At 62.7% G+C, this 55,263-nt stretch carries 57 protein-coding genes, 1 tRNA gene and 1 pseudogene (1 of these 59 only partly in view); 35 read left to right on the top strand and 24 right to left on the bottom strand.

Translation table 11 applies throughout. The features are described from left to right. On the bottom strand, positions 1-538 hold the 5' portion of the coding sequence (locus tag FCU66_RS29455) for an aldo/keto reductase (protein WP_136622059.1). Its footprint begins 506 nt before the window's first position; only the first 538 of its 1,044 coding nucleotides appear in the window; its start codon is at positions 536-538; its stop codon lies off the left edge, out of view. A gap of 278 nt (positions 539-816) precedes the next feature. On the opposite strand from FCU66_RS29455, the gene ppk2 reads away from it, so the two are divergent. Beyond that, on the top strand, positions 817-1,737 hold the full coding sequence (gene ppk2, locus FCU66_RS29450; RefSeq protein WP_136622060.1) for a polyphosphate kinase 2: 921 nt from the start codon (positions 817-819) through the stop codon (positions 1,735-1,737). A 191-nt stretch (positions 1,738-1,928) separates the two neighbouring features. Here the strand turns inward: ppk2 and FCU66_RS29445 are convergent, their stop codons facing one another. The 4 genes from FCU66_RS29445 to FCU66_RS29430 all read right to left on the bottom strand — a co-directional run bounded on the left by FCU66_RS29445 (position 1,929) and on the right by FCU66_RS29430 (position 5,697). Then, a complete protein-coding gene (locus tag FCU66_RS29445) occupies positions 1,929-2,576 on the bottom strand; it encodes a dihydrofolate reductase family protein (RefSeq protein WP_136622061.1) in 648 nt (215 codons plus the stop codon). A gap of 218 nt (positions 2,577-2,794) precedes the next feature. Continuing rightward, a complete protein-coding gene (gene hemB, locus FCU66_RS29440; protein WP_136622062.1) occupies positions 2,795-3,826 on the bottom strand; it encodes a porphobilinogen synthase in 1,032 nt (343 codons plus the stop codon). Between the two features lie 86 nt (positions 3,827-3,912). Next, entirely contained in the window at positions 3,913-4,743 is an 831-nt protein-coding gene (locus FCU66_RS29435) for a DUF2066 domain-containing protein (RefSeq protein ID WP_136622063.1), read from the bottom strand. A 78-nt stretch (positions 4,744-4,821) separates the two neighbouring features. Beyond that, on the bottom strand, positions 4,822-5,697 hold the full coding sequence (locus tag FCU66_RS29430) for an NAD(P)H-binding protein (RefSeq protein ID WP_168992180.1): 876 nt from the start codon (positions 5,695-5,697) through the stop codon (positions 4,822-4,824). 147 nt (positions 5,698-5,844) lie between these two features. Here FCU66_RS29430 and FCU66_RS29425 point away from each other — a divergent pair, with 147 nt between their 5' ends. From FCU66_RS29425 to ldtR, 3 genes are all read left to right on the top strand, one after another. Next, on the top strand, positions 5,845-6,888 hold the full coding sequence (locus tag FCU66_RS29425) for an enoyl-CoA hydratase/isomerase family protein (RefSeq protein WP_136622065.1): 1,044 nt from the start codon (positions 5,845-5,847) through the stop codon (positions 6,886-6,888). Then, positions 6,885-7,307, top strand: coding sequence for a DUF6163 family protein (locus FCU66_RS29420; protein WP_136622066.1), 423 nt, complete (start codon positions 6,885-6,887; stop codon positions 7,305-7,307). Before FCU66_RS29425 ends, FCU66_RS29420 begins: the two co-directional genes overlap by 4 nt. Positions 7,308-7,545: 238 nt before the next feature. Beyond that, the gene (gene ldtR, locus FCU66_RS29415) at positions 7,546-8,061 is read left to right on the top strand and encodes a transcriptional regulator LdtR (RefSeq protein WP_008875359.1); all 516 of its coding nucleotides are present in this window, start codon (positions 7,546-7,548) and stop codon (positions 8,059-8,061) included. Between the two features lie 119 nt (positions 8,062-8,180). Here the strand turns inward: ldtR and FCU66_RS29410 are convergent, their stop codons facing one another. Next, positions 8,181-8,714 carry a hypothetical protein gene (locus FCU66_RS29410; protein ID WP_136622067.1) on the bottom strand — a complete coding sequence of 178 codons (534 nt, stop codon included), beginning with the start codon at positions 8,712-8,714 and terminating at the stop codon, positions 8,181-8,183. Between the two features lie 372 nt (positions 8,715-9,086). Here FCU66_RS29410 and FCU66_RS29405 point away from each other — a divergent pair, with 372 nt between their 5' ends. The 16 genes from FCU66_RS29405 to FCU66_RS29325 all read left to right on the top strand — a co-directional run bounded on the left by FCU66_RS29405 (position 9,087) and on the right by FCU66_RS29325 (position 26,012). Continuing rightward, a complete protein-coding gene (locus FCU66_RS29405; RefSeq protein ID WP_136622068.1) occupies positions 9,087-10,340 on the top strand; it encodes a L,D-transpeptidase family protein in 1,254 nt (417 codons plus the stop codon). Positions 10,341-10,483: 143 nt separating this feature from the next. Further along, positions 10,484-12,130 (top strand): Na+/H+ antiporter, encoded by a 1,647-nt coding sequence (locus tag FCU66_RS29400; RefSeq protein ID WP_136622069.1) that lies wholly within the window; start codon positions 10,484-10,486, stop codon positions 12,128-12,130. A 179-nt stretch (positions 12,131-12,309) separates the two neighbouring features. Then, positions 12,310-13,623, top strand: coding sequence for a serine hydroxymethyltransferase (gene glyA / locus FCU66_RS29395; RefSeq protein ID WP_013532252.1), 1,314 nt, complete (start codon positions 12,310-12,312; stop codon positions 13,621-13,623). Positions 13,624-13,699: 76 nt separating this feature from the next. Further along, positions 13,700-14,353: a hypothetical protein gene (locus tag FCU66_RS29390; RefSeq protein WP_136622070.1), complete on the top strand. Its 654-nt coding sequence runs from the start codon at positions 13,700-13,702 to the stop codon at positions 14,351-14,353. A gap of 33 nt (positions 14,354-14,386) precedes the next feature. Continuing rightward, positions 14,387-14,716, top strand: coding sequence for a GlpM family protein (locus FCU66_RS29385; RefSeq protein ID WP_136622071.1), 330 nt, complete (start codon positions 14,387-14,389; stop codon positions 14,714-14,716). Positions 14,717-14,806: 90 nt separating this feature from the next. Continuing rightward, entirely contained in the window at positions 14,807-15,286 is a 480-nt protein-coding gene (gene nrdR, locus FCU66_RS29380; protein WP_056594062.1) for a transcriptional regulator NrdR, read from the top strand. Positions 15,287-15,288: 2 nt separating this feature from the next. After that, entirely contained in the window at positions 15,289-16,404 is a 1,116-nt protein-coding gene (ribD, locus tag FCU66_RS29375) for a bifunctional diaminohydroxyphosphoribosylaminopyrimidine deaminase/5-amino-6-(5-phosphoribosylamino)uracil reductase RibD (RefSeq protein WP_136622072.1), read from the top strand. 12 nt (positions 16,405-16,416) lie between these two features. Further along, positions 16,417-17,034 (top strand): riboflavin synthase, encoded by a 618-nt coding sequence (locus FCU66_RS29370; protein WP_136622073.1) that lies wholly within the window; start codon positions 16,417-16,419, stop codon positions 17,032-17,034. A gap of 297 nt (positions 17,035-17,331) precedes the next feature. Further along, positions 17,332-17,826: a 6,7-dimethyl-8-ribityllumazine synthase gene (ribH, locus tag FCU66_RS29360; protein WP_136622074.1), complete on the top strand. Its 495-nt coding sequence runs from the start codon at positions 17,332-17,334 to the stop codon at positions 17,824-17,826. Then, positions 17,823-18,323, top strand: coding sequence for a transcription antitermination factor NusB (gene nusB / locus FCU66_RS29355; protein WP_023798402.1), 501 nt, complete (start codon positions 17,823-17,825; stop codon positions 18,321-18,323). The genes ribH and nusB overlap by 4 nt, the downstream gene beginning before the upstream one ends. Further along, entirely contained in the window at positions 18,320-19,537 is a 1,218-nt protein-coding gene (locus FCU66_RS29350; RefSeq protein WP_136622075.1) for an MFS transporter, read from the top strand. The genes nusB and FCU66_RS29350 overlap by 4 nt, the downstream gene beginning before the upstream one ends. Before the next feature lie 178 nt (positions 19,538-19,715). Continuing rightward, positions 19,716-20,627: a glycine betaine ABC transporter substrate-binding protein OsmF gene (gene osmF, locus FCU66_RS29345; protein ID WP_136622076.1), complete on the top strand. Its 912-nt coding sequence runs from the start codon at positions 19,716-19,718 to the stop codon at positions 20,625-20,627. A gap of 159 nt (positions 20,628-20,786) precedes the next feature. Continuing rightward, positions 20,787-21,950 (top strand): ABC transporter permease, encoded by a 1,164-nt coding sequence (locus tag FCU66_RS29340; RefSeq protein WP_136618128.1) that lies wholly within the window; start codon positions 20,787-20,789, stop codon positions 21,948-21,950. Then, positions 21,947-22,885: an ABC transporter ATP-binding protein gene (locus FCU66_RS29335; RefSeq protein WP_126068793.1), complete on the top strand. Its 939-nt coding sequence runs from the start codon at positions 21,947-21,949 to the stop codon at positions 22,883-22,885. The genes FCU66_RS29340 and FCU66_RS29335 overlap by 4 nt, the downstream gene beginning before the upstream one ends. Then, positions 22,882-23,631: an ABC transporter permease gene (locus tag FCU66_RS29330; protein ID WP_136618127.1), complete on the top strand. Its 750-nt coding sequence runs from the start codon at positions 22,882-22,884 to the stop codon at positions 23,629-23,631. The genes FCU66_RS29335 and FCU66_RS29330 overlap by 4 nt, the downstream gene beginning before the upstream one ends. Before the next feature lie 239 nt (positions 23,632-23,870). Next, complete coding sequence (locus tag FCU66_RS29325; protein WP_136618126.1) at positions 23,871-26,012, top strand: sodium-translocating pyrophosphatase; 2,142 nt, start codon at positions 23,871-23,873, stop codon at positions 26,010-26,012. A 63-nt stretch (positions 26,013-26,075) separates the two neighbouring features. On the opposite strand, the gene FCU66_RS29320 is transcribed toward FCU66_RS29325, so the two are convergent. Next, a complete protein-coding gene (locus tag FCU66_RS29320) occupies positions 26,076-27,314 on the bottom strand; it encodes a hypothetical protein (RefSeq protein WP_136618125.1) in 1,239 nt (412 codons plus the stop codon). Between the two features lie 197 nt (positions 27,315-27,511). Next, entirely contained in the window at positions 27,512-28,027 is a 516-nt protein-coding gene (locus tag FCU66_RS29315; RefSeq protein ID WP_136618130.1) for an outer membrane protein assembly factor BamE, read from the bottom strand. A 114-nt stretch (positions 28,028-28,141) separates the two neighbouring features. On the opposite strand from FCU66_RS29315, the gene FCU66_RS29310 reads away from it, so the two are divergent. The 7 genes from FCU66_RS29310 to FCU66_RS29280 all read left to right on the top strand — a co-directional run bounded on the left by FCU66_RS29310 (position 28,142) and on the right by FCU66_RS29280 (position 32,880). Continuing rightward, the gene (locus FCU66_RS29310) at positions 28,142-28,699 is read left to right on the top strand and encodes a ubiquinol-cytochrome C chaperone family protein (RefSeq protein WP_136618124.1); all 558 of its coding nucleotides are present in this window, start codon (positions 28,142-28,144) and stop codon (positions 28,697-28,699) included. Then, positions 28,686-29,234: a YceD family protein gene (locus FCU66_RS29305; protein WP_136618123.1), complete on the top strand. Its 549-nt coding sequence runs from the start codon at positions 28,686-28,688 to the stop codon at positions 29,232-29,234. Before FCU66_RS29310 ends, FCU66_RS29305 begins: the two co-directional genes overlap by 14 nt. Before the next feature lie 113 nt (positions 29,235-29,347). Next, on the top strand, positions 29,348-30,418 hold the full coding sequence (gene plsX / locus FCU66_RS29300; protein WP_136618122.1) for a phosphate acyltransferase PlsX: 1,071 nt from the start codon (positions 29,348-29,350) through the stop codon (positions 30,416-30,418). 9 nt (positions 30,419-30,427) lie between these two features. After that, positions 30,428-31,399 (top strand): beta-ketoacyl-ACP synthase III, encoded by a 972-nt coding sequence (locus FCU66_RS29295; protein ID WP_136618121.1) that lies wholly within the window; start codon positions 30,428-30,430, stop codon positions 31,397-31,399. 103 nt (positions 31,400-31,502) lie between these two features. Next, positions 31,503-31,826: an integration host factor subunit alpha gene (locus FCU66_RS29290; RefSeq protein WP_013532231.1), complete on the top strand. Its 324-nt coding sequence runs from the start codon at positions 31,503-31,505 to the stop codon at positions 31,824-31,826. 126 nt (positions 31,827-31,952) lie between these two features. Beyond that, the gene (locus tag FCU66_RS29285; RefSeq protein ID WP_136618120.1) at positions 31,953-32,492 is read left to right on the top strand and encodes a MerR family transcriptional regulator; all 540 of its coding nucleotides are present in this window, start codon (positions 31,953-31,955) and stop codon (positions 32,490-32,492) included. A gap of 85 nt (positions 32,493-32,577) precedes the next feature. Next, positions 32,578-32,880, top strand: coding sequence for a hypothetical protein (locus FCU66_RS29280; RefSeq protein WP_136618119.1), 303 nt, complete (start codon positions 32,578-32,580; stop codon positions 32,878-32,880). A gap of 243 nt (positions 32,881-33,123) precedes the next feature. On the opposite strand, the gene FCU66_RS41335 is transcribed toward FCU66_RS29280, so the two are convergent. Continuing rightward, positions 33,124-33,324, bottom strand: a complete 201-nt coding sequence (locus FCU66_RS41335) for a hypothetical protein (RefSeq protein WP_168991881.1) — start codon at positions 33,322-33,324, stop codon at positions 33,124-33,126. Positions 33,325-33,523: 199 nt separating this feature from the next. After that, positions 33,524-34,138, bottom strand: a complete 615-nt coding sequence (locus tag FCU66_RS29275; protein ID WP_136618129.1) for a hypothetical protein — start codon at positions 34,136-34,138, stop codon at positions 33,524-33,526. Positions 34,139-34,408: 270 nt separating this feature from the next. Here FCU66_RS29275 and FCU66_RS29270 point away from each other — a divergent pair, with 270 nt between their 5' ends. Further along, positions 34,409-34,693, top strand: a complete 285-nt coding sequence (locus FCU66_RS29270) for a helix-turn-helix domain-containing protein (RefSeq protein ID WP_136618118.1) — start codon at positions 34,409-34,411, stop codon at positions 34,691-34,693. A 175-nt stretch (positions 34,694-34,868) separates the two neighbouring features. Continuing rightward, positions 34,869-35,327 (top strand): YbaK/EbsC family protein, encoded by a 459-nt coding sequence (locus FCU66_RS29265; RefSeq protein WP_136618117.1) that lies wholly within the window; start codon positions 34,869-34,871, stop codon positions 35,325-35,327. 281 nt (positions 35,328-35,608) lie between these two features. On the opposite strand, the gene FCU66_RS29260 is transcribed toward FCU66_RS29265, so the two are convergent. After that, positions 35,609-35,986, bottom strand: a complete 378-nt coding sequence (locus tag FCU66_RS29260) for a hypothetical protein (RefSeq protein ID WP_136618116.1) — start codon at positions 35,984-35,986, stop codon at positions 35,609-35,611. Positions 35,987-36,209: 223 nt separating this feature from the next. On the opposite strand from FCU66_RS29260, the pseudogene FCU66_RS29255 reads away from it, so the two are divergent. Together FCU66_RS29255 and FCU66_RS29250 are read left to right on the top strand one after the other, a co-directional pair. Beyond that, positions 36,210-36,449 (top strand): annotated as a pseudogene (locus FCU66_RS29255) (YbaK/EbsC family protein); the annotation flags it as partial. A 96-nt stretch (positions 36,450-36,545) separates the two neighbouring features. After that, positions 36,546-36,622 (top strand) — tRNA-Pro (locus tag FCU66_RS29250). A gap of 375 nt (positions 36,623-36,997) precedes the next feature. Here the strand turns inward: FCU66_RS29250 and FCU66_RS29245 are convergent. Then, positions 36,998-37,216, bottom strand: a complete 219-nt coding sequence (locus tag FCU66_RS29245) for a hypothetical protein (RefSeq protein ID WP_136618115.1) — start codon at positions 37,214-37,216, stop codon at positions 36,998-37,000. Between the two features lie 213 nt (positions 37,217-37,429). Here FCU66_RS29245 and FCU66_RS29240 point away from each other — a divergent pair, with 213 nt between their 5' ends. After that, complete coding sequence (locus tag FCU66_RS29240) at positions 37,430-38,341, top strand: ankyrin repeat domain-containing protein (protein ID WP_136618114.1); 912 nt, start codon at positions 37,430-37,432, stop codon at positions 38,339-38,341. 342 nt (positions 38,342-38,683) lie between these two features. Further along, positions 38,684-39,145: a phasin gene (locus tag FCU66_RS29235; RefSeq protein ID WP_136618113.1), complete on the top strand. Its 462-nt coding sequence runs from the start codon at positions 38,684-38,686 to the stop codon at positions 39,143-39,145. Between the two features lie 77 nt (positions 39,146-39,222). On the opposite strand, the gene FCU66_RS29230 is transcribed toward FCU66_RS29235, so the two are convergent. The 5 genes from FCU66_RS29230 to FCU66_RS29210 all read right to left on the bottom strand — a co-directional run bounded on the left by FCU66_RS29230 (position 39,223) and on the right by FCU66_RS29210 (position 44,649). Next, positions 39,223-39,402 carry a DUF3606 domain-containing protein gene (locus FCU66_RS29230; RefSeq protein ID WP_136618112.1) on the bottom strand — a complete coding sequence of 60 codons (180 nt, stop codon included), beginning with the start codon at positions 39,400-39,402 and terminating at the stop codon, positions 39,223-39,225. Positions 39,403-40,046: 644 nt separating this feature from the next. Beyond that, positions 40,047-41,318, bottom strand: coding sequence for an O-antigen ligase family protein (locus FCU66_RS29225; protein WP_136618111.1), 1,272 nt, complete (start codon positions 41,316-41,318; stop codon positions 40,047-40,049). Further along, positions 41,315-42,850 carry an undecaprenyl-phosphate glucose phosphotransferase gene (locus FCU66_RS29220; RefSeq protein ID WP_136618110.1) on the bottom strand — a complete coding sequence of 512 codons (1,536 nt, stop codon included), beginning with the start codon at positions 42,848-42,850 and terminating at the stop codon, positions 41,315-41,317. Before FCU66_RS29220 ends, FCU66_RS29225 begins: the two co-directional genes overlap by 4 nt. Before the next feature lie 94 nt (positions 42,851-42,944). Then, positions 42,945-44,075: a glycosyltransferase family 4 protein gene (locus FCU66_RS29215; RefSeq protein WP_136618109.1), complete on the bottom strand. Its 1,131-nt coding sequence runs from the start codon at positions 44,073-44,075 to the stop codon at positions 42,945-42,947. 10 nt (positions 44,076-44,085) lie between these two features. After that, the gene (locus FCU66_RS29210) at positions 44,086-44,649 is read right to left on the bottom strand and encodes a polysaccharide biosynthesis/export family protein (RefSeq protein ID WP_013532220.1); all 564 of its coding nucleotides are present in this window, start codon (positions 44,647-44,649) and stop codon (positions 44,086-44,088) included. 258 nt (positions 44,650-44,907) lie between these two features. On the opposite strand from FCU66_RS29210, the gene FCU66_RS29205 reads away from it, so the two are divergent. Beyond that, positions 44,908-47,181 (top strand): GumC family protein, encoded by a 2,274-nt coding sequence (locus FCU66_RS29205; RefSeq protein WP_136618108.1) that lies wholly within the window; start codon positions 44,908-44,910, stop codon positions 47,179-47,181. 51 nt (positions 47,182-47,232) lie between these two features. Here the strand turns inward: FCU66_RS29205 and FCU66_RS29200 are convergent, their stop codons facing one another. The 6 genes from FCU66_RS29200 to FCU66_RS29175 all read right to left on the bottom strand — a co-directional run bounded on the left by FCU66_RS29200 (position 47,233) and on the right by FCU66_RS29175 (position 53,054). After that, positions 47,233-48,069: a GNAT family N-acetyltransferase gene (locus FCU66_RS29200; RefSeq protein ID WP_136618107.1), complete on the bottom strand. Its 837-nt coding sequence runs from the start codon at positions 48,067-48,069 to the stop codon at positions 47,233-47,235. A gap of 5 nt (positions 48,070-48,074) precedes the next feature. Then, positions 48,075-48,821: an aspartate/glutamate racemase family protein gene (locus FCU66_RS29195; protein ID WP_168991883.1), complete on the bottom strand. Its 747-nt coding sequence runs from the start codon at positions 48,819-48,821 to the stop codon at positions 48,075-48,077. 2 nt (positions 48,822-48,823) lie between these two features. Beyond that, positions 48,824-49,642 carry an ABC transporter permease gene (locus tag FCU66_RS29190; protein ID WP_136618105.1) on the bottom strand — a complete coding sequence of 273 codons (819 nt, stop codon included), beginning with the start codon at positions 49,640-49,642 and terminating at the stop codon, positions 48,824-48,826. A gap of 1 nt (position 49,643) precedes the next feature. Next, the gene (locus FCU66_RS29185) at positions 49,644-50,555 is read right to left on the bottom strand and encodes an ABC transporter permease (RefSeq protein ID WP_136618104.1); all 912 of its coding nucleotides are present in this window, start codon (positions 50,553-50,555) and stop codon (positions 49,644-49,646) included. A gap of 86 nt (positions 50,556-50,641) precedes the next feature. Continuing rightward, the gene (locus FCU66_RS29180) at positions 50,642-51,931 is read right to left on the bottom strand and encodes an ABC transporter substrate-binding protein (RefSeq protein WP_136618103.1); all 1,290 of its coding nucleotides are present in this window, start codon (positions 51,929-51,931) and stop codon (positions 50,642-50,644) included. 34 nt (positions 51,932-51,965) lie between these two features. Beyond that, positions 51,966-53,054, bottom strand: a complete 1,089-nt coding sequence (locus FCU66_RS29175; protein ID WP_136618102.1) for an ABC transporter ATP-binding protein — start codon at positions 53,052-53,054, stop codon at positions 51,966-51,968. Positions 53,055-53,317: 263 nt separating this feature from the next. On the opposite strand from FCU66_RS29175, the gene FCU66_RS29170 reads away from it, so the two are divergent. Beyond that, positions 53,318-54,031: a GntR family transcriptional regulator gene (locus tag FCU66_RS29170; protein WP_136618101.1), complete on the top strand. Its 714-nt coding sequence runs from the start codon at positions 53,318-53,320 to the stop codon at positions 54,029-54,031. A 3-nt stretch (positions 54,032-54,034) separates the two neighbouring features. On the opposite strand, the gene FCU66_RS29165 is transcribed toward FCU66_RS29170, so the two are convergent. Continuing rightward, the coding region (locus tag FCU66_RS29165; RefSeq protein ID WP_246094073.1) for a GNAT family N-acetyltransferase at positions 54,035-55,263 on the bottom strand (1,229 nt) is incomplete at its 5' end.

The raw sequence follows: 55,263 nt of genomic DNA, 5'->3' as shown, positions 1-55,263 counted from the left end.
AGCGCGGCTGGTGATGGCTGTCGCTGATACCGAGCGCCTTCATCACCTGCCAGCCGGAATAGTTGGAGCAGCCGACATAGCGGATCTTGCCCTGGGCAACCAAAGTATCGAGCGCCGCGATGGTTTCCTCCAACGGCGTCACGCCATCCCACTCGTGCAGGAAGTAGATGTCGATGACGTCGGTCTTGAGCCGCTTCAGGCTCTTCTCGCATTCGCGGATCAGATGATGGCGCGACAGGCCTTCATCGTTCGGACCTTTGCCGATCCGCATCCGTGCCTTGGAGGCGATCAGCACGTCGCCCTTGCGCTTGCCGCCGAGCGCTTCGCCGATGATCTCTTCCGAAATGCCGTTCGAATAGACATTGGCGGTGTCGATGACGTTGATGCCGGCATCGATGCAGAGATCGATCATCCGGCGTGCCTCGTCGAGGTCGGTCTTGCCGACCGCCGAAAACGCGCCGGCGCCGCCGAAAGTCATGGTGCCCATGGTCAGTGTCGAAACCTTCAGGCCGGAACGGCCGAGAGTGCGGTATTCCATGTCAGTCCTCGCGATTGCGTTGGGAAGGGGGCTGGGGAGGGCGCCCCGAATGTGGCCGCTATTTGTAGGACAATTTGGGCGGCTTGTCGCCATGCCAGGATGACGGATCGATCATGCCTGGCGGGATTGGCAGCGGCGGGGATCGCGCTCGGACTGCAATAAAACCGTCACTGCCGGCCTATATTGAAGTCGGCTCAGGTGTTGCCGTTCCGGGCCGTAAGCCGGGAGTTTGGGGCGCCGGACATGGATCGACAGAGCTTGCAACCGGAGCAGCTGATATGACCGAGCTAAAACAGAATTCTCCTGCCAGGGACTGGCTGGAAGCCGAGCTCGCCGACACGCTCGACGAGGACTATGAGCTCGAAATGTCGGAGCCGGCGCTGTCGATGGAGATCGCCAAGATCTACAAGAACGCGCATCCGCCTTCGATCGATCGCATGCAGTATTTTCGTGACCTGATCACCTTGCAATCCGAATTGATCAAGCTGCAGTCCTGGGTCGCCTATCACAAGAAGAAGCTGGTGGTGATCTTCGAGGGCCGCGACTCGGCCGGCAAGGGCGGCGTCATTAAGCGCATCACCCAGCGGCTCAACCCGCGCATCTGCCGTGTTGTGGCGCTGCCGGCGCCGACCGAGCGCGAGAAGTCGCAATGGTATTTCCAGCGCTATGTGCCGCATCTGCCGGCCGGCGGTGAAATCGTGCTGTTCGACCGCTCCTGGTACAACCGGTCCGGCGTCGAGCGGGTAATGGGCTTTGCCCAGCCCGATCAGGTGGAAGAGTTCTTCCGTGACGTGCCGGAGTTCGAGCGTATGCTGGTCCGTTCGGGCATCACCGTGGTCAAATACTGGTTCTCGATCACCGACGAGGAACAGCAGATGCGTTTCCTGATGCGCATCCACGATCCGATGAAGCAGTGGAAACTGTCGCCGATGGACCTGCAGTCGCGCGTGCGCTGGGAGCAGTACACCAAGGCCAAGGAAGAGACCTTCGTACGCACCAACATCCCGGAAGCCCCCTGGTTCATCGTCGAAGGCAACGACAAGAAGCGGGCGCGCCTGAACTGCATCGACCACCTGCTCAAGCAGATGCCCTATGAAGAGGTCCCACACGAAGAGATCACGCTGCCGGAGCGCGTCTTCAATCCCGAATACGAACGTCAGACGCTGCCGCGCGAGCTTTATGTGCCGGAGAAGTATTGAGCACTTTTTCCTTCTCCCCGTTCCACGGGGAGAAGGTGCCCGAAGGGCGGATGAGGGGCGGCGCTAGCGTCGACGAATTTACTGCCATCGGACGCTCTAACCTCCAAAAGCAGCGCCGCCCCTCATTGCCCTGCCGGGCATTTCTCCCCGTAGAACGGGGAGAAAGAAGCTTGCGCCGAGGGCTTCGCCACCTACGCCCGCTTGATCACCACATGCGTGGCAAGCGCAGTCGCCACTTGCTCGCCGCACTGATAGCCCAGCTTCACCATATCGAGGCCGGCGAAAAGGTTCTCCCCCTTGCCGAGCAGCACCGGTGAAATCGCCAGGTGCATCTCGTCGATCAGCTTTTCCTGCAGGTACTGGCGGATGGTGTCGACACCGCCACCGACCCGTACATCCTTGCCCCCAGCCGCCGCCTTCGCCTTTTCAAGCGCCGAATGGATGCCGTCGGTGATGAAACAAAAGGTCGTGCCGCCCTCCATGACGATCGGTTCGCGCTTGTGGTGGGTCAGCACGAAAACCGGCACGTGGTATGGCGGGTTGTCGCCCCACCAGCCCTTCCAGCTGTCGTCAGGCCATGCGCCGCGGATCGGCCCGAACATGTTGCGGCCGAGGATCCAGGCGCCGACATTTTCGAAACTGCGCGCCGCGAACGCCTCGTTGATATCGGTGGTGCCGCCATCTTGTCCGAGCACCATCTCACGGAAGGTGCGAGTGTCGACAAACCACTTGTGCAAGGATTCCCCACCGACGCCGAGCGGATTTTGCATATCCTGATCGGGACCAGCGCCATAGCCGTCGAGCGACAGGGTGAAAGCGTTGACACGCAGCTTGGACATGAAAGCCTCCTCGATAGCCAGTTGTGTTTTGCAATTGGTTGTTTTCTAGCAAACTGATTGCGAATTGCAAGCGGTATTTCAAACCCAAGCAAAAACCCCGGCGCATGGTCAAACGACCCTCGCTCTGGTCTCCTAGCTGGAAGCCGGAAATTGTCAGGGATGTCGAAGCGGATCGCCGGCATTTGCTCGCCGCGACCGGCCGTCGGCGGGAAGAGAAATTATCCCTTGAGCAGTTCCGCCACTTCGGGCGCGAAATAGGTCAAAACGCCGTCGCAACCGGCGCGCTTGAAGGCGAGGAGCGATTCCAGCATCGCTTTCTCGCCATCGATCCAGCCATTGGCGGCGGCAGCCTTGATCATCGAATACTCGCCCGACACCTGGTAGGCGAAGGTCGGCATCTGGAATTCGTCCTTGAGCCGCCGGATGATGTCGAGATAGGGCAGGCCCGGCTTGACCATCAGCATGTCGGCGCCTTCGGCGATGTCCTGCTCGGCCTCGCGCACCGCCTCGTCGGAATTGGCGTGGTCGATGTAGTAGGTCTTCTTGTCGCCCTTGAGCAGGCCGGCGGTGCCGACCGCCTCGCGATAGGGGCCGTAGAAGGCCGAGGCGAATTTGGTCGCATAGGACATGATCGCCACATCCTGGAAACCGTTGGCATCGAGCGCGTCGCGGATGGCGCCGATGCGGCCGTCCATCATGTCGGACGGCGCAATGATGTCGGCACCGGCCGCCGCCTGGATGACGGCCGCGGCGGTCACCTGTTCCACCGTCTCGTCGTTGACGATGATGCCGTCGCGCAGGATGCCGTCATGGCCGTGGCTGGTGAACGGGTCGAGCGCGGCGTCGGTGATGATGCCGATCTCCGGCACCGCGTCCTTGATCGCGCGGGTGGCGCGGTTGATGACGTTGTTTGGGTCGAGGATGTGCGAGCCGGTCTGGTCGCGCAGCGAGATGTCGACATTGGGGAAGGTGGCGAGTGCCGGAATGCCGAGCTTTGCCGCGCGTTCGGCCTCCTTGACCGCGAGATCGATCGACAGGCGGAAGACCCCCGGCATGGCGGCGATCGGCTCGCGCACCTGTCTGCCGTCGACAACGAAGATCGGCCAGATCAGATCGTCGACCGAAAGCCTGTTCTCCTGCACGAGACGGCGCGACCAGTCGGCCTTGCGCATGCGGCGCAAGCGGCGGCTGCCGGTGATGTCGTCGACGCTGCGCGCGCCGGCTGGCTTGGTCAGGGTGAATTTGTTCATCGCCAAAACTCTCGTTCGGTGACTTTTACCACGAGCCCTTGCCGCTGACCAATGCGACACGTTTGTGCCAGCAATCCGGTCGAGGCCTATTCGGGTTGCCCGTTGCCCGACAGGATCTGCGCCGCGCCGCTTATGGCAACACGGAAAGCCTCGTCGAAAGAAACGCCTCGGACTTGCCAATTGTAGGTCTTGCCCGCCGTGGCCAGCCGCCAGTCGGCGATCCAGCCCAGTTCCTTGTCGCTCCACACGAGGCTGCCGGAAAGCGCCTGGTCGGCGCCGACCTTCTTCGCGAGGGTATCCAGCTTCGTCATCTCGGCGTTGCGAAGCGCCTGATCGGCCAATCCGGCCTGCGACAGCTGCGCTGCCGTGGGAAAAGCCACCTGCATGGCCAGCGGTGCTGCGGCATTGCTGAACGATTCGCGCATCAACACGCCGCGCTCGTCATCGGCATCGAGCGCGAAATGTTGGGTGCCGCGCTCGGTCGCCAAAAACACCGCCAGCGGTGGCCGCTCGGTCAGCCACGGCCTGCTGCTGAGCGAAGCCAGCACCGGGTCGATGTCAGCCGGCTTGTACTGGCAGTAGAGGTTATGAGGCCGATCGTACGTGCCCTGATCGTCATGGTTGGGAATGCCTTCCATGCGGTCGCGGTAGCTAAAGCTGGCAACGAAGCTGCCGGCCTTGTCGCGCAGTGCCGCCATCTCCGGTTTCGCCGGCAGACGCTGATCGCCGGAAACCCGAACCAGAACCCCGTCGAGACAGCGCATGAAGCCGGCCTGGCGGTTTTTCTCGTACTTGCCGTTGACGATGGTCTGGGATTTGTAGAGGTCGTCGATGCCAGCCGCCTGGGCCAGGCTATTGGCGGCGCAGATGGCCAGCAGGCCACCAAGAACAAGGGCAAGGCGCAAAAACTGCGGCATGGCTCACCGTCCGGTTCGAGGCTTGGCGGCCAATCTCTAACACCGAGTGCCGCCGGTGGCCAAGACCGTGACGCCGGCTCAGTTCGACCCTGCGATCTCTAAAGCAGCTGTGTCCTCAACGAATTTCCGAAAGTCGGTTGGCGGGTGTCCGACCAAATGCCCGCAGGCGTCCGTAACCCGTTGGTAGCGGCCCTCTTCTATGGATCGGCACAACGTCGAAAAGGCGTGCGGCCAGGGATCCTGCATTTCCGCCCACGCGCGTTGAAGGTAGTCCGCGGGCGAACAGGGAGCGAACGCAAGACGACGGCCGAAAGCCGAACCTGCGGCCCCGGTCATTTCGTCAAACGACAGCTTCCGTGGCCCCGTCAGCTCATAAATCTTTCCTGCGTGCTTCATTGGCGACGCGACCACCGCTGCTGCGGCCAGAGCAACATCCTGTCGCGATATTGGCGCAACCGCTCCAGCGCCCGTGGGAAGCGAAAGCGTTCCATACGGAAAAGCGGGTTTGATCCAGGTGTCCAGAACGAGATCCGAATACAGGCCGCATCTCAGGATCGTCCAGGCCAGCCCGCTCTCGCGCAACCTGCGCTCGGCATCCCGGTAGACAGGTGTGAAATAGAACGGCGAGTCCGTGTCGATGTCGATGATGCTGGTGAAGACGATCGACGATATTTTTCGGGAAGCGGCAGCTTCTATGGCGTTGGCGTGGTGGCGAAGGAGGTCCCGGCCGTCTCCGTCGCTCGAGACGAGCAGCAGCGTCGAGACGCCTTCGAAGGCGCGCAACAAACTCCTGGGATCGTCGTAGTCCGCGATCCGCAACAGCGTTTCGGCAGGCAGGCCTGCTACACGCTTTCCGGTGGTCCTGACCATGCCCGCCGCCGGAAAGCCCTGGCGCGACAGTGCGGCAAGTGCCTTGCCCCCGACATATCCCGACGCTCCGGTTACAAGGATCATGCGCTCACCCTTGAGCCTCACAGACGGATAAAGTTGCACCCATTTGGCCGGGACGCAAAGGATAGCGGCCGGGCTTGGCATTGACGCACCCATGCGCCACGCTTTAGCACTTCAGTCCCGCCGGCGCGGGGGAGGGATTCTTTCACGATGGATTTTGGCGGAGGCGACGAGATCCGCTTCGAACATCTGGGTCGGGCCGGCGTCGTCACCTTGACGCGGCCGCAGGCGCTCAATGCCTTGACGCACCGCATGATCGGGGCGCTCGACGCTGCTCTTTGCGCCTGGGAGACCGACCAGGGCATCGACGTCATCGTCGTCAAGGCCGAGGGCAGGGCCTTTTCTGCCGGCGGCGACATCTTGCATGTCTATGAGACCGGCCGGTCGGGAAAACCGCCGGTCGAGTTCTTCGCCGACGAATACCGGCTCAACGCCCGCATCAACAGCTTTAGGAAACCCTACGTCGCCCTGATCGACGGCATCGTCATGGGCGGTGGCGTCGGAATTTCCTTCCACGGCTCGCACCGGGTGATGACCGAGAATGCCCAGTTCGCCATGCCGGAGGTCGGCATCGGCTTTTTCCCGGATGTCGGCGCCAGCCACCTGCTGCCCGATCTCGGCGGCTCCTTCGGCATGTATCTGGCGCTGACCGGCAATCGTATCCGCTACGGCGATGCACTGTGGTCGGGCCTGGCCACCCACACCATCAAGGCCGAGGATCAGGGCGGCTTCCTCGACCGGCTGACGTTGACCGGCGACCCGGAATCGGTGCTGCGCGGTTTCTTCGTTCAGGCAAGGCGAGAGACCGACAGGCCGACGCTGGAGGCGATATCCAGCCATTTTTCGCAACCGTCCCTGAAACGCGTCATCGACAGCCTGGAGCGCGCGGCGGACGCCGACGAATTCGCGGCAAAGACGCTGGCAACGATCCTGACCCGCTCGCCGACCAGCCTGCGCGTCGCCTGGCGCCAGATCAGCGCTGGGCTGACCCTGTCGATGGACGCATGCATGAAGATGGAGTTCCGCATCCTCAACCGGATGCTGGCCGGCCATGATTTCTACGAAGGCATCCGCGCCGCCATCATCGACAAGGGCTCGAAGCCGCAATGGCGACCGGCGACCCTCGCTGCGGTCAGCGAGGCCGATGTCGACGCCTATTTCGCTCCGCTGGGCGAACGGGAGCTCTTGCTATGAGCGAGGTGACCTCCAGACGCGTCGTGCTGCAGCCCTCCGGGGTGGAGGTGATCTTCGCCTGGTTCCAGCGCGTCATATCGGGCTACTGCCTGCTGTTCGGCATTCTCTACTGGATCAAGCTGATCGGCTTTTATCCGGGCTCGCTCTGGCGTTTCGACCTGATGCCCGTGCATTGGCAGGTGGCGGCTGTGGTGCTCGCCGTGTTCTTTCCCTTCGCCGCCGCCGGCCTGTGGATGCTGGCGTCCTGGGGGCCGGTGATCTGGTTCATTTGCGCGGTGACCGAGACAGTCATGTATGCCGGCTTTCCCGAGCTTTTCGGCCACCGCCTGCTGATTGTCGTCTCGCATGCCGCGGTGGCGGTGCTCTACATCGTCTTCCGCGTCGTCATCTACCTGCAAAAGCGCCCTGTCCGCCACTAAGCCCTTGAGCGCATTGGCGACCTGGCTTCTGCCTGGATTCGGCCCCCAAATTGTTGCCGAAATCTTTAGGTTAATTATCCTTGCTCGGGTGACCGTTCGTTAAGCCTCTTTCGAAACCTGTTACCGGTAAGCTCTTGTTAGCCCTAGCGTTTAAGTCGAATTTTATGAGTATTCGATAGTGTCGCGATCAAGGTGAAAAACAAAAAATCACCAGGGCGACAAACGAGAGGCAAAGACAATGATCAATTCGCGTCCGGCGGCGAAGACCGCCAACGTTTCAGACGATCGCCGCGAGGCCATCCGTTCCCTGTACATGGAATCGCTGCAGCTTGTTGAGCGACTGCACCGCCGTCTGCTTGATGTGATCAAGGACGAATTCGACCGCAACGGCCGTTCCGACATCAATGCCATCCAGGCGCTGCTGCTGTTCAACATCGGCAATTCCGAGCTGACCGCCGGCGAGCTGCGCTCGCGTGGCTACTATCTCGGCTCCAACGTCTCCTACAATCTGAAGAAGCTGGTCGATCTCGGCTTCATCAACCACCAGCGCTCGCGCATCGACCGCCGTTCGGTCCGCGTCTCGCTGACGCCGAAGGGCAACGAGGTGGCGGAGGTCGTCGCCGGCCTTTACGAGCGTCACGTCGGTTCGATCGAGCAGGTCGGCGGCATCAACACCGACGAGTTCAAGCAGATGAACCGCGCTTTGCAGCGGCTCGACCGCTTCTGGAACGACACCATCGCCTACCGGATGTAAGGCGCCGCATCGGATCCGGCCCGCGCCACAGAAGCGCGGCCGAAATATCGACCTTCAGTCAGGGCCGGTGCCGAAAGCACCGGCCTTTTCTTTTGGGGTTTGGCTGGTCGTCCTGGCGGCTACGGCTTCAGCGGACAGAGTTTTTCGTGGAAATACGCCAGCGCCTGTTCGGCCTGGCCTGGCTCGCCGAAGAACGGGCCGATTGTTTCGAGTTCGCGTGTCAGGTCGCAGCTGCCCTCGGTGTCAGTCGTGCATGTCTTCACCAGCCCTTTCAGCGAGATGGCTTCGGGCGGATTGTCGAATGACAGGGCGGTCACGCCGCCAAGCCGCAGCTCATAGGTCAAACGGTAGTAGATGTCGCCATCTTCCTCGAACTGCTGTTCGGCCTTGTAGGTGCAGTCGTCCAGCCGGGTCACGATGAACCGCAGCGTTTCGGTCTTGTCACCGACCTCGTTGGGGCCAGTGCTGGTGAAGACCGCTGGCGATCGGGACACCTGCTTCAGCGGTTCGTCGGCCTGCTGTCCGTATTTGGGGGTCGCGCCTTGTTCCAGGCCATGCACGAAATAGGCGACCGTCTCCTCCGGCGTCGGTGGGCTGCCGTTCGAGCCTCCGGCCAAGGCGAATGCCGCGATGACTGCAACGGCACCAGGCATGGCCTCGTTCCTCGCGTTGAGTGAGCTGTCGGTGTATTATCAAGTGCTTGTGGTTCACCGGTCAATATTGGCGGGCGATCGCGGATCGGTGCCGAAAAAGCACGGGTCTTTTCACTTCGCCGGGCCTGCCGGGCCAAATTCGGCCGAAAGCCACGTTGCCGCCATATTCCAGTGGAACCGAGGATGCCGGTGATGCTGTGGTGAAGGCCGCGCGTCACCCGGAACCCGTATCGTGCCTCGAGCGTTTGTGGGCCAAGCTGATACGGACAATGGTTGGCTAATTGTTAAGATTGCCAATTCTAGAGTGCGGGTAAGATCGCCCCCATAACCGAATGCAGTAGATCGAACGCTACAAGAATGTCTGGAACGTCCATGAAAACCAGCCGCCGTTTTTTCCTTTCCGGAGCCTCCGCGCTCGCAGCCGCGGTTGTCGCCGGCGGCGCCAATGCGCAGGATGTGATCGGTGATATCCTGAAATCCTCGGCGCGCGGCAATTGGGACGACCAGTTCGACGCCCGCGCCAGCGAAGGCGGCAAGGTGGCCTCGACGCTGCCGATCTTCAGCCCGCAGACCGTTGCTTTCACCGAACAGGCGGTCGCGCAATATCAAAACATCGCCGGGCAGGGCGGTTGGGTAGAGGTTCCCGCGACCAAGAAACTGCAGCTCGGCGTCGATGATCCTGATGTCGTGCCGTTGCGCAAGCGGCTGATGGTCTCCGGCGACCTGTCGCAGAGCGCGGGCGTTTCGACGGCTTTCGATTCCTATGTCGACTCGGCGGTCAAGCGTTTCCAGTTGCGTCACGGCCTGCCGGCCGACGGTTCCATGGGCAAGTACACCTATGCGGCGATGAACGTTTCGGCGCAAATCCGGCTTGGCCAGTTGCAGACCAATCTGCAGCGGCTGCGCGAGAAGGCCGGTACGCTGGGCAGTCGCTATGTGCTGGTCGACATTCCGGCAGCACAGATCGAAGCGGTCGAGAACGACCGCGTCGTGCTCCGTCACACCGCGATCGTCGGCAAGATCGACCGCCAGACGCCGATCGTCAATTCCAAGATCAACGAGATCATCGTCAATCCATACTGGAACGCGCCGGTCTCGATCGTGCGCAAGGACATCATTCCGCTGATGCGGAAGAATCCCGATTATCTGAAGGACAGCCATATCCGCCTATTCGCGCCGGACGGCAGCGAAGTCGATCCGATGAATGTGGACTGGTCGACCGACGACGCGGCCAAGTATCGCTTCCGCCAGGATCCGGGCGCGGGCAATGCGATGGCGTCGGTTAAGATCAATTTCCCGAGCCCCGACGGCGTCTACATGCACGATACCCCACAGCAGAGCCTGTTTGGCAAGATGATGCGCTTCGATTCCTCGGGCTGCGTGCGCGTGCAGAATGTGCGCGACCTCGTCACCTGGATCCTGCGCGACACGCCGGGCTGGGACCGTCAGCATTTCGAGGCGGCGATCAAGACCGGCGAAAACACGCCGATCCAGATTACCAACCCGGTGCCGGTCCACTTCCTCTATCTTTCGGCCTGGTCTACGGCCCCAGGCGTCGTGCAGTTCCGCGACGACGTCTACGCGCTCGACGGCGCCAACGAGCTGCAGATCACGTCATCGCTTTAAGCAGCTGATTTTTTTATAAAAAAGGCCGCCGCTCAGGGCGGCCTTTTTCGTTGCTCGGGTGCCGCTGCGATTTTCGCGGGAGGGGCGGCTGGACGGATCGGCCGGCTTTGCGCATGGTCGGCGGACAAGTCTGGAACCGGACCATGGAAGTCGCCGTCTTCATTCTGGTTGTACTCGTCTTCGTCGCGCTTTCCGGCGCGCTGGTGCGCCTGGTGCGGGTGCCGTTGCCGGTGCTGCAGATTGCCATAGGCGCCGCACTCGCCTGGCCTGTGCGCGGCATCCATGTCGAGATCGATCCGGAGCTGTTCCTGCTGGTGTTCATCCCGCCGCTGCTGTTCGGCGATGCCTATGGCGCGCCGAAACGTGAATTGATGGCGCTGCGCGGACCGATCCTGGATCTTGCCATCGGGCTCGTGTTCTTCACCATCGTCGGCTTCGGCTATGCCTTGCACTGGCTGGTGCCGAGCATCCCTCTGGTCGTCGCCTTCGCGCTCGCCGCGGTGCTGTCGCCGACCGATGCGGTGGCTGTGTCCTCAATCGTCGACAAGAATGTCGTTCCGGCGCGGCTGATGCACATTCTGGAAGGCGAGTCGCTGCTCAACGATGCGTCCGGCCTCGTCATGTTCCGCTTTGCCGTGGCAGCAGCGCTGACCGGCAGCTTTTCCTTCGCCGCCGCTTCGCTCAGTTTCCTCTATGCTGTCGCCGCCGGCATCCTGATTGGCGTCGCGGCGCTGTTCGTCGCCGCCAAGCTGCTGCAATTGCTCAACCGCATCGGCGGCGTGCCGGCCGAGGCGCAGGTGCTGGTGATGATCCTGCTGCCCTTCATCGCCTATCTCGGCGCCGAGCACATCGGAGCGTCCGGCATCCTGGCGGCGGTCACCGCCGGCCTGCTCACCGGCGGCTCCGGGGTGTTCCGCTTCCTCGGCGTTTCGGCGCGCATGCAGACGATGTCGCTGTGGACGACGCTTTCCTTTGTTTTCAACGGCGCTCTCTTCATCGTGCTCGGGCTGCAGCTTCCCGGCATCATCCGCCATGTGCCGCCGGAACTCATGAGCCTGCATCCGATCATCCAGCCGATCGCGACCGTCATCGCGTTGACGCTGTGCCTGATCGCGTTGCGCTTCCTCTGGATGTGGGTTGGCGATATCGCCGCCGGCATCGCCGCGCGTCTGGGCAAGCGCAAGGTGGAGCCTTTCGGGCTGCGCGTGCGGCTCGCCGGTTCGGTGGCCGGCGTGCGCGGCGCGATAACGCTGGCCGGCATATTGTCGTTGCCGCTCGCCATGCCGGACGGCTCGCCGTTTCCGGCGCGTGACCTGGTCATTTTCCTCGCCGCCGGCGTCATCATCTGCTCGCTGGTCTTCGCCAGTCTCGCCCTGCCGAAGATCGCCCGCGGGCTGGTCGAGCCTGGTGAGGATGCCGATGCCGCCGAGGAGCGCCTGGCGCGTGTCGGCGCCGCCAAGGCGGCAATCGCACGCATCGAGAGCATCGCTGGAGTTGGTGACGACGGCGAGGGCGAGGTGCCCGGTATCAGGCTGGCCGCTGCCGAGAACATTGTCGCCGGTTACCGGCGCCGCATCGCCGCCTCCGACGAAGCCGACGAGGCCCGCGCCGAGGCCCGCGAAGCCGGACGGCTGGAACTCGAACTGAGATTTGCGGGCATCGAAGCCGAGCGCGAGGCCGTGCGCGCCATGTTTCGCCGGGGCGAGATCAACGACCATACGTCGCAGGCGCTGTTTACCGAGATCACGCTCACGGAGGCCTTGCTGAAAGGCCGCAAGGCCAGGAAATAGCGACCTGCGGGCTTCGCTGGCGCAATCCGGCCAGCAAATTTCGCGCCGCAAACGTGGCGGGACGAAAACAACTGTGTTAATGGCGCGGCGAATGCATGTCGCCCAAAAGTGTGCAGCGGTTTTGGGACAAGGGCATGCATAAATCAAAAATTGCCCCCGAACCCCGAGGATTTCAGGCCATGGCAACAGCAGCGGCAGTGTCGAACAAATTCGAATCCTTCTTCGAAACCACGCTGGCCGACGCCGATCCGGAGATTTTCGGCGCCATCCGCAACGAACTCGGCCGCCAGCGCCACGAGATCGAGCTGATCGCCTCGGAAAACATTGTTTCCCGCGCTGTGCTTGAAGCGCAGGGCTCGATCATGACCAACAAATACGCCGAAGGCTATCCGGGCAAGCGCTACTATGGCGGCTGCCAGTTCGTCGACGTGGCCGAGGAACTGGCCATCGAGCGGGCGAAGAAGCTGTTCGGCTGCAACTTCGCCAACGTTCAGCCGAACTCCGGCAGCCAGATGAACCAGGCCGTCTTCCTGGCGCTCTTGCAGCCCGGCGACACTTTCATGGGCCTCGACCTCAATTCCGGCGGCCATCTGACCCACGGTTCGCCGGTCAACATGAGCGGCAAATGGTTCAAGGTCGTCTCCTATGGCGTACGCCAGGACGATCATCTGCTCGACATGGACGCCATCGAGAAGACCGCGCATGAGACCAAGCCGAAGCTGATCCTGGCCGGCGGCACCGCCTATTCGCGCGTCTGGGACTGGAAGCGGTTTCGCGAGATCGCCGACGCGGTCGGCGCCTATCTGATGGTCGACATGGCGCACATCGCTGGCCTGGTCGCCGGCGGCGTGCATCCGTCGCCGCTGCCGCATGCCCATGTCGTGACCACCACGACGCACAAGTCGCTGCGCGGCCCGCGTGGCGGCATGATCCTGTGCAATGACGAGGACATCGCCAAGAAGATGAATTCGGCGGTGTTCCCCGGCCTGCAGGGCGGCCCGCTGATGCATGTCATTGCCGCCAAGGCGGTCGCCTTCGGCGAAGCGCTGAAGCCGAGCTTCAAGGTCTATGCCGAGAGCGTCGCCGCCAACGCCAAGGCGCTTGCCTCCAGCCTCAAGGAGACCGGTCTCGACATCGTCTCCGGCGGCACCGACAACCATCTGATGCTGGTCGACCTCAGGCCCAAGAACGCCACCGGCAAGCGCGCTGAGGCAGCGCTGGGCCGCGCCAACATCACCTGCAACAAGAACGGCATCCCGTTCGACCCGGAAAAGCCTTTCGTCACCTCGGGCGTGCGTCTCGGAACCCCGGCCGGCACCACGCGCGGCTTCGGCCAGGCCGAATTCCGCGAGATCGGCAAGCTGATCGCCGAAGTGCTGGATGGTCTCAAGGTCGCCAATTCCGACGAGGGCAACGCGGCTGTCGAAGCAGCGGTCAAGGCCAAGGTCGTGGCGCTGACTGACCGTTTCCCGCTCTATCCCTATCTCGGCTGACGCGATAGGAAGTCTTACCGCCTGCTGCAACGACAAGCGTCGTTTCAGCAGGCCGGGGCGACCGGCAGGAGCCTTGATGATGCGACTATTTCGTTTCGCCGACCTTGGCGCCGTTGGCGTCCTGACCGTTTTGATTGTCCTGCCGTTCTCTGGCGTCGCCTTGGCGCAAACTGCCCCTGGTCAAGTCGCGCCCGCGCAACCCGCTCCTGCCCAGGCCGCACCCGCTTCGCCCGCCCAGGCGGCGCCCAAGCTCGAAACCTTTGGCAGGTGGTCGACCCTGGTTGACGAGGTCGACACCGGTGAGGATCTGCGCAAGACCTGCGCGGCCTCGACCGCCTTTATCGGCGCCGGCGGCGCGCCTGGGACCCTGACGCTCGTCATCACGAACGGCGATGCACTGCCGCCGGATGCCTACCCGTCCGTAACGATCGCCGTCGACAACAAGGATCTGCCGGCCGGCAAGTCCGTCGCCGCCACCTTCGGCGACGACAAGGGCCACGTTGCCGCAAAACTCCATTCCGATGGCGCCGTCAACGGCCGGCTCAGCTGGACCGTGGACAACCAGGCCAAGACGAGCCTGGCGCTCTTGCGCGCCATGCGGCGGGCATCGGTGCTTGATGTCTCCTTTGGCGACGCGCCGGTTGGAAGCATATCCATGGACGGCTTCACCAAAGCCTATCGCAGTCTCGGCGCATCGTGCCGGTTTCCGACCGCCGACGTCGCCCCCTGAGGCGACCGGGCTGAGCTCACCAAGGGGCATTTGATGGACATTGTCTGGAAAGGCCTGATCGGCGGCCTGGTTACGGCTCTGATCGTCTGGGCATCGAAACGCGGCAATGTGCTGCCTGGCATCTTGCCCCTGGCGCCCACCTTTGCGGTCATCGCTCTGCTGGCAGTGGGCGCCAAGGGCAGTGCATTCGGCTTTCGTGAGGCCTGCCTTGCCGGCGTGAAGACCATTCCAGCCTATCTTGCCTTCCTCGGTGCCTGCTGGCTTTTCATCGACAAGGTCGACTACCGGCTGGCCGTGCTTGGCGGCATCGCCGTATGGCTGGTTGCGGCTCTCGCAATTTTCCTTGCGCCTCGCTATCTCTGAGGGGCGAGGGGCTGGTGGCGATACTTTGCCATCGTTGCAAAAACCTCTAAGCCTTTCGCTTCACCAGATTCGCCAACCAAAGGCTTCTCCATGCGCTGTCCCTATTGCCAGTCGGAAGATACGCAGGTGAAGGATTCGCGCCCCGCCGAGGATGGCGCGGCGATCCGCCGACGGCGCGTCTGCCCCGATTGCGGCGGCCGCTTCACCACCTTCGAGCGCGTGCAGTTGCGCGACCTCGTGGTGGTCAAGAAATCGGGCCGCAAAGTGCCGTTCGACCGCGACAAGCTGCTGCGCTCGGTGGAGATCGCCGTGCGCAAGCGCAATGTCGATCCCGAGCGCATCGACCGCGCGGTGACCGGCATCGTGCGCCAGCTCGAAAGTTCCGGCGAGACGGAGGTTGCTTCGGGAGAAGTCGGCCGGCTGGTCATGGAAGCGCTGAAATCGCTCGACGATGTTGCCTATGTGCGCTTCGCCTCGGTCTACCGCAATTTTCGCGAGGCCAAGGATTTCCATGAATTGCTGGGCGAGCTCAAGGGGGACGAAATCAAGGGTGAAGAGGACGCCAGCTGAGCATGACTGCAAGCGAACAGGCCGCCCTTGATCGCCGCTTCATGGCGGCGGCACTCAGACTGTCGCGAAAGAATGCCGGCCGCACCGCGACCAACCCTTCCGTCGGCACGCTGATCGTGCGCGATGACGGCAATGGTCCGATGATCGTCGGCACCGGCGTCACCGCTGTCGGTGGCCGCCCGCATGCCGAGACCGAGGCCCTGACCGAGGCCGGCGCGCTCGCGCGCGGCGCCACCGCCTATGTCACACTGGAGCCTTGCGCCCACCATGGCCGCACGCCGCCTTGCGCCAATGCGCTGGTCAATGCCGGTGTAGCGCGCGTCGTCGGTGCGGCCAGCGATCCCGATTCGCGCGTGTCCGGCAAAGGCTACGCAATCCTGCGTGCCGCCGGTGTCGAGGTGGTCGAGAAGGTGCTGGCGGCGGAAGCCGCGGAACAGATGGCCGGCTATTTGATCCGATCGCTGAGAAAACGCCCAGAAGTGATTCTCAAGCTTGCGCTTTCCAGCGACGGCAAGATCGGCCGGGAAGGCGGGGGACAGGTGTCGATCACCGGCGACATCGCGCGCCGCGAAGTGTATCTGATGCGGGCCGAGGCGGACGGCATACTGGTTGGTATCGGCACAGCCCTTGAGGATGATCCGGCCCTGACGGTGCGCTTGCCGGGGCTGGAGAACCGTTCGCCTGCACGCATCGTGCTCGACCGCCAGATCAGGTTGCCGGAGGCCTCGAAACTGGTTTCGGGCGTCGACCGGGTCCCACTCTATGTCGCCGCTTGCCTTGAGGCCGATCCGCTGCGGCGGGCTGCACTCGAACGCGCCGGCGTGCGCTTCATAGGCACCGAGACGCACGAAGGCGGCGTCGCGCTGCCGGAACTGCTCGAGGATCTGGCTGCGCTCGGCATGGCCAGTGTTCTGGTCGAGGGCGGCGCCAAGGTGGCGAGCGCCTTCCTGGCCGACGGGCTGGTCGACCGCATCGTGCTGTTCCACGGGCCGGAAGCGATCGGCGAGGACGGCATTGCATCGCCGATCGACGCCGACCATATCCCGGCAGGATTTCGCAAGCTGCGCGAGATGCGCTTCGGCGAAGACAGCTACGCCGAGTGGATAAGAGACCTCTAGGGATCAACACCGATGTTTACCGGAATTGTCACCGATGTCGGCACTGTCGCTTCCGTCAAGCCGCTCAGGGAAGGGGTGGGTTTGCGCATCGACACCGCCTATGACCCGCAGACCATCGCCATCGGCGCCTCGATCTCCTGCGGTGGCGTCTGCCTGACGGTGACGGGCTTGCCCGACAGCGGCTCGAACGCGCGCTGGTTCGAGGTCGAGGCCTGGGAAGAGGCACTCAGGCTGACGACAGCGATGGGCTGGAAATCGAGCACGCGGATCAATCTGGAGCGGGCGCTGAAGATCGGCGACGAACTTGGCGGCCACATCGTTTCAGGACATGTCGACGGCATGGCCGAGATCATCGAGCGCAAGGATGAGGGCGACGCGGTGCGTTTTACCCTCGAAGCACCGCGCGAGCTGGCGAAGTTCATCGCGCCCAAGGGCTCCGTCGCGCTCGACGGTACCTCACTCACCGTCAACAAGGTCGAAGGCACACGCTTCGACGTGCTGCTGATCCACCATTCGCTGACCGTGACCACCTGGGGCGAGCGCAAGGTCGGCGACCGCGTTAATCTCGAAATCGACACCATGGCCCGCTACGCGGCGCGGCTGGTCGAGGCGGCGAAAGAGGGGCTTTGATGGCCAAGGACAGAGTGAATTCCACGAAGGAAGAAAAGCTGATGCGTGAGGCGCAGGCCGATGTGAACACCGAAGAGCAGTCGTGGCTCGATCTGTCTATCAACGACAGGAGAGTCTTCGTTGAAGCCTTGATCAATCCGCGATCGGTGAACGACGGTGCGTCGCTACCGTCACGCTACAGGCGTCTGAGCACCGGAAACTCGATAAGTTCCGCAGGCCTTCGGCACCACCAACAATCTTCCGCTTGCGATGAACCCGGCTTCGGCCTAAGTCACCGGCAACCCCCCGGAGACTTTTATGGCTGGTACATCCCAACACGGCAAAGCCTTCATTCGTCCGAAGACGAAGGCGCATCTGCTCATTGTCGAAGCGCGCTTTCACGACGACCTTGCCGACGCGCTGCTCGAAGGCGCGACAAGCGCGCTCGATGAAGCGGGCGCGACTTACGACGTCCTCACCGTTCCAGGTTCGCTCGAGATTCCCGCGGTGATTACCTTCGCGCTGGACGGGGCGACGGAGGGCGGCACAAATTATGACGGCTTTGTTGCGCTCGGCACCGTCGTCCGCGGCGACACCTATCATTTCGACATTGTCGCCAATGAATCCAGCCGCGCGCTCATGGATCTGAGCGTGCAGGACTCGGTCTGCATCGGCAACGGCATCCTGACCACCGAGAATGACGCGCAGGCGTGGACGCGGGCCAAGCGCTCGGAGGGCGACAAGGGCGGCTTTGCCGCGCGAGCGGCTCTGACCATGATTGCCCTCAAGGAAAAGCTGGGAGCGCGATCGTGAGCGAACCCGCTTCGCCCGGCCAGCCGGCAGTGCGCCACGCCAACAAGCGCGGCGCTGCCCGTCTGGCCGCCGTGCAGGCGCTCTATCAGATGGATGTTGCCGGCAGCGGCGTCTTCGAGATCACCGCCGAATATGAGGCGTTTCGCCTAGGCAAGGAAGTCGACGGCGCGCTCTACCGCGAGGCCGATGCGCAATGGTTTCGCGCCATTCTGGCGGGTGTCGTCGAGAACCAGAAGACCATCGATCCGATCATCCGCCAGGCGCTGACCGAGGACTGGCCGCTGTCGCGGCTCGATTCGACGCTGCGCGCCATCCTGCGCGCCGGCGTCTACGAGCTGATGAAGCGTGAGGATGTCCCCGTCGCGGTCATCGTCTCCGAATATGTCGACATCGCCAAGGCTTTCTACGAGGAAGACGAGCCGAAGCTGGTCAATGCCGTGCTCGACCGTGTGTCACGCCGGGTGCGTGGCGAGGGGCGCGGCAAGGACGCATCATGACGGCAATCGCCGTCGAGGCAGGCAAGGAGGCGCGCCGCACCGCTTTGATCCTCGCCGCCTCGCAGGCGATCATCGGCTCGGCGGCCCCCATCGCCATTTCCATGGGTGCGCTGGCCGGGCAATATCTGCTTGGTCCCGACAAATCATTGGCAACGGCACCGATCACCGGCTTCAACATCGGCGTGGCGCTCGGCGCGCTGCCCGCGGCGGCCATCATCCGCAGCATGGGCCAGCGCGGCGGCTTCATGACCGGCACGATCGTCACGGCGCTTGGCGGCCTTGTCGCCACGCTTGCGCTTTTTCAAGGCAGCTTCTGGCTGTTTGCCTTTGGCTTGCTCATGATCGGTGTTGGCGGCGCCTTCGTCCAGCAGTTCCGCTTCGCCGCCGCCGACAATGCGCCGCCGGAATTCAAGGCGCGCGCCATCTCCTTCGTGCTGGCAGGCGGTATCATCACCGCCATCCTAGGGCCGCAGATCGTCATCTTCACCCGCGAATTGTTGGCGCCGGTGATGTTTGCCGGTTCGTTCGTCTCCATCCTGCCGCTGGCCGCGGTCGGCGCCATCATCCTGTCGTTCCTGCGGCTGCCGGCGAAAGCATCCCGCAAGGTGGAGATCGCCGCCAGCGACGCCAGGCCATTGGCCGAAATCGTCACGCAGCCGCGCTTCGTCGCCGCGCTCTTCTGCGCGGTCGGCAGCTACGCGCTGATGAGCTTCGTCATGACGGGCGCACCGCTGGCCATGGTCGGTTGCGGACTGTCGGAGACCGACGCGACGCTCGGCATCTCCTGGCACGTCATGGCGATGTTCGCGCCAAGCTTCTTCACCGGCTCGCTGATCCATCGCTTCGGTGCCGAACGCATTGTGGCCGTTGGCCTGATCCTGCTCATCGGCTGCGCCATTGTCGCTCTGTCGGGCCTGGCGCTGTGGCAATTCTGGACGTCGCTGATCCTGCTCGGCCTTGGCTGGAACTTCGGCTTCATCGGCGCTACGGCGATGGTGGCGGCCAGCTACCGGCCGTCGGAAAAGGGCAAGGTGCAAGGCTTCCACGACTTCGTCCTGTTCGGCTCCGTCGCCTGCGCTTCGCTGCTGTCGGGCATGGTCTACAACGCCTGGGGCTGGGAGATGCTGAACTGGATGATCTTTCCGGTCACCGTCCTGTGCTTCGTGGCGCTCGGCGCGCTCAAGCTGACGGGCTTGCGCAAAGCCGACGCCTGATCCCTCCGCCGCCTCACCTGACACGGCGCTGTCAGCACGATCCCGGCCGAATTCGCCGCGCCGGAACAAAATTATTGCGTCTGTGCCTATTGTTATGAAACCGTGTGCCCCGACTGGCCGTTGAAGCCATGCTCATATGCGGCCACCGCATTTCGGTTCATTGCAAAGGGTTTTCACGATGTTTTCAGTCAAGGTTCTAGCCGGCGCGGCATTGGCGCTCGGCATCACGGCGGCTTCCGCCAGCGCCCAGGTGGTTGTGTCTTCGAAGATCGACACCGAGGGCGGCGTGCTCGGCAACATCATCCAGCTCGTCCTCAACGCCAACAACATCAAGACATCAGACCGTATCCAGCTCGGCGGCACGCCGGTGGTGCGCAAGGCGATCACCGCCGGTGAGATCGACATCTATCCCGAATACACCGGCAACGCCGCCTTCTTCTTCGAGAAAGCCGACGACCCGGTCTGGAAAGATGCCGCCAAGGCCTATGAGACGGCCAAGAAGCTCGACTATGACGCCAACAAGATCGTCTGGCTGTCGCCGTCGCCCGCCAACAACACCTGGGCGATCGCGCTGCGCAAGGAGGTTGCCGAGACCAACAAGCTCGCCACGCTCACCGACTTCGGCAAATATGTCGCGGGCGGCGGCCAGGTGGTGCTGGCGGCTTCCGCCGAGTTCGTCAATTCGGCCGCCGCCCTGCCGGCCTTCCAGACCACCTATGGCTTCACGCTGAAGCCTGAGCAACTGATCACGCTCTCGGGCGGCGACACGGCGGCAACCATCGCCGCCGCCGCCAACCAGACCAGTGGCGCCAACGCCGCCATGGTCTACGGCACCGATGGCGGCATCGCACCGTCCGGACTCGTCGTGCTCGACGACGACAAGGGCGTACAGCCAGTCTACCAGCCGGCGCCGATCATCCGCGAAGCGGTGCTGAAGGAACATCCCGAGATCGAGACGCTGCTGAAGCCGGTCTTCGCCAAGCTCGACCTCGTCACGCTGCAGGAGCTGAATGGTCGCGTGCAGGTCGGCGGCGAGCCGGTCAAGGGCGTCGCCGAAGACTTCCTGAAGAAGAACGGGTTTTTGAAGTAGTCAGCGCGTTTCAACAAGTGACGTTGGTGCCAAGCACCCCCCTCTGGAAGCTGCTGATCTCCCCCCTTNNNAGGGGGGAGATCGGATGTCGGGTCGGTTTTCGCCAATCCCCAGAGAGAGCTGCGCGACGTGGCAAATCGCTCCTCATGAGGGGCAGCCATGACTCTCCGCTTCGACAAGCTCGGCGTGGTCATCGCCGCGATCGTTGCCTACGCGGCTTTTGCCGCCCCCTTTGCCACATTCCGCGCCAACCGCATCGTCCCCGGCCAGGCGCGCTCGATTCTCGAGGCGCTGCCGGCAACGACCGGGACGCTGCTGCTCGCCATCATTGTCGTCGCCGCGCTCATTGCTCTGTTCAGGACACCGCTTGCACTGCGTCTTGCCGCCAGCGTGGTGGCGCTTGCCGCGCTCGCGCTGCTGATCGGCGTCGCCGGCACATTCCTCACGCCGGCGGGCAACACCTTTGCGAGAATTTCACCGGCCTCCGGTTTCTGGATACTCATCTTTGCCTTCACGCTTTTGCTCGCCGACGTGCTGACAAGGCTGAACCTGTCGCCATTGGCACGGGTTGGCGTGCTGGTCGCGGTCAGCGCGGCGATCGGTCTTTTGCTGATTTCGGGCAGCTGGAACGACCTTTCCATCCTGAAGGAATACGCCAACCGCGCCGACAGTTTTTGGGCTGAAGGCTCCAAGCATGTGACGCTGGCGCTCGGTTCGCTGGCTGCCGCGGTGATCGTCGGCCTGCCGCTCGGCATCCTGTGCCATCGCGTCGAAAGGCTGCGTGCCGGCGTTCTCAACGTGCTCAACATCATCCAGACCATTCCCTCGATCGCACTGTTCGGCCTGCTGATCGCGCCGCTCGGCTGGGTTGCCACGCATGTGCCGGGGGCTGCCGCGCTCGGCATTCGCGGCATCGGCACCGCACCCGCCTTCGTCGCGCTGTTCCTCTATTCGCTGCTGCCGGTGGTGGCCAACACCGTGGTCGGTCTCGCCGGCGTGCCGCGTGCCGCCAACGACGCGGCGCGCGGCATGGGCATGACCGACAGGCAGCGCCTGTTCGGCGTCGAGTTTCCGCTGGCATTTCCTGTCATCCTCACCGGCATCCGCATCGTTTTGGTGCAGAACATCGGCCTCGCCACCATCGCCGCGCTGATCGGTGGCGGCGGGTTCGGCGTGTTCGTCTTCCAGGGCGTTGGCCAGACGGCGATGGACCTTGTGCTGCTCGGCGCCGTGCCGACGGTCGCTCTCGCCTTTGCCGCCGCCATCATCCTCGATGCGGTGATCGAAATGACTGCCACCAAGCGCAGGGTCGAAACGGCATGATCGAGATCGAAGGCATTACCAAGCGCTATGACGCGACAACAGTGGTCGATGACGTTTCGATGGTCATCGAGCCGCGCACGGTTTGCGTCATTGTCGGTACCTCCGGTTCCGGCAAGACAACGCTGCTGCGCATGATCAACCGGCTGGTCGAACCGACCTCGGGCATCATCAAGCTCGATGGCGCCGACAATCGTTCGCTGCCCGGTTACGAACTGCGCCGCAGCATCGGCTACGCCATCCAGGGCCATGGCCTGTTTCCGCATCGCACGGTGGCGCAGAACATTGCCACCGTGCCGGTGCTGCTCGGCTGGGACAAGGCCCGCATCAAGGCCCGGGTCGACGAGTTGATGACGCTCTATCAGCTTGATCCCGAAGCATTCGGGCCGCGCTACCCGCACGAATTGTCCGGCGGCCAGCAGCAGCGCGTCGGCGTTGCCCGCGCGCTTGCCGCCGAGCCCAACGTGCTGTTGATGGACGAACCGTTCGGCGCGCTCGACCCGATCATCCGCACCAAGGCGCAGGAGGATCTGCTGGCGATCCAGAAGCGCTTCGGCACCACCATCATCCTCGTCACCCACGACATGGAAGAGGCCGTGCATATGGGCGACAAGATCGCGGTCATGGATGCCGGCAAGCTGGTGCAATACGCCAAGCCGGCCGAGATCCTGGCGAAGCCGGCAAGCGCCTTCGTCGAGACCCTGGTCGGCGCCAGCGAAAGGCCATTCCGGTTGCTTTCACTCGGCCGCGTGCGCGATGCCGTGGAGAAGGGCTCCGCCGAAGGCGAGGCGATCCCCGGCGACGCTAGCCAGCGTGACGCGCTGGCCGAATTGTTGTGGTCGGGCCGGCCGGCGCTACCGGTCAAAGGCGCCGACGGCAAGCCGCTTGGCCGCGTCACGGTCGACGGTCTGGTGAAACGCGCGGCGAGGCCGGCATGAAAGCCTGGCTTCCATCGCTGCTCAGGCTAGCCCTGGTGGTGCTGCTCGTTGCCTTCGTCACCAATCCCGGCTGGTTCGAGCCGCTGCTGAAGCCGCTCACCGAGAACAATGCGCCGGTGATCTACAACCAGGGCAGCCTGCTGACGCTGACATTGCTGCATTTGCGCACGGTTCTGATCGCCACTATTGCCGCCACTATCGTTGCGGTGGCGCTTGCCATCCTGGTCACCAGACCGGCCGGCGCCGAATTCCTGCCGTTGTCGCGCAGCCTGGTCAACATCGGCCAGACCTTTCCGCCGGTGGCGGTGCTGGCGCTTGCGGTGCCGGCCGTCGGCTTCGGTGAGAAGCCGACGCTGATCGCGCTGTTTCTCTACGGCCTGCTGCCGATCTTCGAAAATGCGCTGACCGGCCTGACGACGCTGCCGGCCAATGTCGTCGAAGCGGCGCGCGGTGCCGGCATGACCGGTTGGCAAAGGCTCACCAAGGTCGAGCTGCCGCTCAGCGCTCCGATCATCCTGGGCGGCATCAGGCTGTCGGTGGTGATCAGCCTTGCCACCGCCACCATCGGCTCGACGGTGGCCGCAAAGACGCTGGGCGAGGTGATCATCGCCGGGCTGCTGTCCAACAATCTCGCCTTCATCCTGCAGGGCGGCCTCATCGTGGCAGCCCTTGCCGTGCTGATCTATGACGGTCTGTCGGCGATCGAGCGCTACACGGCGCGCCGCATGGGCCGGGAGGCAGAGTAGCCGCGTCCTGCGTCAGGGCCAATTTCAATCGATCTAATAGTAGGGTGCCGACGGCAGTCGTCGCTTGGCCCGAACCATTTAGGCGAAAGCCGGGCAAAAACCGAACAATATCTTGACGTTCGCAGCCCTGTTTCGCATACACCGCTGCGAAGAGGCGGATTCCGTGCTCGGAATCCGGTCTTTGTCTCAACGGCCCAGGGAGGGGTTCTTTTGGGCCATCAATCGAGGAAAATCCGGCAATGACAATTATTTCCGCCGTCATCGCCTGCGGCCTGCTTTCAATCCTTTACGCCATCTGGGCGACACGTTCGGTCCTCGCGGCCGATCAGGGCAATGCACGCATGCAGGAAATCTCCGCGGCCATCCGCGAGGGCGCACAAGCCTATCTGGCGCGTCAGTACACCACCATCGCCATCGTTGGCGTCGTCGTCCTCGTGCTCGCCTGGTGGTTGCTGTCCATCACCGCCGCGATCGGCTTCCTGATCGGTGCAGTCCTTTCGGGCGCTGCCGGCTTCATCGGCATGCATGTCTCCGTTCGCGCCAACGTTCGCACGGCGCAGGCCGCATCAAACAGCCTCGCCGCCGGCCTCGACATCGCCTTCAAATCGGGCGCCATCACCGGCATGCTGGTTGCCGGCCTGGCCCTGCTCGGCGTATCGATCTACTACCTCATCCTGACCCACTTCATGGGCCTTCAGCCCAATGACCGCATCGTCATCGACTCGCTGGTCTCGCTCGGCTTCGGCGCATCGCTGATCTCGATCTTCGCCCGTCTCGGCGGCGGCATCTTCACCAAGGGTGCGGATGTCGGCGGCGATCTCGTCGGCAAGGTCGAAGCCGGTATTCCCGAAGACGATCCGCGCAACCCGGCCACCATCGCCGACAATGTCGGCGACAATGTCGGCGACTGCGCCGGCATGGCCGCCGACCTGTTCGAGACCTATGCGGTGACGGTTGTCGCCACCATGGTTCTGGCTGCCATCTTCTTTGGCGGTACCGCCGTTCTGGGTGCGGCCATGCTTTATCCGCTTGCCATCTGCGGCGCCTGCATCCTGACCTCGATCGTCGGCACCTTCTTCGTCAAGCTCGGCTCCAACGGCTCGATCATGGGCGCACTCTACAAGGGCCTGATCGTCACCGGCCTCTTGTCCATCGTCGGTCTCGGCGTCGCCACCTCGGTATGCCTCGGCTGGGGCGAGATCGGCACCGTTGCCGGCATGGTCATCACCGGCAAGAACCTGTTCATCTGCGGCCTGATCGGCCTCGTGGTGACCGGTCTCATCGTCGTCATCACCGAGTACTACACCGGCACCAACAAGCGCCCGGTCAACTCCATTGCCCAGGCGTCGGTCACCGGTCACGGCACCAACGTCATCCAGGGCCTTGCGGTCTCGTTGGAATCGACAGCACTGCCGGCGATCGTCATCGTCGGCGGCATCATCTCAACCTATCAGCTCGCCGGCCTCTTCGGCACGGCGATCGCGGTCACGACGATGCTCGGCCTTGCCGGCATGATCGTTGCACTCGACGCCTTCGGCCCGGTCACCGACAATGCCGGCGGCATTGCCGAAATGGCTGGCCTGCCCAAGGAAGTGCGCCACTCCACCGACGCGCTCGATGCGGTCGGCAACACCACCAAGGCGGTGACCAAGGGCTACGCCATCGGTTCGGCCGGTCTCGGCGCGCTGGTGCTGTTTGCCGCCTATTCGAATGACCTGAAGTTCTTTGCCGCCAATGGCGACAAATATCCGTACTTCCAGGGCATGGGCGAGATCTCCTTCGATCTCTCCAACCCTTACGTCGTCGCCGGCTTGATCTTCGGCGGCCTGATCCCGTATCTGTTCGGCGGCATCGCCATGACGGCCGTTGGCCGTGCGGCGGGCGCAATCGTCGAGGAAGTGCGCAAGCAGTTCCGCGAGGATCCGGGCATCATGGCCGGCACCTCCAAGCCGAACTACGCACGCGCGGTCGACCTTCTGACCAAGGCAGCAATCCGCGAGATGATCATCCCGTCGCTGCTGCCGGTGCTGGCGCCGCTCGTCGTCTATTTCGGCGTGCTGCTGATCTCGGGCTCGAAGGCGTCCGCCTTTGCCGCCCTTGGTGCCTCGCTGCTCGGCGTCATCGTCAACGGCCTGTTCGTCGCCATCTCGATGACCTCTGGCGGTGGTGCCTGGGACAACGCCAAGAAGTCCTTCGAAGACGGCTTTGTCGACAAGGACGGCGTCAAGCATCTCAAGGGTTCCGAAGCGCACAAGGCTTCGGTCACCGGTGACACGGTCGGCGATCCCTACAAGGACACCGCTGGCCCGGCCGTCAATCCGGCGATCAAGATCACCAACATTGTGGCGCTCTTGCTGCTGGCCGTGCTCGCGCACGGTTGATCACCGGAGCTATCGCTCTGAGCAAAACCCGCGGGAGCGATCCCGCGGGTTTTTTGCAAGAGCTTACTCTTGCCGAACGTCAGATTTCGGCGATTCAGGCTCTGGCAGCTGCAGTGCCGTCTTTTCGGTGCTGAACATTTCTGCGACAAACCGGTTGTAGGTTCGCACGCAATTCTTGGCGCCATTGATCGAGGCCAAGGACGTCGGGTCGCGTGGAGTGCAGGATGACTTCGCAATATCCAGCAGCTTCGCCTTGCGGCTCTCATCGAGCAGCGTGCGGGTCAGGCTACCGGCATTGAGAGGAGCCGTCCGCAGATAACTGGCGACAGCGGCTATGTTGATGGGGACACTACCGATGGCTGCGTGGATGATATCGATGCGGCTCGCCAGATCGAACTTGGCAGCTTCCGCAAACCGGTCCGTGGTCACGCCGCTGAGCGCGCGCATGAAATCGATTTGCTCGAAGCGTGTCCCGACTACCCCGCCGCCAAACGGCAATCGCCCGGATTCCCATCGTGCGATCTCGGGCCCTGTCTCGCCACCCGACAGGCGGTAGGCGACAGCGATATTTCCCCCTTTCGGTCCGAAAAAGCGCTCGACGTCGCGTGCGTTCGCTCTACCGTCTCGCGCCAGAATCGCCTCGCCAAGTAAGAGGTTTTCGCCATCCGGTAAAATACAGGCGTCGAAGATTCCTCGTTGCTGGATCCAGTAGACGGTGATCTGGGAATTTTCCATCAGACATTCGGGGCCATGCCCAAGCCTGAAAGCGTTCTTAACCCATAACCCCGGATCGGCCGGTGGCGCGCGTTCACCCCACGGCGGAATTACCTCCGGCCGCTGGCCGAGGAATGCCACTCTGCCAACGACCCCATCGACAAGCAGTTGCGGGCAATTGGTGCTGTAACAATCCATGCCGAGATAGGCCATGGTCTCGATCTTGCCGATCGGGTGTTCGAACGTCCGCTTGAGGTAAGCTTCATCCATCTGTGCCATTGAAGCGAGCAGCAAGCCGTACCGAGCCGCGAAGAAAATCGCGATTGTCAGCGGATAGAAAGCGACCGCGCCAAAAATCTGTGCACTGCCACGTCGCCTCACACCAAAATAGGTCGTAGCCACGACGATCGGTAAGATGATTAAGAAGAAAGCGGCGACTATCGGACCTAGGAAGATCACAAAAATCCACGCGCCGGCTTCGCCACCGACAGCGCCAAGCGGAATCGCCAGAACCGCGATCAAAATGCAGTTGATGGTCAGGCTCTTGAAATAGCCCTTCACGAATTCGGCGAAGCTGCCCTTCCTCATATGTAGCACTATCCATTGCGCGCCCCTTGTGAACGCGGCCGCGTTGCTCCTGCCGAGCGAGCACTACCGCAGGTTGTTTAAGCGTTGCTTATGGTTGGCCGCAAATTTGAAAACAAAAACCCGCAGGATCGCTCCCGCGCGTTTTTGGTCGCCTGAGATGTTGCTGCCTTCCCGGAGGGGAACTCAGAGTCTGAAGATCAGGGTGTGCCGCCGCCGGGAATGCCGGGGGCCAGCTTGCTGGCGCCGTTGATGATCTGGCTGAGGAAGTTCTGATCCTTGCCGCCGGTCGGTGTGGTGCGCGAGATGAAGTCGAAAATCTTGCCATCCTTCAAGCCGTAATTGGCGATCTGGGTGACGCGGCTATCGCTGCCGAAATAGACTGCCAGCACATGTTGGTCGACCAGCCTCGGCTTGTCGAAAGCAACATAGCGTTTGCGCGTCTGCGAGATGTAATAAAACGCCTCGTTGTCGAACGTAGCCGTGGTTGACGGCGTGCCAAGAGCCAGGATCACTTGCTCACGGCTGGAGCCGACAGGCACCGAATCGACTGCCTGCTGGTCGATGACATAACCCTGCGTCAACGTCTCGCTGGGGCTGAGGTCACCGATCATCTTATTGGTGTGGCAGGCGGACAGCGCCGAAACAATCACCAGCAGAGAGATTGCGCCAGCGGGCCTGGACGAGAAGGTCGACTTGAAATTCAGCGCGCGCAACAACAACTCCATTAGCTGGCCGCAACTTGCGCTGGGCCGCGAAACCGGTAAACCAGCTTGCTTGCCGATGCAACAAGGCCACTTCAACAAACGGTCCCCAGGAGACCATCCCCAATGTTCCAGCGCTTTTTTGGCCGCGAACGCCACGCCAACCGCGCTATCACCGAGGCGCTTTACGCACAAATCGTGGCGGCGGCGCGGCAGACCGTGTTTTATTCCCACTGGAATGTGCCCGACACGCCGCTCGGCCGTTTCGAGATGCTGTCGCTGCACATGTTCCTGTTCCAGCATCGGTTGCGCGGCGAGGGCGGCGTGGCGCAAGAGGTCGCTCAGGTGCTGATCGACGAGTTCTTCCTCGACGTCGATCATTCGCTGCGGGAGTTGGGAATTGGCGACGTTGGCGTGCCCAAACGCATGAAAAAGCTGGCAAGGATGTTTTATGGCCGAACCGCCGCCTATGACGACGCCCTGGAAAGAAACGATCTCGACGGGCTCACTGCAGCCCTTGCCCGCAATGTCCGGCCCGACGCCGGCGCCTGGCCGGAAGCATCGCTGCTGGCCAACTATGTCACCGACGCCTGCAGCCAACTGGCCGCGCAGACACCCGAATCGATTGTCTCCGGCACGCTGGCCTTTCCGTCGCCAAGGGAGGTGAACAATGAAGCACGTTGACCCGCAAAGCCCGGTATCCTTCCGCGCAAACGTCACTCGCCTGCCGCACAAGGGTCTGCCTGTGGTTATCGAGGCCGATGCCGCCCAGCGTGCCGCGCTGGCCGAGGAGCACGGGCTGATTTCGGTCGAATCCTATCGCGCCGAGCTTCTGGTGGCGTCATGGAAGCGCAATGGCGTGAAGATCAGCGGTCGCGTCGAAGCCGACATCACCCAGGCCTGCATCGTCACGCTCGAGCCTGTCGAAGCGCATATCGACGAACCGGTCGAAGCTCTGTTGCTGCCCGAGGACTCCAAGCTTGGACGGCAGGGTTTCGACGGTGGCGGCGAGATCCTGCTCGACGCGGAAGGCCCTGACAGTCCCGAAACATTTTCCGGCGACACGATCGATGTCGGGGCACTTGCCGAACAGTACTTCGGACTGGCCATCGACCCTTATCCGCGCAAGCAGGGCGCCTCGCTGAATGCCGGCAGCGAGACCGAACCGGCGGAGAATGAATTTCAGCAAAAACTGCGATCCTTGCTGGGAAAATCCTGAAAACCTTGGCCGCGACGGAAAAGTCGGTTGTGCGGCAGCCCAAAACCGTTATTTTCGCCGAACCTTCGCGATCGCTAAAGCGACCTGCCGCCTAACCGTGAGATAAATACCGCGTGATCAGGATTTCCATCGATGCCATGGGCGGCGATCACGGACCAGCCGTGGTTATTCCGGCGCTCATGACGGTCGCGACCCGCCGTCCCGACATCCGCTTCGTCATCTACGGGCGTGAGGAGGTCGTGCGCCCGGAACTCGCCAAGTTTCCCAAACTCGCCGAGGTCAGCGAGTTCTTCCATTGCGAAATAGCGGTCAGGATGGACGACAAGCCGAGCCAGGCGCTGCGCCACGGCCGCTGGAAGTCGTCGATGTGGAAGGCCGTCGAAGCGGTCAAGGCCGGCACGGCGGACGCCTGCATTTCGGCCGGCAATACCGGCGCGCTGATGGCGATGTCGAAATTCTGCCTGCGCACCATGGCCACCATCGATCGCCCGGCGATCGCAGCACTTTGGCCGACATTGCGCGGCGAGAGCGTGGTGCTGGACGTCGGCGCCACCATCGGCGCCGATGCGCACCAGCTGATCGACTTTGCCATTCTGGGCACCGGCATGGCGCGCTCGGTCTTCGGCATCGCCCGGCCCAGCGTCGGTCTGCTCAATGTCGGGGTTGAGGAGATCAAGGGCCAGGAAGAGGTCAAGGAGGCCGGGCGCATGCTGCGCGAAGCCAACATGGCCTCGATGAACTATCATGGTTTCGTCGAAGGCGACGACATCGGCAAGGGCGTGGTCGACGTTGTCGTCACAGAAGGCTTTGCCGGCAACATCGCGCTGAAGACGGCGGAAGGCACGGTGCGCCAGATCAGTGGCTATCTGCGCGCGGCAATGAGCCGGACTCTGATGGCCAGGATCGGCTATATCTTCGCCAAGGGCGCCTTCGATCGCTTGCGCGAAAAGATGGATGTCGGTCGCTCCAATGGAGGCGTCTTCCTGGGGCTGAACGGCATCGTGGTAAAGAGCCATGGCGGTGCTGATTCGGACGGTTTCGCGGCGGCGATCGAGCTTGGCTACGACATGGTGCGCAACAATTTGCTCGACCGTATCGAGGCCGACCTCGATCTGTTCCATGCGCGCAATCCGCATGCCCAGGCAAACAGGAAATCCGACGTCGTTAGCGACGCAAAAGAATAGGAAAGAACTTTGATCAGATCAGTCGTGCGCGGCACGGGCGCCGCGCTGCCCCGCAGAATCATGAAGAATGCCGATTTCGAAGGCATGGTCGAAACCTCCGACGAGTGGATCGCCCAGCGCACCGGCATTCGCCAGCGCCATATCGCAGCTGATGACGAGACGACGGCTTCGCTGGGAGAAGCGGCGGCGCGTGCCGCACTTGCCAATGCGGGTCTTACGCCCGCCGACATCGATCTGATCGTGCTGGCGACCTCGACGCCCAACAACACATTTCCGGCCACCGCCGTCGACATCCAGAACCGGCTCGGTATGCATCACGGCTTTGCCTTCGACATGCAGGCGGTCTGCTCCGGCTTCGTCTATGCGGTCGCCACCGCCGATCTCTACATCCGCGGCGGCCAGGCCAAGCGCGTCCTGGTGATCGGCTCGGAAACATTCTCGCGCATTCTCGACTGGAGCGATCGCTCGACCTGCGTGCTGTTCGGCGACGGCGCCGGTGCCTTGATCCTGGAAGCAGGCGAGGGCGCGGGCACGATCGCCGACCATGGCGTCCTGGCGGCCAGCCTGCGCTCCGACGGAACCCACAAGGACAAGCTTTTTGTCGACGGCGGGCCGTCGACCACGGGCACGGTCGGCCACCTCCGGATGGAGGGCCGCGAAGTCTTCAAGCATGCGGTCGGCATGATCACCGACGTCATCGAGGCGACATTCTCGCAAGCCGGTATATCGGCCGATGACCTCGACTGGTTCGTGCCGCACCAGGCCAATAAACGAATTATTGACGCTTCCGCCAAGAAGCTCGGGATAGCTGAGCAAAAGGTGGTGGTTACGGTCGATTTGCACGGTAACACCTCGGCAGCTTCCGTGCCGCTGGCGCTTTCGGTGGCCGTCGCCGACGGCCGCATCAAGAAGGGCGATCTCGTCCTCCTGGAAGCGATGGGTGGCGGCTTCACCTGGGGCGCTGTTCTGGTTCGCTGGTAAGTGCCGAACGGTCTGGTTTCGGTCCTTGACCTTGCCGGATCAATTACTTACGCTCTGCCGTTGTTGTGCCGAATTTTATGTTTTGAGCTGATGGGACGGACGCATGGGGGGAAAGACACTTACGCGCGCCGACCTTGCCGAGGCAGTTTACCGGAAGGTCGGCCTGTCGCGCACTGAATCGGCCGAACTCGTCGAAGCGGTGCTGGACGAAATCTGCGAAGCGATCGTCCGCGGCGAGACGGTGAAGCTGTCGTCCTTCGCGACATTCCACGTCCGCTCCAAGAACGAGCGCATCGGCCGCAACCCCAAGACCGGTGAAGAAGTGCCGATCCTGCCGCGCCGGGTGATGACCTTCAAGTCGTCGAACGTGCTGAAGAGCCGTATCCTGCGCTCCCATCAAAGCGGCAAGGCCAAAAGCGGTAAGTAGCCCACTGCGCGGTTGAAAACCGCCGCCGCCATGACGCCGGGCTTGAATATTGCTTCATAAACCGCTGAAATAAGACCCGATTCGGCAGGACAAAGCCGGATCATCGTCCAGCGTGAGGATTCGCCCATGGACAAGAGCCCCGACGCCTTTCGTACCATCAGCGAGGTCGCCGAAGATCTCGATCTGCCGCAGCATGTGCTGCGCTTCTGGGAAACGCGTTTCAACCAGATCAAGCCGATGAAGCGCGGCGGCGGCCGTCGTTACTACCGGCCGCAGGATGTCGAGCTGATCAAAGGCATTCGCCACATGCTCTACGACCAGGGTTACACCATCAAGGGCGTGCAGAAGCTGTTGCGCGAGAACGGCAATCATTTCCTGGTCGCCATCGGCAGTGGCGACATGGCCGCCGTCGAGGCGATCTCGCAGCGCAGGCAGGCCGATCAGGTGCCGCTGACGCCTGCAGCCCAGCCGCGCGGCATGGATGACGAACTGGTTGGCCAGCCGCGGGTCAAGCCCAGCCGCCGCTTCTTCGGCCTGGGCAAAAGCGACGAGGACGGTCCGGTGCAGCCGGACGTGTCGAAGCTCTCGCGCGACAATCGGGCCTTGCTGCAGGAGGCGCTGTTCGACCTCCTGGAATGCAAGCGCCTGCTTGACCAGGTGCGCTGACCGAAACGACATCGATATTTCGAAAACCGGAACCCGTCTTCCGGTGAGGCGTTACGTTTCCTTCTGCAAGTGAAGGAAACACATCATGGCATCATTTTCGACCCTCTCGGACATCGATCTCGACAAGCAGGTCGCGGCTCTCACCAAGGAATTGGCCAGCTTGAAGAGGGCTGTGGCGAGGCGTGGCGGCGCCTATTACGAGGACGGTCGCGATGCCGCGCTCGACACCTATTCCGATCTTGCCGACCGTCTGCGCGATGCCATGCCGGCGATCCGCAAACAGGGCAGGGTGATCGAGAAGTCGGCCCGCGACCATCCGGCGGCGGCCGCCGCGGTCGGCCTTGTGGTGCTCGGGCTTGTTGCCAGCCTGCTGTTCAGCCGGCGCTGAGGAATAGGCCCGGTCCTTCGGACGGGGGATATCTGGCCCCGGCCAGGAGTATCCATTGCCGTATCGCGAACCGCCCTCGCGCAAAAGACTTCGCGGTATCGGGATTTGCGCCAAATCCTCACGCTGTCGTTCAGCGAAACTGGACGAACCCGAATCGTATCGAGCCTCACGTCGCATTGCCAAGAGAAGATCAGCCTTGAACAAGAAGCCAAGGCCGGTCTTCTCGTTGGCAGTCTGGTGTGCTTAGTAGGCCTTCTTCATCGTCTTCTTCACGTGGTGGTGATGATGGTGGTGATGGCGGACGTGGTGGTGATGACGATGATGATGGTGGTGACGATGATGCTTGGCCATCGGGGCCGCATCCGCGCTCGTTGCGCCGATCACCGGCACCGTGAAAGCCAGTGCAACTGCAAGCCCGAGGGCTGAGAGGAGGGACTTCTTCATGGATCGTTTCCTTTTCCTTCGCGGGCGTCTATGAATCGGGGCGATAGCCCGACCGCCGCGAATGGGATTACGCTCCCGATTTTTTTCGTCAGTATTTCCCGATTGTAGAATTTTGTTTCTGGACTGTTTCTGGGGAATCCGGGCTGCCACCACCATCCGCGGCAAGATCGAAGGGCGGCGACTTGGCCGCCCTGTTCGACTACATCGGCGGAACGACACCATTGTTTCCGACCACGACGCGACTGCTGCTCAGCGTGCCGCCACTGTCCCGCTGGGCGGTAACGAAGACTGTCGCGCCTGGCTTGAGGTCGGTCGGCGTGGCCGGCGCGAAGGTGACGACAGGCGTGTTGTCAGGGATCGAAATCTTCTTGGTCTGGCCATTGTCATAGGTCAGCGTGACCGCTCGCCCGCTTATGTCGGTGACGTCGGCGACGGTGCCGTTGGTCATCCGGCTGTTTGGCTGCAGGTCCCAGGGACGGTCACCCTCGCCAGTACCTTTCAAAGCGGCCGGGAAAACCACCACCTCCAGGGCACCGCTGCCGCCATCCGCTTTCGACACGGAGGCGATGCCGAGGAAATCGCCCTGCTTGATGTCCTTTACGGATGCGTTGGCGACGCCTGAGATCTTCCAGTCGGCATTAAGCTTGATTGCCGAAGTATCGCCCTGGCGGGTTTTCACGGTGAGCAGCGTTGGCTCGAAACTGACCACAGTGCCGCGCACGCGCTGCGCGTCGGCCGCTTGCGCGCTGCCCACACAGGCAACGGAAAGGCTGGAGATCGTGCCGAGCACGACCATGACTGTCTTCAAGTTCATTGCAGAGATCCTTCCGGGAATGGCTGGCTGGAACCGGATGGTTTTCACGCCAGCGACTTGGGGATAACGAACGAGCGGGGCGAAACTGCCGGGCAAAGGATCAATCGAGCATTCAAAACAACTTGATCGCGACGTGCGCGCGATCCCGCGGTTCACGATCCCGTGACGGTCCGTTTGGCTCTTGGCAAATCGCTGCCGAGCGGGCATCTTCCCGATCGTCTCAGGCAACACTCCTCATTTGATCAAACTCTTTCAGTCATGGAGTTGCCAATGCCCCATAATGCAAAAAGCGAAGCCCTCTCCGAACCGGCAGCCAACGGGAGCGGGCCAGATTACAGCACCCTCAGAGCGATGCGGGAGACTCGCGGCTACAGCGTGGAAAAGCTTTCCCTGACATGCGGTCTGGCGGTCGACGAGATTGAGGATATCGAGAACGGCAAGGTGACCGACCCGTCGAAGCTGCGTCGTATTGTGTCCGCGCTTCGACTTCCCCAGGACGCTTTGATCGCTTCGGCTGTGCACACGCCGGTCGCGCAAGGTCGATCCCTGGCATAGTTCAACATCAGGCTTGCCCGACAACCCGCCAAGCGCCACCCTTGGCGGGTTTGTCTTTGTTGATGCCGCAGCCTTCCTGCCCAGCCTGGGGCTTGCCGATTTGTGTGCCGCACGTGTTTATACGCGCGGCGTCCCGATCCGCTGTCCATCAAGTCCTGAACTATGGGTTTTCGAAATGAGCCTGGAATCCGTTCGTGCCTTCTTCGCCGCTCGCGCGCCCGACATCGATGTCATCGTCACCGAAGCGAGCTCGGCGACGGTGGCGCTGGCGGCGGAGGCGCATGGCGTGCTGCCGGCGCAGATCGCCAAGACGATCTGCCTGCGCGTCGGCGACCGCACCATGCTGGTGGTGACCAGCGGCATCGCCAGGCTGGACAACCGCAAGTTCAAGGACCAGTTCGGCGGCAAGCCGCGCATGCTCGACGCCGCGGAGGTTGTCGAAGCAACGAGCCATCCGGTCGGCGGTGTCTGCCCGTTCGGCCTGCCGGCGCCACTGCCGGTCTACTGCGACGTGTCGCTGCGCGAGTTCGACGAGGTCGTGCCCGCCGCCGGCGCCACCAATGCCGCCGTGCGGATCGCGCCGCAGCGCATGGTTGATCTCATTGGCGCCGAATGGGTCGATGTCTGCCAATAGTGATCGAGCGATGCTCTGCACCGCGCTGCGTCCGGTTATCGGAATTCGGGAAAGCGGCAGGAAAAGGTCGAGACCCGTCGTCCCGTACCGAGAAGTGCGATTGCCTCCTCGGCAATCCTATCGAGCATTTGGGCCCACTTCTGCTGCGTCATGATCTCACTACATCAGCGGCAGGGAAATTAGATACGGATGCTCCGCATGATGTCCCCGACGCGACTTTGGTGAAGCTTCGCGATCGGTTCGGCCCCGACGCGCCGGCAAATCCCGGCGCGAGGAGCATGTCACCAACCCCGATTTTCGTTGAGCCAGTATGCACCAAAACAGCCGAATTGGGATGGGAGACCAAGGCGCCGTTTGGCATCAAATTCCATCTCCGATAGAGACCAAGATGAGTTGTTCTCGGTCACATTGGGCACGATGGTGTACCCTTCCTCCACCAACATCAGTCTCATTTCCTGGAAGTGCCTTTTGAAGCCGCTCTCAATTTGGCTTCTCGGATACCGTCGATCTTGCAAGCAAGCTCGCCTCAGAATGTCGGAATACATCTGGGTGCTGACAACTCTCACAGTTTCTTCGGAGATCGGCTTGTAAGGTAGGCCCTCCTCGGACCAGCATTCTCCTGCCGACGCCACCAGCATCGCGGCCAACTGGCTTGCCAAGAACCTCTCCACCTTGGTCCCCTCCGACTATTATATTAGACATGATTAATATGGCGGACAACCCTTTCGGAAGGGGGCGGGCCAGATTGCAGCACCCTCAGAGCGATGCGGGAAACCCACGGCTACAGTGTGGAAAATCGTTCCCTGACATGCGGTCTGGCTGCCGACAAGATTGAGGATATCGAGAGCGGCAAGGTGACCGATCCGTCGAAGCTGCGCCGTATTCGGCGGCGAGCCGCGTATGCTCGACGCCGCGGAGGTTGTCGAAGCAACCAGCCATCCGGTCGGCGGTGTCTGCCCGTTCGGCCTGCCGGCGCCGCTGCCGGTCTATTGCGACGTGTCGCTGCGCGATTTCGATGAGGTCGTGCCCGCCGCCGGCGCCACCAACGCCGCCGTGCGGCTCAGCCCCCAGCGCATGGTCGACCTCGCCGGCGCCGAATGGATCGATGCGTGCCAGGGGTAGGTTAGGGGCTCGCCGGCACCCGCGATCGCATCGGCGCGATAGACACCGAATTTCGGTTGACCCGAGCGGGGTTATCACGATACATCGCGACCGGTCCGGAGTGTAGCGCAGCCCGGTAGCGCACTTGACTGGGGGTCAAGGGGTCGTCGGTTCGAATCCGGCCACTCCGACCAACAAGATCAAAGGTTTAGTCATTTCCCCCAGAGGTGGCTATAAAATTTCTAGCCATATTGTAGCCACCGAAGAAAAAGCCCACCAAAGCCGAGCGAGCGCCTCAATGGGGTTAGCATGCGCTTAATTAGTTCCAAGGAAATTTTAACGAATCATTGACCGCGCTGTCCCAGAATAGGACGGCGCGGTCAAACCCCAACCGGACTGCGCAGGCGGCTCCGGCACTCAGCGCCCGCCCACTGTCGGAGCCGCTACTCACACTCCCTAATATACCAGCGATGGTTGAATCAACTGTTACCGCAGGTGCTTTCTAGTGCGTTGTTCCAGTCGCTAGACTTTGATGGAATACGGTTGTAGGCGCCGAGATAAGGGCACCCTCACAGACCGCCAGTTCCAGCCCAAGAGATTATCTGGGAAAGATCGGCGATGTCGCCATAGATCATCGAACCTTTGACGAGAAAACACTTGCCACCCAGGACTTCGAAGAGTGAGCTTGACGCGGTGCAAACCGGCAGGTTCACCTTACGGTCCTTGGCATCGGCATAGCCGATGCTGATCGCGAGGATAGCGATAGCAATGACAGTCGTCTTGCTCATCTTTAGCCCCCTAGAGCCAGCAGGCCCCTTGGGTAGCAAAACCGGGTTGCCGCCCTTTGCCTTGCTATTAGGTGGAGCAGGGGGTTAAGTCGCGCCATCCCTCGATTGGATGACGCGGGCTCATCTATATTAGCTAACGCTTAACGAAGCCGCTAGTCGTGAGAGTTGATCAGGTGTATTCTTCTCGATCCGTATCGGCGGAGGGACGGCCGCATGCGTGGTCTCATCGGCAGCTTGCTCATTTGTCTGGGTGCGCTCACAACCACCCAGGCCGGTCCGCTTCATGATGCGGCCAAGAGCGGCGATCTAAATGCCATCGCGGCGGCGCTTGATGCCGGCGCCGATATTGAGGAGCAGGAGAAGGGCGCCACACCGCTCTTCCTGGCGGTGCGCAGCGGCCACGCGGAGGCCGCGGAACTGCTGATCACGCGCGGCGCCGATGTCAACAAGGAGTCGGCGCTCGGCCTGCCGATGACTGTTGCCGTGCTGAAAGACGCCGCCGACATGATCCGGCTGCTGCTGGCGCATGGCGCCGACGCCAATGGCACGACGCGGGGCGAGCCGATGCTGACCCTCGCCGTCGCCAACGGCTGTCTCGACTGCGTCAAGGTGCTGGTCGAGGCCGGCGCCGACGTCAACGCCATCTGGATCCAGGGTGACCCCGCCCAGCGGCCGAGCATCATCACGCCCTACCACCTTGCCAGGCACGACGACCATACCGACATCGCCGCCTACCTCAAGGCCCATGGCGTCGTCATCCTGAAACCGGAGCCGATTTCCGCTAAGCTGGCGGCCGGCGACCCTGCAAAGGGCGCGACGTTCTTTGCCTCCACCTGCGCCTCCTGCCATGTCGTGCGGCCAAAGGATAATTCCACTATAGGGCCGAACCTGTGGAACGTCGTCGGACGCGACAAGGCCTCAATGAAGTTCGACCGCTACTCCAAGACCCTGCTGGCCTGGGACGGGTCCTGGACCTACGAGGATCTCAACATCTTCCTCGCTGGTCCGTCGCTGACCACGCCCGGCGTGAACATGGACTTCCGCGGCGTGCCCGATGAAGCCGACCGGCTAAACGTAATCGCCTATCTGCGAACGCTCGCTGACTCGCCGGTTCCGCTGCCCTGATCTGCATGGCCTCGCCAGCGCGCCGTTTGTGCCGGCCGCCATCCCTACACCGGAGAAGCTGTCCGCGCTGGCGGACTGTGTTTCGCTTCTCAGGGTTTGCTTTCAGGATGGAATCTGCGGTGGCCACCATTTCTTTGCGGGTGGTCGTGGTCATGGGTGGTCATCCCATTTTGAGGAACCGGCGGGGCCGGGCAGTCCGTTTCCGCTCTGTGCGGGACGGGTGGTCTAAAATCATGGTGCAGTGCAACAAAGATGTTGCATTGCACGCAAACTTCCGTTAGGTAATGCTAATACAAATGCGAAGGCTTCTTAAAAGTCGCCCCCTCACCGAAGGATGGAACGATGTCCAAGACCACTGAAAAGACCGCTGAATTTATCGACAACGCGTACCCCGCTTTTGATGCATCCAAGGCCATTGAGCAGGTCAGTGCTTTGACAGAAAAGGGCGTCGAGCAGTCGAAAGAAGTTCTCGCCAAATTCAAGGCGGATTCGGAGATGACCCAGAAGGCTCTCGAGACGAGCTTCGCATCCGCCAAAGCCGCTTCCAGCAACCTGTCGCTGAAGACAATTGCCGTTCTGCGCGCCAATACCGAAGCCGCCTTCTCGCATTTCGAAGCCCTAATTGCCGTGAAGTCGCCTTCCGAATTCGTTGAACTGCAGACCGCCTTCGTCCGCAAGCAGGTTGAAAGTGCCGTCGAGCAGGCCAGGGAACTTCAGGCCGTCACGACCAAAGCCGTCGAGGACGTATCCAAGCCGATCAAGTCCGTCTTCGAGAAGGCGGTCAAGGAACTTAAAGTCGCCTAGCTTTTTCTTGGGGCGGATAGAGCGGGGCGGGGCGTCACGGCTCTCCTAATGGAGAGCCGTGACTACCTATGCACTTGTCAGTCCTCTTCCTTCATATCTTCGGCTTCGTCCTTCAGCTTCTGCCAGTCCGCGCCGTGCTTGCGAAGCAGCGTCCGCGCCTGTTTGGGCGTCACGTCTGTCACTTCGGTCAGGTGCTCAACTTCAAGTTCTGCACCCTTCTTAACCCGGCTCGTATCGGTCGTTTTCTTTTTGGCCATCTCTGCGTTCTCCACTCTCGAGGAACGAGCACTTAGCGGCCTCCACTCTCGAGGAACGAGCACTTAGCGGCGAAGTTCCAGTTTGAAGTTGGTCGTTATCGTTTGCCGGTCGCAGGTCAGGGCGCATCTGGTAAAATTCCCGCCAACTCATGCGCCGGCCGCGGAATGGCTTGGCGCTTTCGGTGGTGCTGGTGGTGCTTGTCGATCGGGCTGTGGTCTGGCGCCCTCCATGAGGCTCCTATGCGGATGGGCGCCGCGGATAGAACGGCGCTGGGCTTTCGAATGTAGTCGGCAATAGTCAGGCACTCGAGCGACGAGCCGGGTAACTCGACCACGTGTGCCCACCGCGGGAGAAACCAAGCGGCAGCCATATAGTTCCGTTGCCGAGCCGCCCGCCGTCGTGGCATGATAGCAGCCAAGACTACCTTCATCATCTCGCAGGAATGCGTAGTATGGACAAGAAAGCAGCCGCCCAGGAGACAATGCAGATCGTAAGAGGTGATCTGGCGATGACACCGTGATGGTCATTCGCGGGCATCTGGCCGAAATCGACATCAACGCCGACGACGCTGGATTCACGACCTCCAGAACAAGCGACTGAAAGTCCAACGCGACGCCCACCGTGGCCAAAAAGCCCGGCCAGATCAGCCAAATTTCAAATCGCGTCGGCCGTCACCTTGAGCCGGGTCCGGCCGCAACAAGCGCTGATGGCGGTATTCCAGCGCGATGGCGCCCCAGATCAGGCCGAGCAGCAGGTAGACGTGGCGCCAGTGGTCGATGTCGATGAAGGTGCCGAGCCCGATATTGCCGATGAAGGCGACATAGGCGCACAACAGATAGGGCTGCCACGGCCGGTCGCGCAGCAGGATGCGGAATCCGGCTGCCATCGTCCAGGCGACGAGCGCGAGGAACGACACGAAGCCGAGCCAGCCATAGTCCATCAGCATCTTCAGCCAGATGTCGTGGGTGTCTTCACCAAAAATCGTGCCGAAGACCAGCGGGCCGATCCCAAACGGATGCTCCATCGCCATCTGGAAGCCGATCCCGTAGCGGGCGAAGCGGCCGAGGCGGGCGGTGTCGTAGCTCTGCTCGAGATGGGCGCGGTTGGAAAACATCTCCGACACGCCGGGCAGCTGCAGGATGACGATCATGGCGACGACCAGCAGCGCCAGCGCGGCAATCGTCATCACCACGACGCGCAGCCGGAACATGCCGCTGGCGCTTTGCAGGAACAGGCAGCCGGTGAGCAGGACGGCCGAGACGGCGAACATGCCCCAGGCGCCGCGCGAGAACGAAAAGAAGATGCCGGCGGTGATGACCAGCAGCGGCACCGCCAGCAGCGGCATGCGCGTCACCGGTCCGGTCAAGAGCAGATAGAGCAGATAGATGCCGGGCAGCACCAGGAACGGACCGAACACGTTCGGGTCCTGGAAGGCGCCGGCGGCACGGTCGTATTTGGTGAACATCTCGGCGCCCGGAAAGGCGTGGAAATAGCCTGCAATGCCAAGCAGCGAGGTCGCCACGGCGGAAACCACGTAGGCAATGAAGATCAGTCGGTAGAGGTTTGGCTGCACAGCGGTGATCGATGCGAAGAACACCGCGCTGAAGGCGAGAAACAGCGATACGGCGAGATAGAGCGGCGTGTTGGCCAGATCCGCCATCTGCGTCATGGAGATCATGCCGCCAATGTTCATCGTCACCAGCAGCGCCAGGAGTGGCGTGGCCGCGCGGGAAATCCTCAAGCCGAATAGCGCCCAGATGGCGATCAGCCCGGCCATGTAGAGTTCATAAGGCGCCGGCTCGCTGATGACGAAGCCGGACAGCAGAATGCCGAGGAAGACCGCGCCCGAGGAAATCAGCGCGATCAGCTTGGCGTTGACCGCCGCGCGCGGCAAATCATGGCTGATCGCGCTCAATAGGCGTTTTCCGTGTTCAAGAGCCGGATCGGCGTCAGGAACAGGATCCGCAAATCGAACAGCAGCGACCAGTTCTCGATGTAATAGAGATCATACTCCGTGCGCATGCGGATCTTCTCGTTGGTGTCCATCTCGCCGCGCCAGCCATTGATCTGCGCCCAGCCGGTGACGCCCGGCTTGACCTTGTGGCGGGCGAAATAGCCGTCGACCACTTCGTTGTAGAGCAGGTTGTGCGACTGCGCGGCGATGGCATGCGGGCGCGGACCGACCAGCGACAGCGAACCCAAGAGCGAGTTGAAGAACTGCGGCAACTCGTCGATCGAGGTCTTGCGGATGAAGCGGCCGACGCGGGTGACGCGAGGATCGTTCTTGGTCACCGTCTGCTTGGCGGTCGGGTCGGCCTTGTCCGTATACATCGAACGGAATTTGTAGACCTCGATGATCTCGTTGTTGAAACCGTGCCGCTTCTGGTGAAACAGCACCGGCCCCTTGCTGTCGAGCTTGATGGCGATGGCGGTCGCCAGCATCACCGGCGAGAACACGACGATGCCGATCAGACTGAAGACGATGTCGAAGGCGCGCTTGGCGACCGAATCCCAGTCGTTGATCGGCTTGTCGAAGATGTCGAGCATCGGCACCGAGCCGATGTAGGAATAGGCGCGCGGGCGAAACTGCAGCGCGTTGGAATGCGCCGACAGCCGGATGTCGACCGGCAGCACCCACAGCTTCTTCAGCAACTGCAGCACGCGCGATTCGGCGGTCAGCGGCAGCGATACGATCAGCATGTCGATGCGGGCGATGCGGGCGAATTCGATCAGTTCCGAAATGGTGCCGAGCTTGGGATAGCCGGCGACGATGGGCGGCGAACGCTTGTCGCCGCGATCGTCGAAGATGCCGCAGATGCGAATATCATTGTAGGGTTGTTTTTCGACCGAGCGGATCAGGACTTCCGCCGCCTTGCCGCCGCCGACGATGACGGCGCGCCGCTCCATGCGGCCATCGCGCGCCCAGGCCCGGATCAGCTTCGACATCACCAGCCTGAGGCCGAAGATGAGAACGAAGCCGATGACGAACCAGGTGCCGAACAAAAGGCGCGAATAGTCTTCCGACATCTTCATGGCGAACGCGGTCAACGCCATCAGCGCGAAGGCGCCAGCCCAGGCCAGCAGGATGCGGCTGAAATTGGCGATGGGCCGCATCAGGGCGACGATCTGGTAGCAGTCGGTGACGTCGAGCAGCACCACGGCAAGGAACGACGCGGCCGCGATCGTCAGCGGATATTGCCAGGCGAGGTAGTTGAAGAACCCGACATAATGGAAATAGACGGCGAGCCCGGACAGCAACAACAACCCGAATTCGACCATGCGCAGCACGCCGCTGACCATGATCGGCGACATCGTATCGCGCCTGTACTGCGAAGCGACCTGGCGGGCGACATCGTTCATGCCGCCGGGCGTGTCGCCATCGGCCGGGCCGTCGAATTTACGCACCGCCTCTGCTGAAAAGCGGCGTGCGGGGTCGATCTCGTTCATGGGGCTTTCCGCAAGCTTCCCTACGGTGAATAGCAAAAGAGAGCTAAGAAACCCTTGAAACAACCCGTGGCTTTGAAACAGCTTGGCCTTGCGTCTATTTGTCGAGCGCGGCGAAGTAGGCCTTCTCGATGTCGGCGGCCATCACATCGGCGCCGAAGCGCGCCTTGAGGCCGGTGCCATCGGGCATCAGCTCGCGATAGGCGGCGGGGTCGGTCAGCGCCTGGCTCATCTTGTCGGCGAGCTCGACCGGGTCGGGCCGGATCAGGGCAGGGGAACCGGCGCCGAAGATTTCCGGAATGCCGCCGACCGCGGTGGCGATCATCGGCTTTCCCGCGGCAAGCGTTTCCAGCACGATATAGGGCATGGCTTCGGCGCGCGAGGGAACGATGACAAGCGCCGCCAGCGCAAAGGCCTCCCTGGCCGGCATCGGCGGCAGGAAACGGACATGGCGCTCAAGCCCGAGGCGCTTCACTTGAGTGTGATAACGCGGCAGGTCGTCGCCGTCGCCGACCATGACCGCGGTCAGCGCGCGGCCGAACTGGGGGCCGGCGAGGGCCAGTGCATCGATGAAGATGTCCGGTCCCTTCAGGTCGCGCATCATGCCGATATAGAGCAGATCGGCCGCGTCGGGCTCGGTGATCGCCGGCTCGAATTCGGTGGCGCGCAGGCCGTTATAGACCAGGGTGTTGGGAATGGGTGGCTCGCCGACCTTCCTGCGATAGGTTTGCCGTTCATAGTCGGAGACAAACAGCAGGTAGTCGGTGAAGCGGGCCATGAAGCGCTCGAGCGCGAAGAACAGCTTTCCGGTGGTCGTGTTCTCGTCATAGTGGAGAGAGCCACCATGCGGTGAATAAAGGCGGGCTACGCGAGACCTTGATACCCGCAACAATGAGCCGAACAGACGGGCATAGGCGCCACCCTTGGCGCCATGCCCGTGCAGCACGTCCGGCCGCAATTCCTTGATGATCCTGTAGGTGCGCCAGGCCGAGGCAAGGTCGCCCGGGCCGACATGGCGCTGCATCGGCGTGCGATGGATGCCGAGCGCCAGCATGTCCTTCATCTGCTCGAACAGGTGTTCCTCGAACGCGCCGCCCGTCGTCGAATCGCAGACGATGCCGACGGAATGCCCGGCGGCGACCTGCGCCTCGGCCAGGTCGCGCACATGCCGGAAGATTCCTCCGACGGGTGAACGAAAGCAATGGACGATCCTGAGTGTGTCCGCCACTTGGTATCTGTCAGAACAGACGTTCGCGGACGTAGACGGTATCGCCGGGCAGCAGCGGGTCGGAGGTGACCACGCGGCCGGTCATCACCTTGCCGTTGATGTCGCGGGTGATGTCGACGCTTTCCTGGTTGGCACGCGGTGTGAAACCGCCGGCAATGGCGATTGCCTTCTGCACCGTCAGGCCGGGGACGTAAGAGTATTGGCCGGCGGCTCCGACTTCGCCCATGACGAAGATCGGCCGGTAGCGGTCGATCTCGACCGAAACGTCGGGATCGCGCAGATAGCCTTGCCGCAATTTGTCGGCGATCTCTTTTTCCATCTGCTGCGCGGTGTGGCCGCGCGCCGGAATGGCGCCGACAAGCGGGAAGGAGAGGTAGCCGGACTGGTCGACGCTGTAGGTGTTGGTCAACCCGTCCTGCTCGAACACGGTGACGCGGACGCGGTCGCCGGCGCCAAGACGATAGGGCTGATCGAGCACCTCATGGAAAGCCGCCGGCGTCGGCCGGTAGCTGGAACAGCCAGCAAGCATCGATACGGCAAGCAGAGCGCGAAACAGGGAAGCAGTGCTTTTCATGACCGGACAGGTACCTTCGACTGGCCGCTGCAGCGTCGCAGCAAACATCAGGGATCGAGGCCCGTTATCATCCTGTTAGGGTTAATGGCCGGTAAAGGGAGCGCCCGACACGCGGCGCATCGGCAAGAGTTTTGCTATTTTTGGCGGTTTTGTTTGTGGCTCGCCAGTAAACCCTAACGGAAACTTACCGCCATCTTAACGGCTGAGTTACCATAGTTGTTTACGGTGCGTGCTGACCCAGTATCGGAGTAGGGATGCATGTCCGTTCAGTCCGCGGCCGCAGATGTCGACGTCGATCTCAGGCAGCTCTTCGCCAGCCTGGCGAGGAACTGGCTGCGCATTCTCGTCGTCGTCCTGGTGGTGACGGGGCTGGCCTTCGCCTTCGCCTCGCTGGCAACCCGCCACTACAAGGCCGAGACGCAGGTGGAGATCGCTCCGCGTGAATCCGTCTATACGCGGCCGGCCAGCAACAACAACGACACCGACAAGCCAATTCTCGACGAACAAGGCGTCGCCACCCAGGTCCAGATCATTTCCTCCAACGAAATCCTCAAGCAGGTCGCGCAAAAGCTTGGCCTGGAAAAGCTGCCCGAGTTCGACGAAGCGCTCGATATGTCGCCGTTGAGCCGCGCTCTGGTTCTCGTCGGCTTGAAAAGCGACCCGATGGAAATTCCGACGGAAGAGCGCGTCCTCAAGAAGATGCACGAGAAGCTCAACGTCTATGGTGTCGAGAAGACCCGCATCATTGCCATTGAGTTCTCATCGGAAGATCCCAAGCTGGCGGCCGCCATACCAGATGCCATTGCAGCCGCCTATATAGCGGGGCAAGGGGCGGCCAAGCTGGAATCGAACAACGCCGCCGCCGACTTTCTGGCGCCCGAGATCGCCGACCTGCAGCAGCAGGTCAAGGCCGCCGAAGCGAAAGTCGCCGCCTACCGCTCACAGTCCGATCTTCTGATGGGTGGCAACAATTCGGTGCTGGCCACCCAGCAGCTTTCGGAACTGTCGAGCGAACTGTCGAAAGTGCGCGCCAATCGCGCCGCGGCCGAAGCGACAGCCGACGGCGTGCGCAGGGCGCTGCAGAATGGCGGTTCGCTGGATGCCGTGCCGGAGGTTTTGTCATCGGACCTGATCCAGCGCTTGCGCGAGCGCCAGGTCGAATTGCGCTCCAACATCGCCGATCTGTCGACGACGCTGCTTGGCAATCATCCGCGTATTCGGGCGCTGAAATCGCAACTGGCCGATCTCGACGCGCAGATCCGCAGCGAGGCCCAGAAGATCATGAAAGGCCTGTTGATGCAGGCCGAGACGGCAAAGGCCCGCGAGAACCAGCTTGTCGCCGACGTCAACACGTTGAAGGCGGCGTCGGCGCAGGCCGGTGAACAGCAGGTCGATCTCGACGCGCTGCAGCGCGACGCGACTGCCAAACGGCAGCAACTCGAGCTGTATCTGACCAACTACCGCGAAGCGGCTTCGCGCCAGGATCGCAACTATCTGCCGGTCGATGCCCGGATCGCCTCAAAGGCGTCGGTTCCCTCCGAGGCCTATTTCCCGAAGGTCGGGCCGATCGTTGGCGCCGCTTTCGCCGCATCGCTGCTGATCATGGCCATCGTGACGCTGCTGCGGGAGCTGTTTTCGGGCCGTGCGATGCGCCCGGCGACCGGTTCCCGCTTCGAACGGATCGATGAGGTCGCGATGCCCCATGTGGCGCAGGCGCCTGGTGGGGCCGCAATGCCGGTTGTCCGCAAGGAACCTGCCATCCTTCAGGATTCCGTCGTTCGCCAGGAAATGGGGGACCGTCTGGCTGAAGCGGAGGCCGAGCTCCACACGGCCGCGATGCCCTATAAGGCCGAGGCGCCTGATATGGTCGCGATGCCAGAGGCAGCGGCCGAACAGACGGCTGCCGAGCCCGAACCGGTGCGTTCCACCCTGGGCGAGATCGACGTCGAGAAGGCTGCTGAAAAGCTGATCGCCAGCGGTGCGGCGCGCGCCATATTCGTCTCGCCGGAGGGCGACGAGGCGGCCGCATCCGCGGTCCTGGTGGCACGCGAGGTCGCGGACGCCGGCCTGCGCGTCCTGTTGCTGGACCTCACCGCTTCGGGGGCGGCCTCGCGGCCGATGCTGGACAGCGGGCTTTTCCCCGGCATCACCAATCTGCTCGCCTCGGAAGCGCAGTTCAGCGACGTCATCCACGCCGATCTCTACTCGGACTGTCACGTCATTCCGGTCGGCACCGCCGATCCGGTCCGCGCCATGCGCGCCGCCGACCGGCTGCCGATCATCATGCAGTCGCTGACCACAGCCTATGATCTGGTCGTGGTCGAATGCGGACCGGCCGACGCGCAAGGCATCGGCCGTCTGGCCGGCGATGCCACCGAGGTCTTTCTCTCCATGCTGGAGCCGGACGACGAGGTGACGCAGGCTGCGGTCAGGCTGATCGAGAACGGTTATCCCGACCTGACGCTGGTGACGCCGCTCGGCCACGAACCGCCCGGCAATCCGGTGCCGGGACGGCGCACTGCCGCCGCCTGAGAGAGCCGCGGATCGCCTGGCGGAGGCCCGTTCAGGGGGCCCGTCCGATCTCTATCCCAGTTCCAGGGTCGTGACGCCGAACAGCCGCTGCAGCCCAAGCTTCGGAGCCAGGCCCTTGTACATGCGGGTGGTGGTGAAGGTCGGCGCAAAGCCGCCCGCCTCGAGCGCAGCTACGAACCCGATGTTATCGGCGGGGACGTCGATATGCAGGTCGCCGCCCCCGCAGGCACCAGCCAGTCCGTCCAGCAATTGCAGAGCGATTTCCAGGTCGTCGGCAAACAGCGGGCCGATCTTGAAGCCGGAGCGGCACGGCCGCGCCACGGCGTAGCCGGTGGTGCCGCGCGAACTGATCGCCGCCAGCCCGTGATGCGGCGCCTGCAGCCATCGCTGCAGGAAGGCCCGCCGCGGCGCCGGAAAACAGTATGAGTCATAGGCGATGACGTCGGGCACGAGCTGCGTCGTTATCATGCGCAACCCATCGGCCCTGACCGCCGGGCCTGCCTTGCGGCCGCTATAGCGGATGGTCTCGTAAGCCGGCCTGAAGCCCTTGCGCCGGTAATTGTCCTGCTGCTCGGCGACGCCGTCGAGGCCGACGGTCCTGCCTGCAAGCCTTTTCATACCGGCATTCCAGACCGCTTTGCCGTAGCCCTTGCCGCGTCTATCCGGCCGGCAGATGTAGAGGCCGATGAAACCGAACGCGCTTCCATAGGCCACGGCCGAGATTGCGGCGACCATTTCGTTGCCGACAAAGGCGCCGATGAAGCCTTCGGGGTCCGCAGCCTGGAACATCGCCGCGTCTTCAAGGCCGGGGTTCCAGCCTTCCGCCGCTGCCCAGTCGACGAGAACAGCCAGCTCCTGCAGCGACAGTGTGCGGATGGTCGGCTTCATGGCGCTCACTCCGCGGCAACGGCTCCGGGTGAGAAGGATTTCAGCACACCACGATAGGGCTTGGCCAGCGGGCTCGCATAGGCGCCGCGCTTCGATGTCGACAGGCCGAGTGCGATCAGCGCCTCGGCCTGCTTGAGTGCGGCGCCGACGCCGTCGATGACCGGCAGTCCGAATTCCGCTCGCAGCCGGTGCGTAAGATCGGCCATGCCGGCGCAGCCGAGCACGATGGCCTCAGCGCGGTCCTCGTCGATGGCCCGGGCGATTTCGTCGCGCAGCTTGCCGACCGCGCCCGATGCCGGATCTTCGAGCGCAAGCACCGGGATGTCGGCGGCGCGCACACGAGCGCGTCCCGCCATGCCGTAGCGCTGCACCAGTCCTTCGACAGGGACACGCGAACGTTCTGTGGTGGTGACAACAGTGAAGCGCTGGGCGATGAAGGCAGTCATGGTGAGCGCTGCCTCGCAGATGCCGATGATGGGGATATTGGCCATCGCGCGCGCGGCATCCAGACCGGTATCGTCGAAACAGGCGATGATGGCAGCCTGCGCGCCGCGCCGTTCACCGGCGGCGATCTCCATCAAAAGACCGGGCACGGCCAGCGCCTCGTCATAATAACCTTCGATCGAGGCCGGTCCCATGGACGAGGTGACGGCGATGACCTCCGTCCAGGCGCCGGCGACGCCGCGCGCCGCAGCACCTATGGTCTCGGTCATGCTGGCCGTCGTGTTGGGGTTCACTATCAATATCTGCACGATCAGGCCCGGGCCCTGCGACGGCCGACATAGAGGATGGCGCCCAGCGTCGCCAGGATCACCAGGAACGAGAACACGGTCGTCACCGTGCCCAGCGCGTACAGCACCGGTGTCGTCACATTGGTGGTCATGCCGTAGATCTCGAGCGGCAGCGTGTTGAAGGTGCCGGAGGTCATCAGTGTGCGGGCAAACTCATCATAGGAGAGCGTGAAGCCGAACAGGCCGACGCCGATCAGGCTCGGCGCGATCATCGGCAGCACGACATGGGCGAAGGTCTGCCAGGAGGTGGCGCCGAGGTCACGTGCGGCTTCCTCATAGGCTGGCGAGAAGCGGTTGAAGACGGCGAACATGATCAGCACGCCGAAGGGCAGCGTCCAGGTCAGATGCGCGCCAAAGGCCGACGTGTACCAGGCCGGGCGGAAGCCGATCTGCTGAAAGACGACGCCGATGCCCAGCGAAATGATGATCGAAGGCACGACGAGGCTGGCGACCGCCAGGTAGAACAACGCGGTGGCGCCGCGGAATTTCCGACGGAAGGCGAGGCCGGCAAGCAGCGACACAGCGACGGTAACGATCATCACCATGACGCCCAGCACCAGCGAGCGCTTGAAGCTGCCGCCGAAATCGCCGACCGCCTGGCGCTCGAACAGGTTGGCGAACCAGTGCAGCGACACGCCGTTGAGCGGGAAGGTGAGGCCGCCGGTTTCGCCCTGGAAGGACAGGATCAGGATCGCCGACAGCGGGCCGTAGAGGAACAGCACGAACAGCGTGAAGAAGGCCGCCAGCACATAGAATTCGAAGCTGCGCTTTTCGTGGTTCACGTCAAAGCTCCTTGCGGATGTCGACGATGCGCAGGATGCCGGCGACCATCAAGAGCACCAGCACCAAAAGCACCACCGCGTTGGCGGCGGCGGCCGGATATTGCAGCAGCGACATCTGGTTCTTCATCATCAGCGCGACGGACGCGCTCTGCCCGCCCGACATCACCTGGACGGTGGAAAAGTCGGCCATGACGAGGGTGACGACGAAGATGGTGCCGATCGCCATGCCGGGCTTGGCCAGCGGAAGGATGACGTTCCACAGCACCTGCCAGCCCGAGGCGCCGGCGTCGCGCGCGGCCTCGACCAGCGAGCGGTCGATGCGCATCAGCGTGTTGAAGATCGGCGTCACCATGAACAGCGTGTAGAGATGCACCATGGCCAGCACCACCGCGAATTCCGAATAGAGCAGCCATTCGATCGGCTTCGGCACCAGGCCCAGATGCACCAGCGTCGAGTTGATCAGCCCGTTGCGGCCGAGCACCGGGATCCACGAGATCATGCGGATGATGTTGGAGGTCAGGAACGGCACGGTGCAGACCAGGAACAGCACCATCTGCATGGCCGCAGTGCGGATGTGGAAGGCGAGGAAATAGGCGACCCAGAAGCCGATGAACAAGGTCAGCGCCCAGACGATGGCCGCGAATTTCAGCGTGTTGAGATAGGTCTTCCAGGTGACCCAGGAGCCCAGCACGTCGGAATAGTTGGTGGTCAGGAGATCCGGATACATGGCGGCGAAATCGTAGTCCCAGAAGGAAACGACGACGATCATGATGATGGGCAAGAGCAAGAATGCGCCGAGGATGATGGCGAGGGGGGCTGACTGGAGATAGGGCGTGACGGCGCCGATGGAGAAGCGGCGGCGCCTGGTGGGCTTGGCGGCGGCGATTGCAGGACGTTCGAGCGCGACTGTCATCAGTACTCTCGGTTTTGGCGATGCGGCCTGAACCGCGTTCCCTTCTCCCACAAGGGGAGAAGGGGAAGAGGAGGGGCGCTTGTTCCCTACGCCGCGATAAACTCGTTCCAGCGCTTCACCATGTAGCGGTCTTCGTCCATGACCGAGTTCCAGCAGGCGACATGGCCCATGCGCTCTTCGAACGAGCCGCCGTCACGCAAGGCACCGGCCTTTTCCATGACCGTGCCGTCGGGCGCCTTGATGTCGCCCTTGGCAGGCTTGCCTTCGATCCAGTAGCCCCATTCGTCCTCGGTCATGAACTTCTTGGCCGAGACCATGTTGGCCGAATAGTAGCCTTGGCGGTTGAGATAACCGCCGACCCAGCCCGACGTGTACCAGTTGATGTACTCATAGGCCGCATCGAGCTGCGCGCCCGAGAGATGTGCCGCAAGGCCGAGGCCGCCGCCCCATGAGCGGTAACCTTCCTTGAGCGGCTGGAAGCGGCAGGCGATGCCCTTGGAACGGACGGCGGCGACGGCCGGTGACCACATCGACTGGATGACGACTTCGCCCGACGCCATCAGGTTGACGCTCTCGTCGAAGGACTTCCAGAAGGCGCGGAACTGGCCGTCCTGCTTGGCCTTGATCAGGAAGTCGATCGTCTTGTCGATCTCCTCCTTGGTCATGTTGCCCTTGTCGGCATATTTGATGTTGCCCATGGCTTCCATGATCATCGCCGCGTCCATGATGCCGATGGAGGGGATGTTGAGGATCGCGGTCTTGCCCTTGAAGGCCGGATCCATGATGTCGGCCCAGGTGGTGATGTCGCGGCCGACGAGGTCGGGGCGGATGCCCAGCGTGTCGGCGTTGTAGATGGTCGGCACCATGGTGAACCAGTTGGTCGGCGCCTTGGCGAAGACCTTCGAGTCCTGCGCCTCGACAAAGCCGACCGTGTGCGGCGCGGTGCCCTGGGCGATGACGCTGTCGGGCGTCAGCTTGCCGGTTTTGAACAGCGGCACCAGTTCGTCGTAATATTTCAGCTTGCTGACATCCATCGGCTGCAGCACGCCGCTCGGGAACACTTTCTTGCAGATCCAGTATTCGATGTCGGCGATGTCGTAGCTGTCCGGCTGGGTCACGGCGCGCTGGGCGGCCGCGTCTGAATCGGTCGCGGTCATTTCCAGAGTGATGCCGAGGTCTGCCTTGCACTTGTCGGCGATGGCGTTGAGGTTCGACACGCCGGTGCCGAATTGACGCAGCGTGATGTTGGACTGCGCCCAGATGGTCGGAAAGCCTGTTATGGCGCCTGAGCCGGCGGCCAGGCCGACGGCGGCAGCACCCGTCTTGAGCAGCGAACGGCGCGAAATGCCGGTCTTGGTTTCTTTGGTGTTTGTCATGCCTATTCCCCTGTCTTGTTTTGCTTCGTTGACGTCATGAATGAAGGCGGCCGAGAACGATGGCGTCCTCGCAATCCCAGGCCAGCGGTACGGCGTCGCCAATGGCGACGGGTCTGGCGAAGAAGTCGGAATCGTCGACAATGACGGTGAAGTCGTCGATGCCGGCGCCGGTGACGGAGAGCTTTACCGTGGCGCCGCGATATTCGATGTTGGAGACGATGCCGGTGAAGCCGAGGCCGGGCGAGGGCGGCTCGCCGAAGCGCACATGGTCGGTGCGGATGGCGATGTCGATTGGCGCCCCCACTTCCTGTGGCTGGCCGCTGGCGGCAAGCGAGGCGCCGCCATTGACGTCGAAGACGACCATGCCGTCGCGCTCACCGGTGACCCGGCCGGAGATCACGTTGTGGTCGCCCATGAAGCGCGCGACGAAGGCCGTCGCCGGCCGCTCGAACACATCGCGCGGCGGGGCCGCCTGTTCGATGCGGCCGTCATTCATCACCACGATCAGGTCGGCGAGAGCCATCGCCTCCTCCTGACTGTGGGTGACGTGGACGAAGGTGATGCCGAGCGAGGTCTGCAGCTTCTTCAGCTCGGCGCGCATGCGGATCTTCAGGAACGGGTCGAGCGCCGATAGCGGTTCGTCGAGCAGCAACGCCTCGGGATCGGTGATCAGCGCACGCGCCAGCGCCACGCGCTGCTGCTGGCCGCCGGAAAGCTGCGCCGGTCGGCGCTTGGCATAGGCCTCCATCTGCATCAGCTTGAGCATGTCCAGCGCCTTGGCACGGCGCTTTTCCTTGTCGACGCCCTTCATTTTCAGGCTGAAGGCGACATTGTCGATCAGGTCGAGATGCGGGAACAGCGCATAGGACTGGAACATCATCGCCGTGCCGCGCCTGGCCGGCGGCAGGTCCGTCACCACCACATTGCCGAGGCGGACATCGCCTGATGAAATGCTCTCATGGCCGGCGATCATGCGCAGCGTCGAGGTCTTGCCGCAGCCGGAAGGACCGAGCAGGCAGCAATAGGTTCCCGCCGGGATCTTCAGGCTGATGTCCTCGACGGCGGTCGTCGTTCCATAGACTTTCGAAACGGACACAATGTCGATTTCGGCGGCTTTGGACATCAGGCTTCCCCGTTTGGTCGCATTAACCAATGCATCATGCGTGCCAATCGCGAGATGACCGGCCAAGCACTTGAATCGTCGGGAAAATCGGGATTTTTGGGCGATGCCTATCAGACGGGCTGCTTTGTGCATTGCACAAATTATGGGCGATTGTCGGCGATATGCACATAAATCGTATGCAATCTTTTTTGCCTTCGTGTCCACTTTGCCTCTCGTGCTGGCGTCAGGAGTCGCGTTAGAAGGGAATGGAAAGAATTGCCGCCATGAACATCGCCGACCAGATCTATTCCGCTACCGACAGCGCCACGCAGGACCGCGCGCAAGCGATCCGCGATCAGTTGCGCGACGCCATCGTCGACCGCCGGCTGGCCCCAGGCACCAAACTGTCGGAAGGCGAGGTCGGCACGCTGTTCGATGTCAGCCGCACCGTTGCACGCGCGGCCCTGCAGATGCTGTCTTTCGAGGGCCTCGTGCGCACCGAGCGCAACCGTGGCGCCTTCGTCGCCAACCCGTCGCCAGAGGAAGCGCGCCAGGTGTTCGCCTCGCGCCGGCTGATCGAACCAGGCATTGCCATTGCCGCCTGCGGGCGCGTCACCGCCGCCGACATCGCTGCCTTCAAGGCGCAGCTCGACGAGGAGGGGCGCTTCATTGCTGAGCGCGGCCCGACCGCGCGGCGCTCCGAAATCAAGGCGTCGGGCGACTTCCACCTGCTGCTCGCCGCCGTTGCCGGCAATGCCATCCTGCAGCGCTTCATGGAGGAGTTGGTGGCGCGCTCTTCATTGGTCATTGCCCTTTACGGGCGTTCCGGCGTTTCAGCCTGCGGCCATAGCGAGCACACGGAAATTGTCGGCGCGCTGGGAAGCGGTGATTGCGGGCTGGCGAGCCGGTTGATGCTGCACCACATCGATCATATCGAGGCCGATCTGGATTTGCGCGTCAGGGCCGGCCCGGCTCTGAGGGAAGCCCTCAATTTCTGAGAGCTAGCTGTCGTCTTCGCCGGCAGTGGATGCCGCCTGTCCGACCGCCTTGCGGCGCAGCATCTTGGTCAGCTTCCAGATCGTCGGGTTGTTCTTGATGAAGGCCTTGAGCCGTGCACCTTGCCGAAGCATCAGCGCCAGCGCGCGGCCCTTAAGCGTCAATGGGATCAGCACCTCGAAATGCCGGGTTTCGATATCGCACCACAGCCGCTTGTAAGGCTCGTCACCGACGGAGAAATCATAGACCTCGAAGCCGGTCTCGCAGGCTTCCTGGATGTTGTCGAAGAACAGAAAATCGCCGGGGCTGGTGTGGCCGAGATCGTCCTCGGCGATCGCGCCGAACTCGCAGATCAGTCGCTTGCCGGAGCGGCTCGACCCGGTGATGGCGCGCAGCTTGCCGGCAACCTCGAGCCCGTGCAGCACGAAGGAAGGCTCGGCCTCGGTAAGCGCTAGCGCAAACAGCGAGCGAAAGAAGCCGCGCACCTGCCCGTCGCCGAAGACGTTGGCGATGCCCATCTTGCGGAAGCGGAGTTCCTTCATCTCGAAAAAAGCGTCGAGCAGCCTGTCCACCTCGTCGGCGGTGCGCGCCTCGATGCGCCGATGGCTGCCGACGGCCTCGAACTTCCGGATCTGCGAACGGTGCTTCTTGCGCTTGCGTTTGCCGCTGGCGCGAGAAAGCAGCGCATCGAAGCCGCCGGCGAGGTCGACGGCCAGCGACAGATTGGGGCTGGCAAAATGGTCGAGGGAGGCGAGGGGGTTGGCGACGCCATCGAGATCGGGCAGCAATCGTTCCAGTGCGACGAGATCGACGTCCGGACGTGCCTTGGCGATGGCCGCCAGCATCGCTCGGATGGCCGGGATATCCGCTCTGGCCAGCCAGTGTGGATGCGCGGCGACGAAGTTGCCATTGGCGTGGCGGCCACCCATGAAGCGGGCGACGCGGAACGGACCGCTGGCAGTGACCTCCAGGGCCAGCGAAAAAACCGGTCTGCCTTCGACACTCAGCGTCGCGACGAGCAGATCCGGTTCGACCGCAGCCGCCCAGTTCAGGATCCAGGCAGCACTCTGCGGTGGTGCAAACAGGGCCGAGCGGCAGAACTCGGCATAGGCCGCGAGTCCGTCCGCGTAGACCACCGAAATCGACAGGCCGGCATGGTCCCGCGGCAAGGCGCGTGACGATGCCTCTGTCGCCGCAAGCCGATTGCCGTCAAATGACGCTGCAGCGTCAACCA

Source organism: Mesorhizobium norvegicum (assembly GCF_004919685.1).
In the GTDB taxonomy this organism is placed as follows: Bacteria; Pseudomonadota; Alphaproteobacteria; order Rhizobiales; family Rhizobiaceae; genus Mesorhizobium; species Mesorhizobium norvegicum.
This window is presented reverse-complemented; position numbering and strand designations above follow the sequence as displayed.

Excerpts from the sequence above, each read along its gene's own strand:
- ppk2 (WP_136622060.1), top strand. The coding sequence starts at position 817 with ATGACCGAGCTAAAACAGAATTCTCCTGCCAGGGACTGGCTGGAAGCC.
- FCU66_RS29445 (WP_136622061.1), bottom strand. The coding sequence starts at position 2,576 with ATGTCCAAGCTGCGTGTCAACGCTTTCACCCTGTCGCTCGACGGCTAT.
- hemB (WP_136622062.1), bottom strand. The coding sequence starts at position 3,826 with ATGAACAAATTCACCCTGACCAAGCCAGCCGGCGCGCGCAGCGTCGAC.
- FCU66_RS29435 (WP_136622063.1), bottom strand. The coding sequence starts at position 4,743 with ATGCCGCAGTTTTTGCGCCTTGCCCTTGTTCTTGGTGGCCTGCTGGCC.
- FCU66_RS29430 (WP_168992180.1), bottom strand. The coding sequence starts at position 5,697 with ATGATCCTTGTAACCGGAGCGTCGGGATATGTCGGGGGCAAGGCACTT.
- FCU66_RS29425 (WP_136622065.1), top strand. The coding sequence starts at position 5,845 with ATGGATTTTGGCGGAGGCGACGAGATCCGCTTCGAACATCTGGGTCGG.
- FCU66_RS29420 (WP_136622066.1), top strand. The coding sequence starts at position 6,885 with ATGAGCGAGGTGACCTCCAGACGCGTCGTGCTGCAGCCCTCCGGGGTG.
- ldtR (WP_008875359.1), top strand. The coding sequence starts at position 7,546 with ATGATCAATTCGCGTCCGGCGGCGAAGACCGCCAACGTTTCAGACGAT.
- FCU66_RS29410 (WP_136622067.1), bottom strand. The coding sequence starts at position 8,714 with ATGCCTGGTGCCGTTGCAGTCATCGCGGCATTCGCCTTGGCCGGAGGC.
- FCU66_RS29405 (WP_136622068.1), top strand. The coding sequence starts at position 9,087 with ATGAAAACCAGCCGCCGTTTTTTCCTTTCCGGAGCCTCCGCGCTCGCA.
- FCU66_RS29400 (WP_136622069.1), top strand. The coding sequence starts at position 10,484 with ATGGAAGTCGCCGTCTTCATTCTGGTTGTACTCGTCTTCGTCGCGCTT.
- glyA (WP_013532252.1), top strand. The coding sequence starts at position 12,310 with ATGGCAACAGCAGCGGCAGTGTCGAACAAATTCGAATCCTTCTTCGAA.
- FCU66_RS29390 (WP_136622070.1), top strand. The coding sequence starts at position 13,700 with ATGATGCGACTATTTCGTTTCGCCGACCTTGGCGCCGTTGGCGTCCTG.
- FCU66_RS29385 (WP_136622071.1), top strand. The coding sequence starts at position 14,387 with ATGGACATTGTCTGGAAAGGCCTGATCGGCGGCCTGGTTACGGCTCTG.
- nrdR (WP_056594062.1), top strand. The coding sequence starts at position 14,807 with ATGCGCTGTCCCTATTGCCAGTCGGAAGATACGCAGGTGAAGGATTCG.
- ribD (WP_136622072.1), top strand. The coding sequence starts at position 15,289 with ATGACTGCAAGCGAACAGGCCGCCCTTGATCGCCGCTTCATGGCGGCG.
- FCU66_RS29370 (WP_136622073.1), top strand. The coding sequence starts at position 16,417 with ATGTTTACCGGAATTGTCACCGATGTCGGCACTGTCGCTTCCGTCAAG.
- ribH (WP_136622074.1), top strand. The coding sequence starts at position 17,332 with ATGGCTGGTACATCCCAACACGGCAAAGCCTTCATTCGTCCGAAGACG.
- FCU66_RS29350 (WP_136622075.1), top strand. The coding sequence starts at position 18,320 with ATGACGGCAATCGCCGTCGAGGCAGGCAAGGAGGCGCGCCGCACCGCT.
- osmF (WP_136622076.1), top strand. The coding sequence starts at position 19,716 with ATGTTTTCAGTCAAGGTTCTAGCCGGCGCGGCATTGGCGCTCGGCATC.
- FCU66_RS29340 (WP_136618128.1), top strand. The coding sequence starts at position 20,787 with ATGACTCTCCGCTTCGACAAGCTCGGCGTGGTCATCGCCGCGATCGTT.
- FCU66_RS29335 (WP_126068793.1), top strand. The coding sequence starts at position 21,947 with ATGATCGAGATCGAAGGCATTACCAAGCGCTATGACGCGACAACAGTG.
- FCU66_RS29330 (WP_136618127.1), top strand. The coding sequence starts at position 22,882 with ATGAAAGCCTGGCTTCCATCGCTGCTCAGGCTAGCCCTGGTGGTGCTG.
- FCU66_RS29325 (WP_136618126.1), top strand. The coding sequence starts at position 23,871 with ATGACAATTATTTCCGCCGTCATCGCCTGCGGCCTGCTTTCAATCCTT.
- FCU66_RS29320 (WP_136618125.1), bottom strand. The coding sequence starts at position 27,314 with ATGAGGAAGGGCAGCTTCGCCGAATTCGTGAAGGGCTATTTCAAGAGC.
- FCU66_RS29310 (WP_136618124.1), top strand. The coding sequence starts at position 28,142 with ATGTTCCAGCGCTTTTTTGGCCGCGAACGCCACGCCAACCGCGCTATC.
- FCU66_RS29305 (WP_136618123.1), top strand. The coding sequence starts at position 28,686 with ATGAAGCACGTTGACCCGCAAAGCCCGGTATCCTTCCGCGCAAACGTC.
- FCU66_RS29290 (WP_013532231.1), top strand. The coding sequence starts at position 31,503 with ATGGGGGGAAAGACACTTACGCGCGCCGACCTTGCCGAGGCAGTTTAC.
- FCU66_RS29285 (WP_136618120.1), top strand. The coding sequence starts at position 31,953 with ATGGACAAGAGCCCCGACGCCTTTCGTACCATCAGCGAGGTCGCCGAA.
- FCU66_RS29280 (WP_136618119.1), top strand. The coding sequence starts at position 32,578 with ATGGCATCATTTTCGACCCTCTCGGACATCGATCTCGACAAGCAGGTC.
- FCU66_RS41335 (WP_168991881.1), bottom strand. The coding sequence starts at position 33,324 with ATGAAGAAGTCCCTCCTCTCAGCCCTCGGGCTTGCAGTTGCACTGGCT.
- FCU66_RS29275 (WP_136618129.1), bottom strand. The coding sequence starts at position 34,138 with ATGAACTTGAAGACAGTCATGGTCGTGCTCGGCACGATCTCCAGCCTT.
- FCU66_RS29270 (WP_136618118.1), top strand. The coding sequence starts at position 34,409 with ATGCCCCATAATGCAAAAAGCGAAGCCCTCTCCGAACCGGCAGCCAAC.
- FCU66_RS29265 (WP_136618117.1), top strand. The coding sequence starts at position 34,869 with ATGAGCCTGGAATCCGTTCGTGCCTTCTTCGCCGCTCGCGCGCCCGAC.
- FCU66_RS29245 (WP_136618115.1), bottom strand. The coding sequence starts at position 37,216 with ATGAGCAAGACGACTGTCATTGCTATCGCTATCCTCGCGATCAGCATC.
- FCU66_RS29240 (WP_136618114.1), top strand. The coding sequence starts at position 37,430 with ATGCGTGGTCTCATCGGCAGCTTGCTCATTTGTCTGGGTGCGCTCACA.
- FCU66_RS29235 (WP_136618113.1), top strand. The coding sequence starts at position 38,684 with ATGTCCAAGACCACTGAAAAGACCGCTGAATTTATCGACAACGCGTAC.
- FCU66_RS29230 (WP_136618112.1), bottom strand. The coding sequence starts at position 39,402 with ATGGCCAAAAAGAAAACGACCGATACGAGCCGGGTTAAGAAGGGTGCA.
- FCU66_RS29220 (WP_136618110.1), bottom strand. The coding sequence starts at position 42,850 with ATGAACGAGATCGACCCCGCACGCCGCTTTTCAGCAGAGGCGGTGCGT.
- FCU66_RS29210 (WP_013532220.1), bottom strand. The coding sequence starts at position 44,649 with ATGAAAAGCACTGCTTCCCTGTTTCGCGCTCTGCTTGCCGTATCGATG.
- FCU66_RS29205 (WP_136618108.1), top strand. The coding sequence starts at position 44,908 with ATGTCCGTTCAGTCCGCGGCCGCAGATGTCGACGTCGATCTCAGGCAG.
- FCU66_RS29200 (WP_136618107.1), bottom strand. The coding sequence starts at position 48,069 with ATGAAGCCGACCATCCGCACACTGTCGCTGCAGGAGCTGGCTGTTCTC.
- FCU66_RS29185 (WP_136618104.1), bottom strand. The coding sequence starts at position 50,555 with ATGACAGTCGCGCTCGAACGTCCTGCAATCGCCGCCGCCAAGCCCACC.
- FCU66_RS29180 (WP_136618103.1), bottom strand. The coding sequence starts at position 51,931 with ATGACAAACACCAAAGAAACCAAGACCGGCATTTCGCGCCGTTCGCTG.
- FCU66_RS29175 (WP_136618102.1), bottom strand. The coding sequence starts at position 53,054 with ATGTCCAAAGCCGCCGAAATCGACATTGTGTCCGTTTCGAAAGTCTAT.
- FCU66_RS29170 (WP_136618101.1), top strand. The coding sequence starts at position 53,318 with ATGAACATCGCCGACCAGATCTATTCCGCTACCGACAGCGCCACGCAG.